The organism is Candidatus Photobacterium acropomis (assembly GCF_030685555.1).
Lineage (GTDB): Bacteria > Pseudomonadota > Gammaproteobacteria > Enterobacterales > Vibrionaceae > Photobacterium > Photobacterium lucens.
Genome location: NZ_CP131608.1, coordinates 461,372 through 519,042, shown reverse-complemented (window position 1 = coordinate 519,042; position 57,671 = coordinate 461,372). Strand labels below are relative to the sequence as shown.

At 39.1% G+C, this 57,671-nt stretch carries 56 protein-coding genes and 5 tRNA genes (2 of these 61 running past the window's edge); 23 read left to right on the top strand and 38 right to left on the bottom strand.

The window, feature by feature from the left end:
• Nucleotides 1-1,151: the 3' portion of a serine/threonine transporter SstT gene (gene sstT / locus Q7657_RS02340; RefSeq protein WP_053988697.1), read on the top strand. The gene continues 91 nt to the left of window position 1, outside the view; only the last 1,151 of its 1,242 coding nucleotides appear in the window; the start codon falls outside the window, past its left edge; the stop codon is at nt 1,149-1,151.
• A gap of 146 nt (nt 1,152-1,297) precedes the next feature.
• Here the strand turns inward: sstT and Q7657_RS02335 are convergent, their stop codons facing one another.
• On the bottom strand, nt 1,298-1,621 hold the full coding sequence (locus tag Q7657_RS02335) for a hypothetical protein (RefSeq protein WP_053988696.1): 324 nt from the start codon (nt 1,619-1,621) through the stop codon (nt 1,298-1,300).
• A 312-nt stretch (nt 1,622-1,933) separates the two neighbouring features.
• On the opposite strand from Q7657_RS02335, the gene Q7657_RS02330 reads away from it, so the two are divergent.
• The gene (locus Q7657_RS02330; protein WP_107166065.1) at nt 1,934-2,248 is read left to right on the top strand and encodes a hypothetical protein; all 315 of its coding nucleotides are present in this window, start codon (nt 1,934-1,936) and stop codon (nt 2,246-2,248) included.
• A 225-nt stretch (nt 2,249-2,473) separates the two neighbouring features.
• On the top strand, nt 2,474-3,646 hold the full coding sequence (locus Q7657_RS02325) for a cation:proton antiporter domain-containing protein (RefSeq protein ID WP_107166066.1): 1,173 nt from the start codon (nt 2,474-2,476) through the stop codon (nt 3,644-3,646).
• A 53-nt stretch (nt 3,647-3,699) separates the two neighbouring features.
• On the opposite strand, the gene Q7657_RS02320 is transcribed toward Q7657_RS02325, so the two are convergent.
• Together Q7657_RS02320 and Q7657_RS02315 are read right to left on the bottom strand one after the other, a co-directional pair.
• A complete protein-coding gene (locus Q7657_RS02320; protein WP_107166067.1) occupies nt 3,700-4,923 on the bottom strand; it encodes an HlyD family secretion protein in 1,224 nt (407 codons plus the stop codon).
• On the bottom strand, nt 4,916-5,290 hold the full coding sequence (locus Q7657_RS02315; RefSeq protein WP_107166068.1) for an MFS transporter: 375 nt from the start codon (nt 5,288-5,290) through the stop codon (nt 4,916-4,918). The genes Q7657_RS02320 and Q7657_RS02315 overlap by 8 nt, the downstream gene beginning before the upstream one ends.
• A 176-nt stretch (nt 5,291-5,466) precedes the next feature.
• On the opposite strand from Q7657_RS02315, the gene Q7657_RS02310 reads away from it, so the two are divergent.
• A complete protein-coding gene (locus Q7657_RS02310) occupies nt 5,467-6,474 on the top strand; it encodes a helix-turn-helix domain-containing protein (RefSeq protein WP_107166069.1) in 1,008 nt (335 codons plus the stop codon).
• Between the two features lie 78 nt (nt 6,475-6,552).
• Here Q7657_RS02310 and Q7657_RS02305 read toward each other — a convergent pair whose 3' ends face one another.
• Nucleotides 6,553-6,906: a hypothetical protein gene (locus Q7657_RS02305; RefSeq protein WP_053988690.1), complete on the bottom strand. Its 354-nt coding sequence runs from the start codon at nt 6,904-6,906 to the stop codon at nt 6,553-6,555.
• Nucleotides 6,907-7,313: 407 nt separating this feature from the next.
• On the opposite strand from Q7657_RS02305, the gene Q7657_RS02300 reads away from it, so the two are divergent.
• Nucleotides 7,314-8,357 carry a GMP reductase gene (locus tag Q7657_RS02300; RefSeq protein WP_053988689.1) on the top strand — a complete coding sequence of 348 codons (1,044 nt, stop codon included), beginning with the start codon at nt 7,314-7,316 and terminating at the stop codon, nt 8,355-8,357.
• 200 nt (nt 8,358-8,557) lie between these two features.
• Here Q7657_RS02300 and Q7657_RS02295 read toward each other — a convergent pair whose 3' ends face one another.
• The 6 genes from Q7657_RS02295 to Q7657_RS02270 all read right to left on the bottom strand — a co-directional run bounded on the left by Q7657_RS02295 (nt 8,558) and on the right by Q7657_RS02270 (nt 14,687).
• A complete protein-coding gene (locus tag Q7657_RS02295) occupies nt 8,558-9,247 on the bottom strand; it encodes a patatin-like phospholipase family protein (RefSeq protein ID WP_107166070.1) in 690 nt (229 codons plus the stop codon).
• Between the two features lie 364 nt (nt 9,248-9,611).
• On the bottom strand, nt 9,612-10,055 hold the full coding sequence (locus Q7657_RS02290) for a hypothetical protein (RefSeq protein ID WP_053988687.1): 444 nt from the start codon (nt 10,053-10,055) through the stop codon (nt 9,612-9,614).
• A gap of 16 nt (nt 10,056-10,071) precedes the next feature.
• Nucleotides 10,072-11,430, bottom strand: coding sequence for an excinuclease ABC subunit B (locus Q7657_RS02285; RefSeq protein ID WP_107166071.1), 1,359 nt, complete (start codon nt 11,428-11,430; stop codon nt 10,072-10,074).
• Nucleotides 11,431-11,772: 342 nt separating this feature from the next.
• Nucleotides 11,773-13,188: a sphingomyelin phosphodiesterase gene (gene sph, locus Q7657_RS02280; protein ID WP_107166072.1), complete on the bottom strand. Its 1,416-nt coding sequence runs from the start codon at nt 13,186-13,188 to the stop codon at nt 11,773-11,775.
• Between the two features lie 199 nt (nt 13,189-13,387).
• On the bottom strand, nt 13,388-13,882 hold the full coding sequence (locus Q7657_RS02275; RefSeq protein ID WP_107166073.1) for a hypothetical protein: 495 nt from the start codon (nt 13,880-13,882) through the stop codon (nt 13,388-13,390).
• Nucleotides 13,872-14,687 (bottom strand): winged helix-turn-helix domain-containing protein, encoded by an 816-nt coding sequence (locus tag Q7657_RS02270; RefSeq protein WP_107166074.1) that lies wholly within the window; start codon nt 14,685-14,687, stop codon nt 13,872-13,874. The genes Q7657_RS02275 and Q7657_RS02270 overlap by 11 nt, the downstream gene beginning before the upstream one ends.
• A gap of 1,007 nt (nt 14,688-15,694) precedes the next feature.
• On the opposite strand from Q7657_RS02270, the gene corA reads away from it, so the two are divergent.
• Nucleotides 15,695-16,645: a magnesium/cobalt transporter CorA gene (gene corA, locus Q7657_RS02265; RefSeq protein WP_053988683.1), complete on the top strand. Its 951-nt coding sequence runs from the start codon at nt 15,695-15,697 to the stop codon at nt 16,643-16,645.
• Between the two features lie 87 nt (nt 16,646-16,732).
• Here the strand turns inward: corA and Q7657_RS02260 are convergent, their stop codons facing one another.
• The 4 genes from Q7657_RS02260 to Q7657_RS02245 all read right to left on the bottom strand — a co-directional run bounded on the left by Q7657_RS02260 (nt 16,733) and on the right by Q7657_RS02245 (nt 21,977).
• Nucleotides 16,733-18,694, bottom strand: coding sequence for a chitinase (locus tag Q7657_RS02260; protein WP_258178251.1), 1,962 nt, complete (start codon nt 18,692-18,694; stop codon nt 16,733-16,735).
• A 326-nt stretch (nt 18,695-19,020) separates the two neighbouring features.
• Entirely contained in the window at nt 19,021-19,305 is a 285-nt protein-coding gene (locus Q7657_RS02255) for a hypothetical protein (RefSeq protein ID WP_053988682.1), read from the bottom strand.
• A gap of 139 nt (nt 19,306-19,444) precedes the next feature.
• Nucleotides 19,445-19,798 (bottom strand): putative quinol monooxygenase, encoded by a 354-nt coding sequence (locus Q7657_RS02250; protein ID WP_107166075.1) that lies wholly within the window; start codon nt 19,796-19,798, stop codon nt 19,445-19,447.
• Between the two features lie 256 nt (nt 19,799-20,054).
• Nucleotides 20,055-21,977 (bottom strand): BCCT family transporter, encoded by a 1,923-nt coding sequence (locus Q7657_RS02245; protein WP_053988680.1) that lies wholly within the window; start codon nt 21,975-21,977, stop codon nt 20,055-20,057.
• A gap of 345 nt (nt 21,978-22,322) precedes the next feature.
• Here Q7657_RS02245 and Q7657_RS02240 point away from each other — a divergent pair, with 345 nt between their 5' ends.
• Complete coding sequence (locus Q7657_RS02240; protein ID WP_107166076.1) at nt 22,323-22,793, top strand: hypothetical protein; 471 nt, start codon at nt 22,323-22,325, stop codon at nt 22,791-22,793.
• Nucleotides 22,794-23,237: 444 nt separating this feature from the next.
• Here Q7657_RS02240 and Q7657_RS02235 read toward each other — a convergent pair whose 3' ends face one another.
• The 3 genes from Q7657_RS02235 to Q7657_RS02225 form a co-directional block, all read right to left on the bottom strand.
• Nucleotides 23,238-24,626 carry a lytic polysaccharide monooxygenase gene (locus Q7657_RS02235; RefSeq protein WP_107166077.1) on the bottom strand — a complete coding sequence of 463 codons (1,389 nt, stop codon included), beginning with the start codon at nt 24,624-24,626 and terminating at the stop codon, nt 23,238-23,240.
• A 607-nt stretch (nt 24,627-25,233) separates the two neighbouring features.
• Nucleotides 25,234-25,509, bottom strand: coding sequence for a hypothetical protein (locus Q7657_RS02230; RefSeq protein WP_107166078.1), 276 nt, complete (start codon nt 25,507-25,509; stop codon nt 25,234-25,236).
• 40 nt (nt 25,510-25,549) lie between these two features.
• Nucleotides 25,550-25,744 (bottom strand): hypothetical protein, encoded by a 195-nt coding sequence (locus Q7657_RS02225; protein WP_258178252.1) that lies wholly within the window; start codon nt 25,742-25,744, stop codon nt 25,550-25,552.
• A gap of 612 nt (nt 25,745-26,356) precedes the next feature.
• Between Q7657_RS02225 and Q7657_RS02220 the strand changes: the two genes are divergently transcribed.
• Nucleotides 26,357-26,749 carry an H-NS histone family protein gene (locus Q7657_RS02220; protein WP_053988675.1) on the top strand — a complete coding sequence of 131 codons (393 nt, stop codon included), beginning with the start codon at nt 26,357-26,359 and terminating at the stop codon, nt 26,747-26,749.
• A gap of 422 nt (nt 26,750-27,171) precedes the next feature.
• The gene (ald, locus tag Q7657_RS02215) at nt 27,172-28,287 is read left to right on the top strand and encodes an alanine dehydrogenase (protein ID WP_107166079.1); all 1,116 of its coding nucleotides are present in this window, start codon (nt 27,172-27,174) and stop codon (nt 28,285-28,287) included.
• Between the two features lie 64 nt (nt 28,288-28,351).
• On the opposite strand, the gene Q7657_RS02210 is transcribed toward ald, so the two are convergent.
• The gene (locus tag Q7657_RS02210) at nt 28,352-28,906 is read right to left on the bottom strand and encodes a YbhB/YbcL family Raf kinase inhibitor-like protein (RefSeq protein ID WP_053988673.1); all 555 of its coding nucleotides are present in this window, start codon (nt 28,904-28,906) and stop codon (nt 28,352-28,354) included.
• A gap of 170 nt (nt 28,907-29,076) precedes the next feature.
• Here Q7657_RS02210 and Q7657_RS02205 point away from each other — a divergent pair, with 170 nt between their 5' ends.
• Nucleotides 29,077-29,970, top strand: a complete 894-nt coding sequence (locus tag Q7657_RS02205; protein WP_107166080.1) for a LysR substrate-binding domain-containing protein — start codon at nt 29,077-29,079, stop codon at nt 29,968-29,970.
• Between the two features lie 51 nt (nt 29,971-30,021).
• On the opposite strand, the gene Q7657_RS02200 is transcribed toward Q7657_RS02205, so the two are convergent.
• Nucleotides 30,022-30,396 carry a hypothetical protein gene (locus tag Q7657_RS02200; RefSeq protein ID WP_107166081.1) on the bottom strand — a complete coding sequence of 125 codons (375 nt, stop codon included), beginning with the start codon at nt 30,394-30,396 and terminating at the stop codon, nt 30,022-30,024.
• 296 nt (nt 30,397-30,692) lie between these two features.
• Here Q7657_RS02200 and rpoS point away from each other — a divergent pair, with 296 nt between their 5' ends.
• Together rpoS and Q7657_RS02190 are read left to right on the top strand one after the other, a co-directional pair.
• Complete coding sequence (gene rpoS, locus Q7657_RS02195; protein ID WP_107166082.1) at nt 30,693-31,553, top strand: RNA polymerase sigma factor RpoS; 861 nt, start codon at nt 30,693-30,695, stop codon at nt 31,551-31,553.
• Between the two features lie 346 nt (nt 31,554-31,899).
• Complete coding sequence (locus tag Q7657_RS02190) at nt 31,900-32,826, top strand: sensor domain-containing diguanylate cyclase (RefSeq protein WP_107166083.1); 927 nt, start codon at nt 31,900-31,902, stop codon at nt 32,824-32,826.
• A gap of 174 nt (nt 32,827-33,000) precedes the next feature.
• On the opposite strand, the gene Q7657_RS02185 is transcribed toward Q7657_RS02190, so the two are convergent.
• Nucleotides 33,001-33,077 (bottom strand) — tRNA-Asp (locus Q7657_RS02185).
• Nucleotides 33,078-33,117: 40 nt separating this feature from the next.
• Nucleotides 33,118-33,208 (bottom strand) — tRNA-Ser (locus tag Q7657_RS02180).
• 259 nt (nt 33,209-33,467) lie between these two features.
• Here Q7657_RS02180 and Q7657_RS02175 point away from each other — a divergent pair.
• Nucleotides 33,468-33,980, top strand: coding sequence for a hypothetical protein (locus Q7657_RS02175; RefSeq protein WP_107166084.1), 513 nt, complete (start codon nt 33,468-33,470; stop codon nt 33,978-33,980).
• A gap of 147 nt (nt 33,981-34,127) precedes the next feature.
• On the opposite strand, the gene Q7657_RS02170 is transcribed toward Q7657_RS02175, so the two are convergent.
• The 3 genes from Q7657_RS02170 to Q7657_RS02160 form a co-directional block, all read right to left on the bottom strand.
• Nucleotides 34,128-34,218: transfer RNA gene (locus Q7657_RS02170), tRNA-Ser, on the bottom strand.
• Nucleotides 34,219-34,359: 141 nt separating this feature from the next.
• Nucleotides 34,360-35,019: an HD domain-containing protein gene (locus Q7657_RS02165; protein ID WP_107166085.1), complete on the bottom strand. Its 660-nt coding sequence runs from the start codon at nt 35,017-35,019 to the stop codon at nt 34,360-34,362.
• A 36-nt stretch (nt 35,020-35,055) separates the two neighbouring features.
• Nucleotides 35,056-35,370: a hypothetical protein gene (locus Q7657_RS02160; RefSeq protein ID WP_107166086.1), complete on the bottom strand. Its 315-nt coding sequence runs from the start codon at nt 35,368-35,370 to the stop codon at nt 35,056-35,058.
• A 236-nt stretch (nt 35,371-35,606) separates the two neighbouring features.
• On the opposite strand from Q7657_RS02160, the gene Q7657_RS02155 reads away from it, so the two are divergent.
• The 3 genes from Q7657_RS02155 (at nt 35,607) to Q7657_RS02145 (ending at nt 37,958) form a co-directional block, all read left to right on the top strand.
• Nucleotides 35,607-36,194: a TetR/AcrR family transcriptional regulator gene (locus Q7657_RS02155; RefSeq protein WP_107166087.1), complete on the top strand. Its 588-nt coding sequence runs from the start codon at nt 35,607-35,609 to the stop codon at nt 36,192-36,194.
• Between the two features lie 95 nt (nt 36,195-36,289).
• The gene (curA, locus tag Q7657_RS02150; RefSeq protein WP_107166088.1) at nt 36,290-37,312 is read left to right on the top strand and encodes an NADPH-dependent curcumin/dihydrocurcumin reductase; all 1,023 of its coding nucleotides are present in this window, start codon (nt 36,290-36,292) and stop codon (nt 37,310-37,312) included.
• 22 nt (nt 37,313-37,334) lie between these two features.
• Nucleotides 37,335-37,958 carry a glutathione S-transferase family protein gene (locus Q7657_RS02145; RefSeq protein WP_107166089.1) on the top strand — a complete coding sequence of 208 codons (624 nt, stop codon included), beginning with the start codon at nt 37,335-37,337 and terminating at the stop codon, nt 37,956-37,958.
• Nucleotides 37,959-38,402: 444 nt separating this feature from the next.
• Here the strand turns inward: Q7657_RS02145 and Q7657_RS02140 are convergent.
• From Q7657_RS02140 to Q7657_RS02110, 7 genes are all read right to left on the bottom strand, one after another.
• Nucleotides 38,403-38,479 (bottom strand) — tRNA-Asp (locus Q7657_RS02140).
• Between the two features lie 40 nt (nt 38,480-38,519).
• Nucleotides 38,520-38,610, bottom strand: a tRNA-Ser gene (locus tag Q7657_RS02135).
• 129 nt (nt 38,611-38,739) lie between these two features.
• Nucleotides 38,740-39,384, bottom strand: coding sequence for a response regulator transcription factor (locus tag Q7657_RS02130; RefSeq protein ID WP_107166090.1), 645 nt, complete (start codon nt 39,382-39,384; stop codon nt 38,740-38,742).
• The gene (locus Q7657_RS02125; RefSeq protein WP_107166091.1) at nt 39,365-40,732 is read right to left on the bottom strand and encodes a cache domain-containing protein; all 1,368 of its coding nucleotides are present in this window, start codon (nt 40,730-40,732) and stop codon (nt 39,365-39,367) included. The genes Q7657_RS02130 and Q7657_RS02125 overlap by 20 nt, the downstream gene beginning before the upstream one ends.
• Nucleotides 40,733-40,830: 98 nt before the next feature.
• A complete protein-coding gene (locus Q7657_RS02120) occupies nt 40,831-42,117 on the bottom strand; it encodes a TRAP transporter large permease (protein WP_107166092.1) in 1,287 nt (428 codons plus the stop codon).
• Between the two features lie 12 nt (nt 42,118-42,129).
• A complete protein-coding gene (locus Q7657_RS02115; RefSeq protein ID WP_107166093.1) occupies nt 42,130-42,663 on the bottom strand; it encodes a TRAP transporter small permease subunit in 534 nt (177 codons plus the stop codon).
• Between the two features lie 92 nt (nt 42,664-42,755).
• Nucleotides 42,756-43,850, bottom strand: a complete 1,095-nt coding sequence (locus tag Q7657_RS02110; protein ID WP_107166094.1) for a TRAP transporter substrate-binding protein — start codon at nt 43,848-43,850, stop codon at nt 42,756-42,758.
• A 464-nt stretch (nt 43,851-44,314) separates the two neighbouring features.
• On the opposite strand from Q7657_RS02110, the gene Q7657_RS02105 reads away from it, so the two are divergent.
• From Q7657_RS02105 to Q7657_RS02095, 3 genes are all read left to right on the top strand, one after another.
• The gene (locus Q7657_RS02105; protein WP_107166095.1) at nt 44,315-44,866 is read left to right on the top strand and encodes a hypothetical protein; all 552 of its coding nucleotides are present in this window, start codon (nt 44,315-44,317) and stop codon (nt 44,864-44,866) included.
• 194 nt (nt 44,867-45,060) lie between these two features.
• Nucleotides 45,061-45,327, top strand: a complete 267-nt coding sequence (locus Q7657_RS02100; protein WP_107166096.1) for a hypothetical protein — start codon at nt 45,061-45,063, stop codon at nt 45,325-45,327.
• Between the two features lie 26 nt (nt 45,328-45,353).
• Entirely contained in the window at nt 45,354-45,734 is a 381-nt protein-coding gene (locus Q7657_RS02095; protein ID WP_107166097.1) for a hypothetical protein, read from the top strand.
• A gap of 81 nt (nt 45,735-45,815) precedes the next feature.
• Here the strand turns inward: Q7657_RS02095 and Q7657_RS02090 are convergent, their stop codons facing one another.
• The 5 genes from Q7657_RS02090 to Q7657_RS02070 form a co-directional block, all read right to left on the bottom strand.
• On the bottom strand, nt 45,816-46,019 hold the full coding sequence (locus Q7657_RS02090; protein ID WP_107166098.1) for a hypothetical protein: 204 nt from the start codon (nt 46,017-46,019) through the stop codon (nt 45,816-45,818).
• A 288-nt stretch (nt 46,020-46,307) separates the two neighbouring features.
• Complete coding sequence (locus Q7657_RS02085) at nt 46,308-47,834, bottom strand: DHA2 family efflux MFS transporter permease subunit (RefSeq protein ID WP_107166099.1); 1,527 nt, start codon at nt 47,832-47,834, stop codon at nt 46,308-46,310.
• Nucleotides 47,834-48,883: an HlyD family secretion protein gene (locus tag Q7657_RS02080; protein ID WP_107166100.1), complete on the bottom strand. Its 1,050-nt coding sequence runs from the start codon at nt 48,881-48,883 to the stop codon at nt 47,834-47,836. The genes Q7657_RS02085 and Q7657_RS02080 overlap by 1 nt, the downstream gene beginning before the upstream one ends.
• Before the next feature lie 82 nt (nt 48,884-48,965).
• Nucleotides 48,966-49,415 (bottom strand): NUDIX domain-containing protein, encoded by a 450-nt coding sequence (locus Q7657_RS02075; RefSeq protein WP_107166101.1) that lies wholly within the window; start codon nt 49,413-49,415, stop codon nt 48,966-48,968.
• A 317-nt stretch (nt 49,416-49,732) separates the two neighbouring features.
• Nucleotides 49,733-52,558 (bottom strand): FAD-binding and (Fe-S)-binding domain-containing protein, encoded by a 2,826-nt coding sequence (locus Q7657_RS02070; RefSeq protein WP_107166102.1) that lies wholly within the window; start codon nt 52,556-52,558, stop codon nt 49,733-49,735.
• 130 nt (nt 52,559-52,688) lie between these two features.
• On the opposite strand from Q7657_RS02070, the gene Q7657_RS02065 reads away from it, so the two are divergent.
• Nucleotides 52,689-53,594 (top strand): LysR family transcriptional regulator, encoded by a 906-nt coding sequence (locus tag Q7657_RS02065; protein ID WP_107166103.1) that lies wholly within the window; start codon nt 52,689-52,691, stop codon nt 53,592-53,594.
• A gap of 11 nt (nt 53,595-53,605) precedes the next feature.
• Here the strand turns inward: Q7657_RS02065 and Q7657_RS02060 are convergent, their stop codons facing one another.
• Nucleotides 53,606-54,088 (bottom strand): GreA/GreB family elongation factor, encoded by a 483-nt coding sequence (locus tag Q7657_RS02060; protein ID WP_107166104.1) that lies wholly within the window; start codon nt 54,086-54,088, stop codon nt 53,606-53,608.
• A gap of 141 nt (nt 54,089-54,229) precedes the next feature.
• The gene (locus tag Q7657_RS02055) at nt 54,230-54,796 is read right to left on the bottom strand and encodes an outer membrane beta-barrel protein (protein ID WP_107166105.1); all 567 of its coding nucleotides are present in this window, start codon (nt 54,794-54,796) and stop codon (nt 54,230-54,232) included.
• 342 nt (nt 54,797-55,138) lie between these two features.
• Here Q7657_RS02055 and Q7657_RS02050 point away from each other — a divergent pair, with 342 nt between their 5' ends.
• The 3 genes from Q7657_RS02050 to Q7657_RS02040 all read left to right on the top strand — a co-directional run.
• Complete coding sequence (locus tag Q7657_RS02050) at nt 55,139-55,699, top strand: hypothetical protein (RefSeq protein WP_258178254.1); 561 nt, start codon at nt 55,139-55,141, stop codon at nt 55,697-55,699.
• Nucleotides 55,700-56,672: 973 nt separating this feature from the next.
• Nucleotides 56,673-57,188, top strand: a complete 516-nt coding sequence (locus Q7657_RS02045) for an SRPBCC family protein (RefSeq protein WP_107166106.1) — start codon at nt 56,673-56,675, stop codon at nt 57,186-57,188.
• Nucleotides 57,189-57,355: 167 nt separating this feature from the next.
• On the top strand, nt 57,356-57,671 hold the 5' portion of the coding sequence (locus Q7657_RS02040; RefSeq protein WP_107166107.1) for a GNAT family N-acetyltransferase. It continues 218 nt past the right edge of the window; only the first 316 of its 534 coding nucleotides appear in the window; the start codon lies at nt 57,356-57,358; its stop codon lies beyond the right edge, outside the window.

Sequence of the window (57,671 nt, the reverse complement as noted above, 5' to 3'; positions counted from 1 at the left end):
CGACCTTATCGCCATCGTCAGCAGAAAGTGTCGGCTTTCTTGGTGGATTATTTGTTGCAGCGTTAAAAGCCGTTGCGCCTATTCTTGTGTTTATCTTGGTAGCATCATCGATTGCTAACCAAAAGAAAGGCACTCACACCAATATGAAACCCATCATTGTGTTGTACCTATTTGGTACCTTAATGGCAGCTTTCACCGCAGTAGTAATGAGTTTCCTTTTCCCAACCACTTTGACACTTGTTGCTAGCACGAACTCTATTGCACCACCTGAAGGTATTTCAGAGGTGATCAGTTCTCTACTCTTTAAGATCGTAGATAACCCTGTTCATGCACTAATGAATGGTAACTTTATTGGTATTCTCGCGTGGGCTATTGCTTTAGGTTTCGCCCTTCACCAAGCCAGTGATGCCACAAAACAAGTATTCCATGATATGTCTAACGGCGTAACACTGATTGTGCGTTTTATCATTCGTTTAGCACCTATCGGTATCTTTGGTCTAGTGGCGAATACCTTTGCTAAAACAGGTTTTGCAGCACTGGCTGGTTACGCTCATTTATTAGCAGTGCTATTAGGCTCAATGGCTATTCTTGCGTTTGTGATTAACCCAATCATCGTATACGTCAAAACAGCTGAAAATCCTTACCCACTGGTACTACGTTGTGTGCGTGAAAGTGGTATCACTGCTTTCTTCACCCGAAGCTCTGCAGCGAACATTCCTGTGAACATGAAACTATGTAAAGATCTTAACCTGCATGAAGATACTTACTCTGTTTCTATTCCACTAGGTGCGACAATTAACATGGGCGGTGCGGCGATTACTATTACCGTACTAACACTAGCGGCAGTGCATACATTAGGTATTGAAGTAGACTTAGCGACAGCAGTACTGCTGAGTATTGTGGCTGCTGTATCAGCCTGTGGTGCATCTGGCGTAGCCGGTGGTTCATTATTGTTGATCCCACTCGCTTCAAGCTTATTTGGTATTCCTAGTGAAGTTGCAATGCAAGTCGTCGCGGTTGGCTTCATTATCGGTGTTATTCAAGACTCAGCAGAAACTGCACTAAACAGCTCAACTGACGTCGTATTTACAGCGGCTGCTTGTAAAGCAGCAGAAAGAAAACAAACAAAAGCGAAGCTGCAAAGCTCATAATCGCTTAAACAAAACACTGCAACGATTGCAGTGATTTTGAAATAACAAAAGCGGTGATATCCCTCTTAGTTAGAAGGGATATCGCCGCTTTTTTAAATACTAGATTGTTAACATTTCTGTCTTACGAAAATCTTAACCTTTATTCATTAGTAAGTATTGGTTGCCTTACGAATCGCATTTGATGACTTATTAATTAAGCCATTTACTGCGCGACGCTTCTGTTGGCGAACCTTATTTTCCACACGCTTTTCTACATACGTCCCATCTTGAATTTCACCAATAGCACGCTGAGTATTATCAATCTTATTCTGTCCATTACGGATCGTATTCTGAGTACCGTGAATACTGTTCTGCACTTTGCTTAATGAATTATCAACACGGTTTAAACCTTGGATAAGTGAATCGGCATGAGCACTAGAAATAGCTAATAATGCAACAACGGGGATAAGAGTGAAGATACGCTTGCTCATTCATCTATTCCTTTTAACTTATTGAATTTATTTGACCAATTAATACTAGCAACAGAGATGAGAATTTCAGACTAAAATGAAATAATAAAAAAAATCTGCTTTTGATTATTACTGAAAACGTATTAAAAACACTTAAACACTCAGTAAATCAAAAAGTTAAACAATTACATTTACTTACCTATTAATAAGTAGAACTGATGATAATGATTGATTTTTTTAGTTGGTAACACCTTGTCTTTGCCCGATAAAATCTTCTGACAGCGACAGGACGTTACCGACGTCCTACAGCATTTTTGTACAGAGGGCCAAGATATGGCAGTTCAATCTTCCCATGCCGACATTTACACCATCGCAAAATCAGCCTTAACCAAAGCCAGTAAACAACTTGCCGCTGATGGCTATGACACCGACATTTATTGCATTGATGGACGCATTCGCCTTGTCATCGATAATGATAGACATCAACCCTACGAATACGCACTGCAGCTTCATAAAAACGCCAATAATGAGCAGACACACCTAGAAGTACTGATCAAAAACAGTCAACAATCTTACTTAGTCGATGGCTTATCTGAGCCTGAATTAATTGCAGATATTTTGATGCAATATAAGCGTTATTGCATTTGACTCACGACAGGAAAGCGACACATAAGATCACCGAAAGGCACCGAGTTCATCATAAGAAATGTGCCTTTTTCATTAACTTGCCTTCTACGCTCTTACTATAAACAATTGAATCCGATCGGTTTTCTTTCGTAAACAGTCACCGCGATTAACTAATATCCACTATGCTTTGATTATTACATCATGTCTCATTAAGCGATACTGAGTGACTTAAGCAAGGTAGGTGCAATGGTTGATAGTCTTAATACCATTATTTCTGAACTTTGCGCCATCGTGATCAGTACCGCCGCCATTGGTAGCCTGTTCCTTTACGCAAAGCAACCCATCATCATTGCCTACATCGTAGCAGGTATTGTAATAGGTCCTTATGGCATTGCCTTAATCAACAATGCTAACGATATTACCCAAATGGGGCATATCGGGGTGATATTACTGCTCTTTTTACTTGGCTTAAATTTACAGCCTCAACGCTTACTTAAACTGTTTCGTGAAAGTGCATTAATCACTCTTGCTTGCAGCTTATTCTTCTTTATTTGTACTTTCCTATTTGCATTATTGATCCGCTTATCGCTAACTGATGCCTTGATCACCGCAGCTGCCATGATGTTTTCCAGTACTGTGATTGGGCTTAAATTAATACCGACGACGACACTTCACCATCAACGTATCGGCGAGATAATGACAAGTATCTTATTAATCCAAGATATTCTAGCCATTAGTGTCTTACTCCTGTTAAACATCGATAGTGAACAGAATATTGGCTTTGCGATCCTCTTCGTCTTCGCCAAATTAATCATCATTATTGTAAGTGCTTACTTAGCTGTTAAGTTTTTACTCTTGCCACTGATGAGAAAATTCGATGTTATTCAGGAGTATAGCTTTATTGCGACACTTGCATGGTGCTTCTTTTGGGCTGAGATCAGCCATAGAGTCGGTTTATCGTATGAAACAGGCGCATTTATCGCAGGTACATTATTAGCCGTTAGCCCCGTTTCCAATGTCATCGCACTACACCTAAAGCCTCTTCGAGAGTTTTTTCTGATCCTTTTCTTCTTTGCTGTCGGTGCCAATATCAACTTACTTGCTAGCGATTATTACACGCTATGGGGGATCATTTTTGGGATTGCATTAGTCAGGCTCAAAGCATGGGGATTTTATCAAGCATTAGCCTTCTCAGAGCCCAAAGCCCCTATCAATAAAGAGCTTAGCGCTAGATTAAGCCAAGCCAGTGAGTTTTCATTACTATTGGCATACACAGCAATCATGAACGGAATAATTTCAGAGCAAGGAAAAACCTTTATTCAAATGGTCACTTTAACCACCTTTATTCTTTCAACCTACTGGATAGTTACACGCTACCCAACCCCAATATCAAATACAAAAAACCTGCGCCAAGATTAAAAAGCCCACCTCTAACTCAATAAAGGCGGGCTTTAAATAAAGTAAGTTATTACTTACATTGACCATACATAGAAGATTTGTGCTTTCATTCGAATAATGATCCCACGAACTACGTCTAAGAAACCGAGAAAACTAATTGGCTTTTCAGCACTAATCCAACCGATCCCTACAGAGCCAACAGGAATATCATAGCCCTCGGTTTCAATCACTTTTAAACGTACAAAGTGATGTTTATTTGCCATATTGGCACCAGTCGTTTGGCGAACATTGGTTTCACGACCAATCAAATTACCCTGCGATTCTCCCGTTGCTTCCACAATGCCTTCCACTTCAGCAGCAAACACTTTTCCTGGGTAAACCGCGGTGGCAAACTCTGCCATCTGCCCCGGCTTCACATTACGGATCGCTTGATGGTTAACACGCATCAACACATACTTTTCTTTGGTGTACATTTGGATACGTGGCACTGTACCGACGAACTGCCCTTCACGCATAATGAAGTTCGTTACATAGCCATCGGTTGGCGCATAAACCTTCGTATTTTTAAGATCCCACTCAGCCTTTGCCACATTCTCTTGTTGAGTTTGAACATCAACTTCACGGCTATTTACCGCCAACTTCGCTTTATCTAACGCCAATTGCTTTTGTTTAACCGCAATTTCAGACTTTTCAATTTGTGAAGCCAGCATAATTTTCTGTGATTTTGCCACTTCAACCGCAGTACGCTGCTCATCTAACTTACTTTGAGTAATAGTATGGTTAACAACGCTATTTTGCTTAATGTAGCGATTTAACATCGCTTGTTTTAGCTTGTAATCTTCATTTGCTGCAGCAAGCTGATTATGAGCAATTTCGATGTCTTTATCCGCAGCGTGATAACCGGCTTGCGCCATTTCAACATCTTCTTTTGCAATACTTAAAGCAACTTCTGCTGATGCCAAGCTCGCTTGTGCTTTATTCAAAGCAATACGATAAGGTTCTGCATCAAGCTCATACACCAAATCCCCTGCTTTCACCTGGCTATTTGGCTCAACATAAATTTCTTTTACATGGCCATTAATGGTTGTTGATGCCGGACGTAACTGAACATGTGGCGATTGCACTAATGAGCCACCCGAGAGATCCATCGGTGCGTATGTGATCAAGCCGTACCATACAAATACCAGCCAGCTACCACCACCAATGTAGGCAAATGCTTTAGTAAACTTATTCCATGGCATGCCGGCCAAACGAAGCAGATAAATAAACAGTGCCCATACCGCTAAACCCTCAAGCATTTGTCTGCTCCTCTACTAATTGCTTTTCCTGTGTTGTTACTGGTGCTGATTCATTTTTATTAACGTTATTAGGATAATCAGTATGCCAAATATCACGTAGACGTCTTAATGCTTGTTCACCGTCGACAAAAGCAATGATCACAGCAAGAACCCACACCCAATGCCATATAAAGCCGATCCAAGTGAGCGCAGTAATGAGTCCTATTTGATGGTGTTCTTTACTTGCTGCTTTATGAATAGGTAATTCGTGGAATTTCCAAAAGCCAATACCTATAGCAGCAATGGTTCCCAACATCACAACACTTGCAACAACATGCAGTGCTGTATCTACGCTTGTGCCTGAAAATGGCATACTAAATAGACTCATTAAATTCTCCAGCTAACTAAATAATTATTTTTATTCAATTGGTTAGTTGTTATTACGTTAATCAACTGTAAGCGTTTTTTTGCCAATAGAAACAACTATTGACCAAACACATCAAAATAAGTCTATTTTTGATATATCCTATCTAATGAATAATGTTTGCTGTCTAAGGAAAAGACATGTTAGATATCGCTTTTATTAGAACGTTGTTTATCAAACCGCTGGATTACGCTATTCAAAAACACTATGGTTTATCCTTCCAACAGCTTGATATTCCAGAATTATTAATCCGTGAGAGCATGTCTCTTATCCCTTTTAAGGATTATTTATTTTGGTTAGATCGCATTGAAGAACTCACCAATGATCCGAGTTATATGATCACGTTAGCTGATCAAATGACATTTAGAACAATGGGAGGATTAGGAGAATGGTATTTAAGTTGCCCCGATTTGCCCCTGGCATTACGGCGCATCAACTATGGTCTTTCGTGCTTACAAAGTGGGGCGTCTTACCATAGCGAACTATCAGGTAAAATCATCAAATGGACGTATGAAAACCCTTATTCAAAAGGAAAAGGTAGCAAACACGATCATTTACGTGTCGCAGTGTTATTCACGCAAACCTTACGTGGTTACATGGGAGAGGATTTCTCACCACTTAAAATAGAGATCAGTGCGCAGGAAATACGCTCAGAGAAGATTGAAGCGTTCTTCCAGTGTCCGATACGCTGGGGAGCACCTAAAACGCAAGTTTGGTTACCCATGTCGATATTAGGCGCTTCCAATCATCGACCAGCCAAATCAACCAAGCCCATGTTAGTATCTAATTTACAGTTAGATGATTTTCTCAACATGCCACAACCTGCAGATACCGCTAAATTGATGTTTGAGTTAATCAATTATTCGCGCTATTACCAATACCCAAACCTTGAATTTATAGCAGAACAATTATCGTTATCAAAGCAACAACTGCAACGCCGACTGCATCATTTTGGCTGGACATTCACCGACACAACTAACTACGTTTTATGTAATATTGCGATTAAATACATGCAGCAAGCATTACCCATCGAGCAAATCGCTGCTAATTTAAGCTATAAAAACGTCCAGAGCTTTACCAAAGCATTTCAACGTAACCGTGGTATCACCCCGCTGCAATACCAACAACAGCTCCTTGAAAAACAATAAAACGTACATATTCAAAAACAAAAAAGGTTAAACAACTTATTGTTATTTAACCTTTTCATCTACTTTTATCACAATTTTTTAAGCAACAGCATGGATATTTATATCGATCTCATTAGTTTCTGGCTGAAGCAACTTTTCACGGATCGTAGACATCAACACTATCGGCCCCATCATGTTTACACGCAGCGGTGTGCCGCCTAAACCATAATGTAATTCAGAAGAGTCTGACGATGAATAGTTGTATTTGTAGTTAAACTTATCAGATGCCATGTGCAGCAAATCGAAGTCTTTACGATGACAAGAAATGTATGCGCGCCAGTACATTGCATCAATGATCTCTTCAGGCTGCTCTGCCCGAATAATGAAACGCCAACTACCATCTTCCCCATAGAAATCCAGTGGGAAAATCTTTCTTATCTTTCTTTTCTTCAACAAATTAAACCTTCCCACAACACTTCGTAGAAAAATAAAGCATGAGAATCACCCATCTATTAAGAATAGCTTCTCATTCTAAAGATACGAATAATTTTAAATATTGTTTTTGTCAGTACTGACTTTGATGGAAATTATGCAAAGATTTCCTGAGAATGGAAGCGAAAAGTTTATAAAAAACACGATTATGATGAAAACTTATCCTGCTTTTATCATAATTTATTTTCTTTAATACACATTTATTTACATTTATAGGGTTGTTTTTAAGAATTTACTTCCTATAATGCTGAAAACCGGAGCGTCTGCCAACGCTCCGGTTTTTTTGTGTCTGCTCATTAGGCGAAAACGTTTACCTGCCAGTAAATGCTTCGTTGAGCAAATTCGATAGATAAGTTTAAGGAATAACCATGCGTATCGAACAAGACTTGAAATTAGGTTTTAAAGATGTACTGTTTCGTCCAAAACGTTCTACTTTGAAAAGCCGCTCTCAAGTTGAATTAACCCGCGAGTTTACATTCAAACATAGTGGTCGTCAATGGTCTGGTGTACCGATTATTGCAGCTAATATGGACTCTGTTGGTAGTTTTGAAATGGTTAAAGCCCTTTCTAAGCACAACGTAATGACAGCCGTTCACAAACACTACACCGTTGAACAATGGGCTGACTTCATTTCTCAAAACGACGCTTCTGTTCTAAAGAATGCCATGGTTTCTACTGGTACTTCTGACGCTGATTTCCAAAAAACAAAAGACATCATGGCGCTAACAGATGATCTTATCTTCATCTGTATTGATATCGCTAACGGTTACTCTGAGCATCTTGTTGAGTACGTAGAAAAAGTACGTGCTGCATTCCCAGACAAAGTGATCAGCGCAGGTAACGTAGTGACTGGTGACATGGTTGAAGAGCTAATCCTTGCAGGCGCTGACATTGTTAAAGTAGGTATTGGCCCTGGCTCTGTATGTACAACACGTGTGAAAACAGGTGTGGGTTACCCTCAACTTTCAGCCATCATTGAATGTGCAGATGCTGCGCACGGTCTAGGTGGTCGCATCATCGGTGACGGTGGTTGTTCATGTGCGGGTGACGTTTCTAAAGCCTTTGGTGGCGGTGCTGACTTCGTTATGCTTGGCGGTATGCTAGCAGCGCACGATGAGAGTGGCGGTGAAGTTATCGAGCAAGACGGTAAAACATTCATGAAGTTCTACGGTATGTCTAGCCAAAGCGCGATGGACAAACACTCTGGTGGTGTTGCAAAATACCGTGCAGCAGAAGGTAAAACAGTACTACTTCCTTATCGCGGCCCAGTTGAAAACACAATCCAAGACATCATGGGTGGTGTTCGCTCAACATGTACTTATGTCGGTGCTGCGCAGCTTAAAGAGCTAACAAAACGCACCACCTTTATTCGTGTACAAGAGCAAGAAAATAACGTATTCGGTAAAGAATAAGTAACCAATTAAACTTATTTATTGTCTTTACAACCATAAAGTTGTAAAGACAATTCTATGCCGCATTAAAAATAACCATACCTAAAACTAACTTAAAAAGTTAACCAAACTTTTGTAAGTTGACTATGAGTATGGTTATTTTTTAAATATGTCCTTTAGTATTATTCTGCAAAAATATCTCTCACTTCGTTAGCTTTACTTTAAAATCGTGTTGTCAATCCATCTAATAATCGCTTTGTCGTTTCTCTAGATTCTTCAAATTGACCATCAAAGTTATTATATTTCCATAATGATGATTTACTTCGCTTACTATTTATAACAATCGACTTATCATCAAAAATGTTATTCTTTTTTCCAAATGTATCATCAATAACATGTATGATTTTTGGGTTACTTGATAACAACCCTACTCGATTCAAAACCCCACCATCAACAAAAGGGTTATTATCTTTGTCTGGTATATTTTTTTTAACGAAAAGATAAGGAACAGAACAAGATGCAATAACACTTTCAACAACATAGCCTGAACTTAGCATTTCAAACTCTCTATTTGCATTAACAACACCACATTGAAACGAAATAGGTATCTGTTCAAACTGACTTGGTAATAACGAAGATAATATCGCTTCTAATGGATTCATATTAAATAATCCATTATAGGGCTTTTTTTTATTAATTGATAAAAAACTAATTGCATTTCTATTTTTTATGATATTTCTAATATCATCAACAGATAATCCATTCGAAAACAAAGATCCAATTATAGCTCCAGAACTCACACCTGATATTGAATTAATCTTAATATTTTCATCTTCAATAGCTTTCATAAATCCTAGATGAGCAGCAAAAGATAGATACCCACTAGATAGATAAATATCAAATTTTTCCATTTATAATTATAATATTCTATTATTAAACGAATATATACTATCATCTTTCAATAAAAGCACACCAGTTTTTCATCTTAGTTATAAGAAATTAGATATCAAAAATAATTTAATTTGAGCTTTAAATTACTATTATATTTATAATTAGAGTGCTATTAATAATTAATTTATATTAAATCATGATTTTCAAAAAAGTATCGATCGTTATATTAGCTTATAATCAGATGTATATCGTTAAAAAGCCGCATCCTAAGATACGGCTATAAACACCTGATGTTGCACACATATCATCTCTTAATAGCTATGATCTAACACTATTTAAAGATTAATACGAACTCACATCATAAAACGCTGGTATATCAAAAAACTAACTTTTTCTCAGATCACGAATGATAACGTCCATTAATACAGTTGCCACTTTCTTATCTTCTGCTTTTTTACCTTTAGTGTAAGTATTGATTTGTCGCTTGGATATATCGTGAATATTAGTGATCGCTACCACCTCACGCTCAATACCAAAACCGACCAACTTGATCATTAACTCTTTATTTCTTTGCGTATCACCAACAATCACAATGGTATTAAAATCTGCAAATAGGTCCTTGCTGAGATCTGAAATCGCAAAGTCGTTACTATCAATAAAGAAAATATCAGCAGAATCCAATGCATTGCGTGGCTGCAGAGCTTGAATCTGCTGCATCTCCTTAAAGATGCCATTATCCACAGTTCCAAGTGTAGAGAGGCTTTGGGCATTTGCCGTTAAAGAGAGTAATAACGTACTTGCGAAAAACGCACTTTTAACAAATTTCATTCGTATTATCCTTTTACTATAGAATTGTTTCTTTCATGGTGCGGTAAGTTTGACCATTCGAGTCCGTCGTACATTGCGTATCAATCACAACGCCGTAGTTTGAATCTTTTTGGTACAACTTACTTTCGCTCTCATTGATTGCCCAATTTGAACCATATGTATTTAAATATGCGCGAGAAACAGTAACCGCATTACCAAACACTAACTTCTGATCAGTACATGAGTTACTATCATCGGTATAGTTTTCTTGCCAAGATTCATAACTCTTTAGATCATATACACGGTATATATCGCTACCCCAGATTTCAGGTGCATTCTTAACATGCCAATCTTCAAACAGATCACCATAAGTGGCATACCAGCCAGCACTGCCCACAGCACTAGTATTGAGTGTTTGAACAACAGAGTGACCAATATCATTACCCTCATCAACAGACTCAAAGTTCATCATCGTGTGAGTTTGACTGGTTTCTTCTGCTTGGCTAAAACCAAAGCCAACCCCTAAGCCTGCTGAAGGACCATCAGATTTACTCGCCTCAAAGCTGCCTGTAATGTCAAAACTAAAAGATGTGCTATTCGCAATAGAAATTTCTTTTTTGTCATTACTCGATGATGGGAAACTTTGTTTATTTACAAACTGTCTGCCGAAATCTTTCTCAGGTAAACAACTTGCGTTGGTCTTATCATCCTCACACTCATTTCTTAAGTACAACCAAGTTAATCTTGCCTGCTCTTTCGAATCATTCGGTGCGGCTTGAATCGCTTTCTGCTTAGCGGTGTTATATGCCGATTCACCCGACATAAAGTTAAACTGTGAGTTACCATGGAACATCTGTCCCATATAGCCTTCTCGATAATAGAAATGCGGAGCAACTTTTTCATCATCCCAAGTACGTGTCCATGACACACCATAAGAATCATTATGCAGAAGTTCCTGACGAGTTACATTCATGCTGCCATCAACAGCCATGATGTAGTTTGTTTTATCTGACTGTGAAAACATCAAAATATCAATCGTACGTGCAACATCGATTTGTTCTGTAATGTTGCTACGATTAAATGACCACGGACCATAGGCTCCATTTTGTGAAGCAATTAAAAACTGCTCTTCAATTTGACCATCTCTAATACTTGCATGTTGACAAAGATTCGAAATACGCCCAGGCATTTCATTTTTATCGAGGTAATTATTGATAAAAGCCACTTTACCATTAAAAATATCACATGCTGTTTTTGGATCATCATAAACAAGGTATTTATCTGTCCCTGTAAAATAAGCATCTTCAATACCAGGGATTGGAGATGCGAAAGCCTGCCCAGATAACATTGCGACTGTTATTAAGCTTAAACTGAAGTTGATGTTGCATTCCTTCATCACTTATTCCTTTCAATATGATTTGCATCAACATTGATGCCATTAAAAAGTAACGTCGCAATAATTTGAAATCATAATAAAGCTATAAAAAAAAACTCTAATAAGAATTAACTTTGGACAACAATCGTCATTTAACTATTATTTGTGATATACCTTCCATTAATAAGCACTATAATTAATAGACATTTATCCTTAGATTATTTAAACACTTAATTAATTATAAAAATGGATAAGTGATCATCACTTAGCCATTTCATTAGTAAAGTAAATTAATTTATTTACATTGTGTATTTTATAAAAACCAACAATAATATTTATAAAAAATATATGGATTTATTGATTTTAGTCTATTTGATTTTGATATATTAAGTTATCACGCCAATCTTGATATTGAAACTCTGGCATACTGATAATAAACAATCCATTATTTGTTACTGGTAAGGTGTTTTCAGAGTAAATATAACTTCCATCAGGTTCTAAATATTTATCTGCTGTTGTCCAAAGTGTATGAGCATGATCGTAGAGGTAAACAATATCACCATTTTGAATACAATCTGTTGATACTTTTTGACGGCTGATTTTCATGAAATCGGAGGAATCCCCCGATTGGGTGTAATATGAACTACCAATATAATTCCAATAGTAGTTTTGATAACCATCAGCACGAGATATTTGTACATAATCATTATCGTGAATACAGACACCATTATATGGATGCCAATTATCTAATTTGAATAATGCATTAGGAACTGAGCCATTGCTACCATAAGTTAACCAACCATTAGATACATTGGCGTCAGCATAAACATACTGATTGGTAAGTTGATGCTTTAACTTTATCTGATTATAAGGCTTATTGATCGGGCGAAAGCTTTTCGTTTGTGTCTGTTCATCTGCATATTCAAAAGCAACCACTGGAAAATGATCGGAATACTCATAAAAATAATAGGGCTCCTGAGTGCCCGGTAATTCGACCTTTTCTGATAACACATCTAATACTTGATTGTGCCAATATTGAGGTTGTTTATGACTGCGTTCAACCAAAATGTAGTCCAATAACTGTCCTTTCAGATCAGGATAATTATCATGTGCTAACCCATTAATACTAGGATCCCATGAGTAAGTAGCCCCTGCGTAATGTGTTGGTTCAAACACATTGAGCGTATCAAGCATCGAGTAAAATTCTTGCGATGTTTTAACTACATTTAAATCGCCTGCAATAAAAAACATCTCATTAAATGATCGTCCTGCATTAGCAATGTAGCTCTGGATCTGGGTAAATTGTTGATGCCTGATAGATGATGGTGACGCTAAACAACTACCGTCATCAGCTTGAACATGCGTACCTACAATATTATACCGTTCACCTGATTTATTAATAACAGCATGGATGAACCCTTTCTGAGCGAGTTTATCTGCCCCACAGCTTTTATCAAAGATCACTTGCGCTTTATATTCAATCGGATATTTACTGAGTATGATCACGCCACCGTCATCAAATGAACCAGGACGCCAGCCTTCAGTTTTATCCCAACCACTTTCCGTGCGCCCTAATACTGGCGTGCGATAAGCAAATAGATCTTTTAATCCCTCAATCAAAATATTACTGGCTTGGTTATCAAAAATCTCGTTAAAAACCACAACATCAACATGGCTAAATACAGAAGAATTTACTAATAACTCAGCCCGTTTATTCGGGTTAGTATTTCCTGTTACCACACCCACATTGTGATCCAGCATATAAACGTTATAGTTCATAATCCTCGGTGGAGAATGTGCATCTTCTGCCCGTAGCACAAAACTGCTCAACACGAATATGACGGAAAAAAAGTACTTAATCATTGGTAGTACACCTCATTGTGAATAATGAGCTGCACTATTTCACAGCAAAACCCGTAATAATAATTAAAAAAAACGTAAAAAAATAACAATTAATTATCAATTTACAAACACTTTCTTATTCTGCTGATAATGTTTCAAACTTCACGGCGATCATGCGTTTAACAGGACTATCTAACATGACTAGTTTGTAGTGACCATCAAGTTCTTCTTCAACTTTTACGGATTTGAAAAAAGATAGTTTTCGATTCGAAAAAATATGTTTTTTATAACCAAATAAGTCGTCTTCATTTTTAATATCAAAATCAGTTTCTTCCTCATTTAAACTAACGTCATACAGTCCTTGTCCTTTAGCAATGAACTCCCCTTTTGCATAAGTTTCATTCACCACATCTAACCCTGCACGTTTTATTTCACTGATTGCTTCAAAATTATTGTCATTAATCAGAATTTCCATAAATTCCGTGCTAACAAATCGACCATCAATAGTGATATAACGTGTGACACCGCTAACAATAAAGTCACTCTTTTCCAATAGATGAAAGGCAATAGACGAGCACATTAACGTCAAGCCGAAACACAGAAAATAGCGACTCTTATCTTTAATATGCATAATTATTTAATTCCTTTTTAATAATTTTCACAACCTGATCTGTTTTTAAAGATGACTGCAATAGCACGACTAAATTAATGGGATCGGAAGATGGCCGAATAATCACAATCGATAATGTGTCTTTTGAAGAAGCGATAATTAAACGTTTTAACTTACCACTAGCGATTTTTTCATCCACAATATCCCTTAAGTTAGCTGATAGCCATTCACCATTTTTTTTGTTATCACAGTAAATCGTTAAACTGGCAGCTGAAAAAATTTTAGTAAAAGGGTGCCATCCAGTTGAGCGAGCATGTTTCTCTGTCAATAAAAACGGAAAACAAACGGCAATAATCAGAGATAAACAACCAATCGCGATATATAGATGATTGCGATTACGTTTGCGGCGAACATCTTGCGAAATATTAGTGTTCAGCACATCATCACAGCTCTCTTCTACTGAGGTTATGTTCACATCAGGATCGTGTTCAACAACATCAACAGACGGGCTTTGCCAAGATACAGCTTCACTTTCAAGTTTGTAACCAACCTTAGCCACTGTTTTTAAGTGTTTTTGCTCTTTACCGTTGTCTTCAATCAAGTTGCGTATCGCACTGATCGATTGTGTTAAAGAACCTTCTGAAACATGCTTTCCAGGCCAAGCGCCTTTTAATAAATCTTCTTTTGTTAAAATTCTCCCCGCTTCTCTACACAGCATCAGAATAACAAGATGGTCGTGATAACCAATCCTTCTTTCTTCATTTGTTAGGGAATCAATGACTAATGGGTGTTCTAAATCTATTAACCAGTGCTTAATTTTGTACATTAATTAACCTTCAACGTTTTACCAATAAACCCATATCGATCCGCAATATATGTCTACTAGATAAAAACAGTTTATTTTTAATAATTTATTTGAAGTAATCCATTTTATTCACATAAAGCGCAGTGAATTTAATAACTAAATTTCGCTTCTCAATGCAAACAAATCAATGAGATATGAACATTACTATATACAGCAAAAACATCAACATAAAATAAAAAAAACTAAAACATAACATCTTATAAATTAACCAATATTTCACAGATAAAAGATATTTTTAGGTCTAAATTTTTCGAGTAAATAAAGCCACCTCTGCGTCATTACAGCAGATCAAGTGCTTTCAAATAAAACAAATAAATACCTAAAAAAAACATCAAAAATATATTCAACAACACTCTATGCCTATTGTGTGAGTAGATTTAAATACTGCCTACCACAACAATATGCAACTAGCTAGATATATTTAACAACAATATTGGTTTTAATTAAAAACAGAGAAATAAAAGGATAATTTGATGAAGCAATTAAGCAGGCTAAATAACAAATCCTCATTATAATTTGATCCATAAGCCGAAAATTTAACTATCAATTCGCCTTAATCAGACATGAATAAGTCTTTGTTATATATCCAAGCGACTTCAAGTCACGGAATCTAGTACCTTGAAGTCACTTGGGTATAACACTTAATGGGCAAATCTAATGTTGCAATACCGTAAGTTGAAGTCTTGCTCTGTCAGGCGTAACATGCGCCAACCATTATTTGAGAGGACACCGCTTTGAACACTCCCAGTCGATACTGGAATGAGATTTTTCCCCGTTAATCTGTCCTCCCCTGCTTATGCATGTGCGTTGACAGTGTTTAACTGCCAGCATGCATTTCTCCTTCTGCTTGTTGCTCCTGCTTAAATCTTATTATTCCAGTTTTGTATTGGTAGAAGCTGCATTTATCTAGCTTCAAATTGTGTTGAAAAGTGTTGTTGGTATCGTCACCACTAGTGGAGATATGAGACATGCTGAACGCATATAAATTAAACGACTACCGTTTACAACGTTTGGACTTGGAAGATCACGATCCTATTTCATCAGCCATATGGGTTGATCTTATCGAACCCAATGAAGAAGAACGAGATCGCGTTCAACAAGAACTCGGACAAGGCCTTGCGACTCGTCCTGAACTAGAAGACATTGAGGCCAGTGCGCGTTTTTTCGAAGATGAAGATGGCTTACACATTCACTCTTTCTTCTATTATGAAGATATCGAAGATTACGTTAGCAATGCGACCGTAGCATTTACCATTCGTGATGGTCGTCTATTTACCCTACGTGAACGTGAATTACCTGCGTTTCGTTTGTACCGTATGCGTGCCCGCACTCAGCGTTTACAACAAGGCAGCGCATATGAGTTGTTACTTGATTTATTTGAAACCAAAATCGAGCAACTTGCAGATGTTATTGAAGACATTTATAGCGATTTAGAAGCTATCGGCAAGGTCATTTTAGGTGGAAAACCTGGCGAACATTTTGACAAAGCCTTAGCTAATTTAGCCGAACAAGAAGATGCAGGCTGGAAAATCCGTTTATGTTTAATGGATACTCAACGTGCGTTAAGTTTCTTAGTTCGTAAAGCTCGCTTACCTGCGAATGAATTAGAGCAAGCCCGTGAAGTGCTACGTGATATTGAATCACTCCTGCCACACAACGAATCCTTATTCCAGAAAGTGAACTTCTTAATGGATGCGGCAATGGGTTTTATCAATATCGAGCAGAACCGTATTATCAAGATCTTCTCTGTGGTATCAGTGGTATTTCTACCGCCAACATTGGTGGCATCAAGCTACGGGATGAACTTTAAGTTCATGCCAGAGCTGCACTGGGAGTTGGGTTATCCCTATGCCTTACTATTGATGGTATTGGCAGCTCTTGCGCCTTACCTTTACTTCAAACGTAAAGGCTGGTTATAAACAACAAACGCGTGTAGTAACAGTCAGATTTAAAAAGCCCACAACAGATTCTGTTGTGGGCTTTGTTCTATCAGCTAACTCTGATTATTATTTAGGAATAATGTCACCGTTAGCATCGGTTGCTTGTACATTAAAGTTATCTTCAACACATAGCTCATAGTCACCCGTAGTCCATGCACTGTAAGCGGTTTGATAACCCACTAACTTACATTTGAAACTATGATTGCCCGGAGTATCAGCATCCCATCCCCAATCTTTATCCCAGTACACTTCTAGTGCACCAGCCCCTGCGGTATCAAAGGCTTTCATATCAGCACAATCGAGTTTTTCGCCTGAAATATCAAGGTTAAGGTAGCTTGTGATCTTTTTGTAGTACGCAATACGTGCTTTGGCTTGTGCGGTTGTTGAGCCTTTACCACATTCAAATGCACCATTAATGATTTGAATGGTCGAGCCAAAGCCATGTTCAATGCCATTAGCTTTATCTGCCGCATTTGGCTGCCATGTTCCATCAATCACATGCAACATGCTTGGTTTTGGTGGCTGCGGATAGACATAGAAGAACACAGCAGATGCTAGGTTTAGCCATGTATCAGCCACCAGCTCGGGTTTCTCCAGCAGTACCATTTTGTCGCCAAACATCGCTTCAGAGAACGGACCATAGTTGTAGTTCCAACTTAGCTGTTTCGCACCACGACCAAAATAGCTCTTGTTCGCACAAGGCCAACGCTCACCTGCCCATCCAGTACACTTGTTGTAAGGACCGGTGGTATCGCTTTCTGACTTATACACTTCACGTACATAGTACAGACCTTGACGCCATTCAGGGTTGCCTAATGCGCCTTCCCAGTTCGGTGCGTGTGCACCAGTCTCTTGTACAAAGTGGGCAAACATCGTCGCGAGTGAACGCTTACAAATGGCTAATGAATCTCGCCCATCGGTATAAGTTCGACAAAATGCTGGGAACTTAGCAATCGCTTGTAGGAAACGATTATAAGTATAAGCAGGATTACGAATTGGGAATAAGAACTCCCATAACGCTTCATCGACAATCGATTCAGCACGTTTGACGTTGTCAGGGTTCGCGGCACGTAATGGTAGAACAGCTTCAACAGAAGCATTATCTAATGTCACGGTATCTGAACGTACAAGATCAAATAATTCACCGCTAGTTAGACTTTTCTCAATCGCCACAAATTCAGCACGAGGGATCAGGTAACCACCTTTGCCATCCGAAGTGACTGTCATTGAGGTTGGCACTTCCGTCACAGGACAGTCAGCAGCACTATTTGCAGTTGAACCATCAGGGCACGTCACAGGGGCTACAGGACACTGCGCAATGTCATCAACAACAGAGCCATCATCACAGACAACTTTCGCTGGCGGACATAGCTCAATGGAGTCGGCTGTAGTGCCATCAGGGCAAGTCACTGGAGGGATCACAGGACACTCTGCTGCTGTTGCTGCACTGCTACCATCAGGACATTCTACTGGAGGGATCACACATTGATTATCAATTAAGACTTCAGGCAAGGTACATGTCAGTGGTGGCTCACCTGTACTGCCACAACTTGTTGGCTCCCAGAACCAAGAGCCCGCTTTAGGCGCTTCCCAAACCCCAGGGTTATTTTGAGCGACATAGCACTGTTGTTGATACGACACGACATCACCATTAGCAACACGAGTCTCACCTAATACAAATGGAGTAACATCTGATGGAATCTCTGTTGTTGGTGGCTCAGGCTCTGTTACCGGAGGCTCTGGCTCTACAACGGGTGGTTCAGGTTCAACAGGCGGCTCAACCGTATCATTCGAACAAGTGACTTGCTCCCAAAACCATGAACCAGATTTGGGTGTTTCCCATGTGCCAGGGCTGTTTTTGGCTTTAAAACACTCACCTTGATAGGACACCACATCACCATTACTAACCGTTGTTACACCTAATTCAAAGGGCTGCTCTTGTGCTGCTACATTGGCAGTAAATAAGCCCATAGATGCAGATAATAACGTCAGAAAAGCGACTTTTTTTGCTGGGTTAGATCTCAGCATTTTTATCATCCTTGATTTCAATAGTGGACAAGAAGATAAAATAATGAGCATCACTATGATGATAGAAAGCCAGAAAATAGCCCCTAAAAACATGACCACTTGCTCTATTTTATCGAAAATATACGTTTGCAGTATTGCGAGCACATTTTTACATCGCAACCTCACCCGTTATATTTAGGTAAATAACACTAGTGGTAAGACATAATCACAAGAGAGGCAGACGCTGTTACATAAGAGTTGTAACCAGAGCCAAATTTCTGACGCAAATAATCTTTCAACTATCAATGCTAAAGCTGCACTGTCGCTGAATATATTTCGCACGAGGATTATTTTGACGTTTGTTGCTTAAATTGAATTTGTCGAGCCGGGTTTAGCAGTGGAATCGCCTGTTTCATTAATGAATCTTGGATCAAATGGCACATCGCTATTTTGACGCTTTCCGTTGGCAACTCATCATAAACACACACTACGGTTAAACTATCAGGGAAATTTTGATAATTCACACTATGGGTTAGCCATTGAAAGCCATTGCCTTCATCTTGCGCGACATGACAAACCTGAGTTAATGCCGCAACAATTGTATTATCACGTTTTTTATCCATTTTCCGCATGAGTTAGTGCTCCCTATCAATGGCTATCACTGCTTTACATTCATAAAAAATACCCTAGCAATTGGTCATTATTACTAGGGTATCCGTTTCGAGTACTAAGTCGTTATACACTAAGCAGTAACTCACTGCACACTACTTGTTATACATCAAAACAAGGAGCATCGTAGTAATAACCTTCATCACTATAGGCTGTCACAACCGCATCTTCGACCAAGCCAGCTGGATCTTTTACATGGCTATTAAAGAAATGTTGAATTTGTTTACGGCGACCATGGGCTAACCATGATTCGGCATCTTGCCAAATTTCATTAAATACAATCGGATAGTCATTACGTGTTGCACTTGGATGGTCAATTTGACGTGTTAAGGTGTACTGAATACACCCTTCTTCACGGTATGAATCTGGTTCTAACGCTTTCAACACCTCAAATAATTCCACTTCCTTACCCGCTTTAGGCTTAAATTGCGCTAAAACATAAACACGACGTGTCATTTTATTTCTCCATGATTTCACAGCTATCGCTTAAGACTAACTAATAGGAAATATAAAATACGTAGTAATTAATAATTTAATGGCAATTTAAGGAGTGATCCCGTACTTCTGTTGCAACCACTGTTTTATTGCTTCAGAAATATCTACTTAAGTGATCAATTAGTAAGTCTCAGCTCTTGCTAACTGCAATAATTCATTAACTGGCAAAAAACAAAAAGCGATCCCGAGGGATCGCTTTTTAATTATTTCGCAATGATTAAGAGGCGGTTGCTTCTGCCATTGCAGCTTGCTCTTTTTCTTTCATTATTTCGTTGAAAACGATACGCGCTTCTTGTGCTTGCTCAGAGGCTTCAAGTTTAGTTTCTTTCGCCGCCATCGCTTCTGTTGTTAGGCGATGTAACTCTTCCGCTAACTCAGCCGGTACTTCACCTACATCAGCACCACTATCACCACGCGCTAATGCCTCTGCACGAATTTGCTTCTTGATCTTCCAGATAGCATTCAGTGCATCACGCTCAGCATCTGCAGCTTCAATTGCCACATCTTTTAGTTGTTCAAACTTCGCTAGCGCCATACCTTCTTTTGACCATGGATCAACATCTGGTAAATCTTCAATGTTAATCACTGGATCTTCGTAACCTTCTTGGTGACTTAAGTCTAGTGAAGCCGCTTTAACCGCTGAAATCATTAACATTACAGTGATGAATAGCAGTGGTAGACCACCAACAATTGCCGCTGTTTGCAGTGTTGCCAAGCCGCCCATGAACATCAATACCGATGGCATGAATGACATTGCGAAAGCCCAGAACAAACGGTTCCAACGCATTGGCTCTTCTGTAACATCATTTTGTACAACAGATGCCAAGATGTATGAGATTGAGTCAAACGTTGTTGCTGTAAAAATCAAACACAGTAATGTGAACACAGCAATCACGACAATACTAAATGGTAGTTGCTCTAGAATAGAGAAGATTGCTTTTGTTGCACCTTCCGCATTTAGAATCGTAACTACATCTAGCTGACCAGATAGCTGTAGCGATAAGCCAAAGTTACCTAGTACCATGAAGAATAGGAAACAGCCCATTGAACCAAAGAAGATCGAGCCTGAAACCATTTGCTTGATCGTACGACCACGAGAGATACGTGCGATAAACAAGCCCATACTTGGTGCAAACACTAACCACCATGCCCAGTAGAAGATAGTCCAATCTTGTGGGAAGTGCGTGTCTTCAAATGAACCGTAACCACCGAATGGTTCTGCCCATGTTGCCATCACGAAGAAGTTAGATAGCATACGACCTAGTGAATCTAAACCTGTTTCCAGCATGAAGATAGTAGGACCAACAGCCAAGATGAACGCCAGTAAACCTAACGCACCCCAGAAGTTAATATTACTTAGGATCTTAATGCCTTTTTCCATACCCGCATACGCTGAGTAACCGAAAATTGCTGTACAGATAAGTAGAACAAAAATTTGAGTTTCAGTATTTTTCGGTGTGCCGAACAGGTAGTTTGCACCTTCAGTAATAAGTGGAGCTGCTAATCCTAGCGTCGTTGCACCACCACCAAGTAGACCAAAGATGAAAAGCACATCAATGATTTTACCCGTCCAACCGTAACTACGCGCTTCACCGATAACAGGCATTAGAGCTGCTGATACTTTTAATACAGGCTGCTTACGAACATAGAAGAAATAAGCGATTGGCACAGCCGGTACAAGATAGATAGCCCAAGCAACAGGCCCCCAGTGGAATACACCGTAAGTGGCAGCCCAACGAACCGCTTCTTCACTTCCTGGTGTTAACTGGAATGGAGGGCTTTGGTAGTAATATGCCCACTCGATAGCACCCCAGTAAAGGATACTTGCACCAATACCACCACAAAACAGCATCGCAGCCCAAGAACCTGTTTTAAATTCAGGCTCTTCATCTGCATCACCCAGTTTAATTTGGCCGATATCAGAGAAAATAATGTACACCATAAAGAACACAGCAGCTAAGCCTAATGCTAGGTATAAGAAACCTAGTTTATCCGTCATAAAGGTCTTCGCTGTTGCAATCCAAGTTGCACCTTGCTCTGGGAATAAGATCAGTGGCACAACCACTGAGATCAACATGGCTAACGCTCCGAAAAACGTTGGCTTATCAATCAACTTAAAGTTTTTTTGAAATGTATTCACTATGTTTCCTTACTGCTATTACATAGTCCATAAAAGTTAACCCAATGTTTAACTTTTAACGGAAACAACACAAACGACATCTTTAATCGTGACAATTTATAAATTTAATCAATGTATGAAATATTCACTTTTTGAGCATAAAACGATATTTTTTGCACTTTTTATAACTAAAATTAATAATAACAACACATTTTGAAACACTTTTTTTGCTATCAATAACAACAAACATTGTGATATGTCATCAGGAAGATTTACTATCGAGCTCTACGTGGATTCCTTAACAAAGGAACTATTTAACATTTCAACAGTGCAAAGTTATCGCTTATATCTCTTGGATTATTTAATTTGAAGCATATTAATAATTATATATTTCCTATATTTCTTTCATTATTCAGTTTAACTGTTCAAGCAGGTTTAACTGATAGTATTAATGATATTCGTTACTACCAACAACGCTGTAATGATATTCAGAGCAATAATAAAATTAACTTATATTTGCATGTCAAAGGGGGAGAAAAATTTACTAACGAAGAGAAAAAGCAGTTACTTCAATATCTTAATATTAAAGCAATGGAAACCTGTATGTATGATGCCTACGCAAAGTATGCACTCAATCTTATCAAACATACGGCATCAACAGGCAACAATGCGGAACTACTGGTTTTTATTGAAGAAAATAAGCCACTATATAGCCAAGAAACACTAGAGACAGTAAGCAAGGTTAACAGTACTGAACGCTACCGATTACGCAATACTGCACCTTTCAATTTACCATTTAACTTACAGCATGCATTTAAAACAAATAACTTAGAGTAAAAAAGGGAATATTATTATTCCCTCTTTATTTATTATTTAATTCCATTTAATAACCTTCAGTACAATCACTGTATTTCGTTAATATAACTCATGCAGTGACTTTAACTCTTTATATTTATCTTTTGTCAACTTCCTAGGCTTAATGTATTTATAATCAGACAAATCAAAGATATTAGCGTTCGGCTTATATGGCGATGACACACAACCTGATAAAAAGTTTTTATTTTTTCTTAAATTTAAAGGGTGTTTTTGATTTGCGTTATACTGACTTTCAATAATAGAACAGAGCGATATATACCCTTTCTTCACTAAAGCGTGCCTTATGCTCTTTTCAACCCTAGTGACTAACTGATTTTTTGAACTCATGACTGAACATTTTTACAATAGAAAACAAAAAAGCCTATGGATTTCCACAGGCTTTATTTAGGCTAAAGATAGAAGTGATTACAGCTTACGCCATACGCCCCATTCACCTGTTGTTCCAGGCTCTTCACCTTTCGTGTACCAACCTGCTTTCCAGCTATCGCCGTTGTGAGTCACTACGTCGTTTTCATAGTAAACATTAGTTGCAGACCAACCGCCTACTTCTGGTGTTTCACCTTCAGCTAGTACTTGCTTCCACACTTCAGCTTTGCTTGGCTCTTCACCTTGTGTCCACCAACCCGCTTTCCATGTTTTACTCAAGTGAGTTACCACATCACCAGCGTTATAAACAGCCGTTTTGCTCCAGCTACCTTCAGGTAATTCTGTTTCTGGCTCTTCAGGATCAACTGGTGGTTGAGGTGGAATTGGCTCTAACGCTTTAATTGTACTTACAGCAAACGCGTAATCTTTCTCAGAAACCCAAACTTGGTTTGCATGAATATTTGACGCATTAAACTCATATTGAGCTGCGGCTTGGTTCCAAACACCTACGAATAGTTTTTCTGAATCTAAAACATTTAGTTCAGTTGCTAGTGTTTCTACCCATGTAGCCTGGTTAGCAGCAGTGATCTCTAAACGATGATCAAACACTTCAGCACCTGTTACTGGTGCCATTAGACGGAAACGTACAATGTCACCTACAGCTGGTGTTTGGTAACCTGCTGGTACAAAGTAACCTGGGATTGCGTTCATATCACCATCAACAACTGGTGGAGGTGTTACTTCACCGCCATTACCTGATTGCTTAATTGTGATATCACTACAGTTGTAGAAGCCTTCACCCACAGGGTCAATACGCTGCCAACGTGTATAAAGAATAGCATCACCAGAGCGATCAGTTGGTAGCTTCACTTTAAAATTGTACGTTTTATAAGGCGAACCAGCATTTGGCATCACATTACCTACCGTATGAACTAGTTCTAGATCATCCCAGTTTAAAGGTTGAGTAAAATCGTGGCCTGGTTTGGTTAGGTAAAATTCCCAGAAAGATGGGTTATGTGGTGCTGTTGCCGTCCATACAAAATCGAACTCACCATTTGCATCAAGAACGATTTCCGTTTTTTGCCAATCTTTATGTGGTACATCTAGACCCGTTTTACCAGGCATACCTGCAGCACATAGTTGACCATCTTTAATGTTCGCTTTAACAGTATTGATATCATTGTAATTAGGATTCAATGACGCAACTTCGTTACGTTGAATGAAAGCCTCAACACCAGATTTATCGTATGAAGCTTTACATGCTGCATTCGGGATTGCATTTGACCAATAACCGCCATCGTTGTAGCACGTGTTTTGACGAGCACTTGGGAATTCAGCCCAGCCGTGAGCATTAGCAGCACCAATGGCAGCAACATTTGCAATAGCAAATGCGACAGATAATGATAGTTTTGTGAATTTAGAAGACATCGTTTTCTCTCAATATTATTTAACGATATAAGTTTGATGTTTAAATATATCGTCATTGCATTGCCACTATTTCATACCACTATACTGCGGTTATTTTTATTTAGTGACAGCAAAAAGAAACTCTCCCCTTTGCTTGTGTATTTTATAAATCAAAAAACAACAAGCACATAACAAACAAAATTAATCACCACGATAAAACCAATACAATAAGATATTAACCCATTGTTTTAAAACGCAATAGAGAATCACACATACGCTGAAAGAATATTTTTTGTTACATTTAAAAATGTTACATTAATGTATATTTCAATAATTAAATTAAAAAAAAGAAATAAGCAATATATAAATTAGAATAATTAAACTGATAGTTATAAATAAATAGTTATTATTTAAAAAACGTCAAATATCTATCATTAAATATGTCAATAAAACGGCAACCATATTTTTAATACCTAGACTTGAAAATAAAAAAAACAGCTTATTAGCTGGCTTTACATACTCAATAAATTGTTTATAGCTTATCCCAAGTATCTAACCAAACATGACTTTCTGCTAGTACATAAGATGCTTGTGAACACCATGCTGTATATGGCCATGATTTACACTGTTAAACATTACCGTCTTTCGCTAATACTTTATCACCCGCTTGGTATACTGTTCCTGCAACATAGGTAGGTACATCACCAATCTCTGGCTCTTCAGGATCGACAACGGGTGGAATTGGCTCAAGAGGTTTGATAACACTTACAGTTAATGCATGTTTATCTTCTGCTGCCCAAACTTTATTTGCCAAAAGATCCACAGTATTTAATTCATGCTTACCAGCATCTGTATTCCAAACACCAACAGCACATAATAGTCCGTCAGTAACCACTTTTTTCACTTAAGCAATATTGCTGTAATCTTTCGTTAGTGCTGCGTTTTCATTTTTTAGGTAAATGGGTAGCCACCATTCTCAGCAAATAAGATACGGCATGCTTGGTTTGGCATGCCTGACCACTCCAGTAGTTCCCATCAGCATCACAAATTACAGTACGAGCAGGTGGAAATTCAGACCAACCGTGAGCATTAGCTACGCTGATTACAGAAAAGTTCGCAATCGCAAATGCGACAGACATTGTTATTTTGCTAATTGTTGAAGACTCTTTTTATTCTCTTTATTTTAGTTACCGCTAATAACCACGCGTCAATGTGTATAACAAAAGAAGGTCGTTATTGCTTTATAAAAATGTACAATGCATTTATATCTATGGCTTGTTTTACAACATCCCCTTTCTGGTCGAAATTTATATGGGAATAATCCTAAAGAGGATAATTAATATTTCTTATTAGCATAAGAAAAAGCCCCACAAGGGATAAGTTAATGAAATAAAAGAGATAAAACAAATAGATGCGGCGAATGATATATCTTGTAACATTTGACAACATTAACAATTACTTGTAACCCATTAAATTTACACTAAAAAGTGCTATCACATACTGATATGGTATGTGCTAAGGTGGATTTAAATGCACTTAAATGTGACTGTTTTTTCTCGCATGTTCTGGTTAAAAATGTATATAAAGCGATCTTGTTCGCAAATAATCTATTTTCGTTTTATATGCCGTTACTAAAAGATATTTAAAAAATGAGATTTAGTTACAAAGATACTCTCTATTTTTCGTGCCTTATTTAAAAACTTAAGTACAATAGACCCCAATAATTCCTTTTATTTCAGAATAAATTTTACATGATTGATATTTTATTAAACCTACGTTCACTACGTGCTCAAGCACGTGAAATGTCAGTTTCAGATCTAGAAGAAGGTCTTCAAAAATTTACTCAAGTTGTTGAAGAGCGCCGTGAAGAAGAAGCTGCAGCTAAAGCACAAAATAAAGAGCAAGAAGCTAAGCTTCAAAAATACCGTGAGCTACTAGAAGCAGAAGGTATTACAGCAGAAGAACTTGTTGCACTTATTGGTGATGCACCAAAAGCGAAGAAAAAGCGTGCTGCACGCCCTGCTAAATACAAATTCGCAGACGAAAACGGCGAAGAAAAAACATGGACAGGCCAAGGCCGTACTCCTAAAGCACTGCAACAGCTACTTGACCAAGGTGCACAACTTTCTGAGTTTGAAATCTAATTTCAATCTTATTCAAACAATAAACCGCCATCCTAATATGGCGGTTTTTTTTACCTAAGTTTATATTCTGCTCCACGTCCTTCTTTGTTATCTTGCCACGCTCATATTTACTTTGAGCTTTCATTACATAGATAAAAAACAGCACATCACGCTGTTCATATTTTTGTACATCAATAGATTTATCAACTGCTATCACTAATAAAATAAGAAACTATCTTCATAACAAGACAAAAATACAGGATAGTCTGCCACTCAAAGTATATCACCCAGTTTTAATCGCCATCAAAACTGACCATTGCAGTGGCCTAAATTATGTTTACGTTAAAATATAGATATAGGTTCTATCTGTTTATAAACGTAACTTATTATTACAACCATAACGGTTTCTACAGCTTCTTTAATCATAGATAGGAGGTAATACTATGATTATAGGGATACCAAAAGAGATCAAAACACATGAGTACCGTGTCGGTATGACACCAAGCTCAGTAAAAGAGCTCACCTCGTATGGTCATACCGTCTATATTGAAACCCAAGCTGGCATTGGGATCGGTTTTCAAGATCAAGATTATATTGATGCTGGAGGACAAATTTTACCTACGGCTAACGATATCTTTGCCGAATCTGAAATGATCATAAAAGTAAAAGAGCCTCAAGCTAATGAACGAGCATTACTGCGAGAGGATCAAATATTATTTACTTACCTCCACCTCGCTCCCGATCCTGAACAAGCAAAAGATTTGATCAAAAGCAAAGCTATTTGTATCGCTTACGAAACAGTGACTGATAATGATGGTAAGCTGCCATTACTCGCACCTATGTCAGAAGTGGCAGGTAGAATGTCAATCCAAGCAGGGGCTTTTGCATTAGAAAAATCACGAGGTGGACGAGGGATATTATTAGGCGGAGTGCCCGGTGTAACACCTGCCAATGTCGTTATTCTAGGCGGTGGTGTAGTAGGAGCTAATGCTGCACAAATGGCGCTTGGCCTAAAAGCCAATGTGACGATTATTGATCGTAATATCTCAGTGCTACGCCAACTCGATGCTCAATTTAACGGTAGAGTAAATACTGTCTATTCAACCCATGATACGATTGAAAAGCATGTCCTTAATGCAGATCTTGTTATCGGTGGTGTTCTCGTTGCTGGCGCTGCTGCACCAAAACTCGTTACAAAAGCGATGATCAGAAAAATGAAAAACGGTGCAGCGATTGTTGATGTCGCTATCGATCAAGGTGGCTGCGTTGAAACCTCCCATGCAACAACTCATGATAAACCCACCTATATTGTTAATAATGTAGTTCATTATTGTGTCGCCAATATGCCTGGGGCAGTAGCCCGTACTGCAACCGTCGCCCTGAACAATGCGACACTTCCCTATATTGTTGCCCTTGCAAATAAAGGCTATAAACAAGCACTGCTTGATGATCACCATCTCCGTCATGGGCTCAACGTCTATAGAGGGCATATTACCTGTCTTAGCGTTGCACAATCACTCAGCTTGCCATATGTCAGCCCAGAGTCACTACTGATGTGATTTGAACGATTTATAAATAAAAAAAGAGCCACCTAACGAGGTGGCTCTTTCATGACAAGATACATTAACGCGCATTCGTCGGTGCGATTAGCTGAGCTTTACCGATAACATGAGACAAAATGTTATAACCTGCTAACGCTGGTGATGCATTTTCAGGTAACTTAATGTTAGCTGTATTTAATGCGTATACAGTGATTTCGTAGTTGTGAGGTTTTGAATTTGGTGGTGGACATGCACCGCCGAAACCTTTGAAGCCGAAGTCATTCGTTACCATGCTTGCACCTTTAGGTAGATCTTTACCACCTACTGCGCCAGCACCAGCAGCTAAACTGTGAACGTTTGCAGGAATATTTACAACACTCCAGTGCCACCAGCCACTACCTGTTGGTGCATCTGGATCATACATAGTCACAGCGAAGCTCTTTGTACCTTCAGGCACGCCAGTCCAGCTTAATTGTGGTGAAACGTTACTACCAGTACAACCCCACTGATTAAACAGTTGTTGATTTTGTAGCGTATGATCATTGGTAATATCTTGGCTTGTTAATGTCATTGCTGCATGTGACATAAATGCAGGTGCGGCTAAAAGAACAGCGGCTACAACTTGTTTGATCTTCATTATCTGTACTCATGTTCGAATAATTAACTATCTAGCAGCACAAAGTAAATGTGAAATTGGTATACTGCCAAACTCGTTTTTGCGGTTTTAATTATGGAACTAATAATTAAATTCAACAAATCAATAAAACTATTTTGTGAGTTGAGAAAAAATACCCCGAAGGAATCTTAATGCGCGTTATCCCCCCCATCAAAGCTATTGTGTATTTTGAAGCGGCAGCACGATTACAAAGTTTTAAACTAGCAGCAGAAGAATTATGCGTAACACCTGGGGCTGTAAGCCATCAGATCAACACACTTGAAGAGTTTATTGAGCAAAAACTCTTTCAACGTCATAACCGAAGCATAACGCTGACCAATGCAGGGCAACGTTACTTTAGCCGTACATCCATTATTCTTAATGAGCTAGAGCAAGCCACCGCAGATCTTGGTATGGCAAGTAAAAACCAAAAACTCACTGTTGCAATACCGCCAGCATTACTTAATAAATGGTTATTACCGTTAATTAACCTTCAACAATTGTCTCAACAGGGTATTTCTCTCAATTTTGTTGATACTTTAGAAACACTGGATTTTCATAAAGACAGCATCGACATGGCTATCCGTTATGGCTTAGAACCACCAGAGCATGTGGAATACGATAAGTTGTTTGAAGAAGAGATGATTGCCGTTTGTGCGCCCAATTATTTACCGCCAGAGATCACCACACTTACCCCACAAATTTTGCAAGAAGTGACTTTAATTGAAACCACAAACCGACTTATTCAATGGGATCTCGTGTTACACAACCTCAAAATAAAGCCGATCATCAATCAAAATAAAGTATTCTTTCAAAATTCAATTCAAGCGATTGAAGCCGCATGTAATGGGTTAGGGATTGCTTATGTAAATAAAATTCTAGTGCAAAAGCCACTTAATGAAGGAAAGCTCATTAAGGCATTTACTATTCCCGATCAAGGCGATAAAAGACCAACGTATTACCTTGTTTGCCCCAAAGAACATAAGAAAGATCCCGCGACATCACTGCTCTATGCTGCGATCTTAGACTTAGCTCACAAGCAATAAAAAAACGGATGAGTACTCAGTACCCATCCGTTTTTACATTAAGCATAAAAATTAATATTTTTCATTCAGCACTTCATCTCGTGCATTCGCCCAACCATTTGCATAACAAGCCGCCACTTTCGCCGCCTTCTCTGATTTAATAAGAGTTGTATTTAACTTTAATTGGCTCTCAAGTTGCTGACAGCGTTGATCAATCGATGTTTTGTAATGATCACCTTGACCAGACAAGTTATAAACTTGATCTTTCGCCGTTGCTTCCGCTTGTTGGTAGCAATGAATCAAGCCTTGCTCATCAAAGTTTTGGTTCTCTACACACGACTGAACAACAATCGAATTACCCGCTGGCTCAGCCGCATTAGCGTAAGAAAAGAAAAGTGGAACTATAAATGCTGTTGCTAATGAAACATTTTTTAAAAAATTAGACATAAAGATAGGCTCTTTTTATTAGTTTTTATCCTTGATCTCATCATACCTCTATAAAATAAAATCCATAAGCAAAATAACATCGCAAAATTACCATTATATTATTCGCTCATATTTTTAAGATATAAGACTTTTGTGATTTTAAAACGCTCTCATATCAATTTCTCTAATTATTAAAACTATAATTAACCCTGTTTTTTATGTTGCTTTTTGTTAACAATTAAATTTAAATATTTAACAATGCAATTACGGAATGATTGCATTTGTTATTGGATTTTAATTTTATTAAGGACAATAGAATGGAAGCAGTAAGTTTTGAAGCCGATGTTGTACGTTTGTATCTAAACGATATTTCAAATAAACCATTACTGACTAAAGAAGATGAAATTCAATATAGCCGTAAGTTTTTAATGGGTGATTCTAGCGCCAAGAAAGTTTTAGTCGAATCAAACCTAAGACTCGTAGTCAGTATTGCAAAGAAATACCACGCAGCCCAGATGTCTCTTAACGATCTCATCGATGAAGGAAACATTGGCTTAATGACAGCTGTTGATAAATTTGATCCTGAAAAAGGTTTCCGTTTCTCTACCTATGCCACATGGTGGATAAAACAAACTATCGAAAGAGCCATACATAATCAGAATCGAACCATTCGTTTACCTGTTCATGTATCAAAAGAGATTAATACATTATTACGTACTCATCGTGAGTTAATGAAAGCCAACAATAGTGAACCAACACAAGACGATATAGCTAAAGAACTTAATAAAGATATTAATGAGATCTCATCATTATTATCGAGTGAAATTAATGTTGTCTCTTTAGAGCAAACGCTAGGTGATAGCGACAACTCAAATACGGTTGCCTATCTTGTTGCCGATGAACAAATTGCAACGCCAGGTGCTGAAACCGATAACGAGGATATGATCAAACTTACCAGTATGATCCTTGATAAAATACACCCTCGAGATCGCGAAATCATCTGTCGTCGCTATGGGTTAATGGGGTATGAACCTCATACCTTACAAGAGGTAGCAGATTCTGTTGGCTTAACAAGAGAACGTATCCGCCAACTACAAATCAAAACATTAAAAACACTCAAGCGCTCATTAGAACGAGAAAATTACGACCTAAATATCCTATTTTCCGAAACCGCTTAATATAAAAGCGAGTATAATAATGGAATCTATTTATATAGAGTTCTGCTATCACTCTTTCGCTGATTGTGAATATAAGCTCGCAATCAGCCAATTCCATTCAGATCCCATGACCTTAATTTTCTGGATAGAAAACAGAGGTTCAGATAATAACACCCGCTATTCAATGAAGCTTATCGATAAAGAAAAACAAACGGTTATAGCTATAAAATACCTGACAGCCATCGAAACAAATCATTTATTCAATAATAATAACTATTGGTTACTAAAACTTCTTTAATTAATAATTAGAAGTTATTAACATATTTATTTATACTACCCTATTGTTTCTTGTTAACGGGTTGTATAAATGGATAACCAATCCTCTATAAATAAGTTTTTAGATTTTCTTGGTGATGCTGCGCTTATTGTTGATGAAAACAGTCATATTATGTTTTCAAATCATGCTTGTTGTGCCTTGCTTGGATACTCTAAAAATGAATTTCAGACCATGCAACTGCAAGATTTAATCAAGCATCCTGACATTGAAACACACAGACATAAAGTCGAGCACTTCATTCAAAATCAATCATCGCCCAAAGTCATGAGCGAACGAGCGTTGATCTCTTGTTATAAGAAAAATGGCTTACCGATCCAACTACGTATTTCCATTTCTTATTTAGAGTATGCAGAAAAGCCTTGTGCTATCGCTATTATTCACGACTTTTCTAGCATACAAGACACCATTAACGATCTAGAAAACAAACTAAACCGTGAGCCGCTTACAGGCTTATTAAATCAACGTTATCTAGATAAAATTAAAAATGATTATGCTCAGCTTTTTAAAGCCAAATCATTAGGGATTGCATTTTTAGATCTTGATCGTTTTAAACCGATTAACGATCAGTACGGGCATGATGTCGGTGATATTCTGCTGAAAAAAATCGCGCAACGTTTAACCCGATTATTTCCATCAAATGACTATGTCTTTCGTGTCGGCGGAGATGAATTCCTAATTATCTTTGATCTTACCCATTCCTTTGATCCTGTTAGAGAATTAGAAAATACTGCCAATCGTATTTATCAAACTCTCACACAGCCTATTTACATTGCTTCACTTAGCCATCATGTTGATGTTGGTGTTAGTATCGGTTTAGGGCTTTACCCATTAGATCAACACCTACTCCCCGCTTTGATCAGTAAAACAGATGAAGCGATGTATTACGCAAAACAAAACCAACTCCATTTTTCTTTTGTGCACGAATTACAAAAGCTCAAACTCAGCGTTGAAATCTAAACATGCACAAGCCTCAACATAATACTTTGAGGCTTCGTTGTATTGGCGGAACGGCTGGGCTGGCACACCAGCGAGGCTCTCGACCCCGTGTCGGGTACATCAATGCCATGCCAACAACAGCTTGAATTTTAGATACAAAAAAGCCCCAGCATTTCTGCTGAGGCTTCGTTGTATTGGCGGAGCGGACGGGACTCGAACCCGCGACCCCCGGCGTGACAGGCCGGTATTCTAACCAACTGAACTACCGCTCCAATTCTTTATGAAACCCGATTTCATCGAATCTCTAGAATATGGCGGAGAGATAGGGATTTGAACCCTAGATACGCTATTAACGTATGCCGGTTTTCAAGACCGGTGCTTTCAACCACTCAGCCATCTCTCCGTAAGTGCGACGGATAATACTGCCTTATTTTCAGCTTGTAAATGCCCCCCCCCATTCAACTGCCTAATAAATAAACGCTTTCTGTAAAATTTTATTCTGGCCTCGTTTTTATCACGATTTTCGAATAAATCTGTCGATCATTTCTACACAGTTAGCATGCATTACTGTTAGTTGTACAAGACAGTGAATGGAATAGCATAAAAAGATACAGCCACTGAATTTGACTGATATATTTTTGAATCAGAAAGGAAGCATCATCATGCCTACTACCGACACACAATTTGATCATTCAGAATTACTATATTCTTTAATCTCACGACAGTCGCTGCTTGCTATTAATCGAGTGCAATATATCGCCTATGCTGCTGCTTTCGCATGTAAAAATGAAGCGGTTCTGCAGCATATCAAACAACAAGTAGGTGGAATTAATCCACTACAGTTACAAGATATAAAACATGCCGTTATGCGTATGGCTATGACAAACAATTACTACATGACCATTAATACATTGCATCTATCTAACATAAAGCAATCTAATGCATTAGAGCTTACGCCGCTTCATGATCTTGATGTCGTAGATGAAACAGCCTATTACTATGCCTGCATAGCAGCTTGTATGGTCAATCAAGGTTACAGCTGTTTACATGGTCATGTTGAGTTATTACGTTCACTCGATGAGTCCGACGATGCTATCAACGCAGCATTACGTTTAACCGCTTCCATTATTGCCATGGCGCAAGCTAACTTTATTAATCAACAAGATCTCGATTAGAAACCGCAGACGTATTAGCTCTGCGTAATAGCGTTAACAATCAAGTGGAATAAGATCAGAAATAAAAATTATCGAATTAATAGATGTGATTTCTATTTAGCTAGAAACGAAAAAGCCGCTAACTTTCGTCAGCGGCTTTTCTAAATATGGCGGAGAGATAGGGATTTGAACCCTAGATACGCTATTAACGTATGCCGGTTTTCAAGACCGGTGCTTTCAACCACTCAGCCATCTCTCCGTAAGTGCAGCGAATAATACGGTCATCATGGCACAATGTAAATACCCACTTGTTTCAAATGGTTAATTAAACAACAAAAACAGGTAAAACACGGCATAATGATGTGAAAAACGTCAATTTAGCGCTTAACAGTTACTCAACTTAAACTTCTGACGATAATTGTTGAAGGTAGCTTTTCATGAATTCAATTCGCTTTAATGCTTCATCTTTTGCTGATGTTGTCTGCATAGTATCGGCTAATCGCAGCAATTTTTCGTAAAAGTGATCGATAGTATACGTTGTATCATCTGGTTCACGTGTTTCACAAAACGGATCATCAATACTATACAGTGGACGACCTAACGCTGTACCGACTTGAATACATCGGGTTATACCAATCGCTCCTAATGCATCTAGCCTATCAGCATCTTGAACAATTTTCGCTTCCAAAGTTAACGGCTCAACATTGGCACTAAAGCTATGGGCAACAATGGCATGGTGGATCGCATCATGCTGCATCTGTAGCAATTGTTTCGCCGATAAAAACTCAATCGCTTTATCTGCCGCCAGTAAGGATGCTTGCTTGCGACGAGGATCGTTTTTCGCTACCGATACACAATCGTGTAAGTAAGCTGCTGCCATCACCACATCTAACTGAACCTGTTCTTGTTGGCATAACTGCTTAGCAATTTTAACTACTCGTAAAATATGTGCTTTATCATGAGCTGCATCTGAGATAGCTTGCTGCTCAACAAATGCCAGTAAGATTGACTCTAACACGGATTCACATTCCCTATACGTGAGATAAAAGAAAGCCGACATTACATGTCGGCTTTGCTGATAGTAAGCAATTACGTTCTATTCTTCGTCGTCGAAATCTTCGTCTTCAAACTCAACAACAAAATTATCTTCTAAGTAATCAACTACACAACCTACCGCTGCCGCTGATACTGAGTATGTCTCTGGCTCTGCTGCATCTTGTTTCGATGCTTCAAGCACAGCCAATGCTGATTGCTCGCCATTAAAATCAACATCAAACTTTTTCGCGATTTCACAACTTGCTTGATACAGCTCATCAGTCAGTACAACGTCGCCGTAGTACTCACCGTCATCTAAATCAAAATTATCAACTAACTCTTCAATAATGATTTCGTAATATTGTTGGAAATCCATCGTGCATAACCTTTGTTGCGAATAAAAAGTGCAGAAATCAACGTCAGTAACCAATTCCTGCTAGATTGTGGCTATAGTTACATGATTTTACCCTTTCAGAAAGCTATTCAATCGGTTAATTCGCTGATACCGACCTTAATTGTGGTTTCGCTATCCAGCATTGCTAATTTTTCTTACAATGCATCCATCTTTTAGGGATGCTAGACGACTGGTCTAATTTATTCTATAGTGACGCTATGAACGAAAAAACAAATGATACAAAGCAGCATATTCTTGATGTTGGTTACCAGTTAGTCGTTGCCAAAGGCTTCACTAGTGTCGGTTTATCGCAGTTACTGAATGCTGCTGATGTGCCAAAAGGCTCTTTTTACCATTATTTCAAATCAAAAGAGCAATTTGGTGAAGCTTTGATCCAATACTATTTTCAGCATTATTTACAACGTGTAGCTCATGTTTTACATAATGAACAAGAAACAGGATTCGAACGCCTTAACCATTATTTCAATCTCTGGATCAAAGTGGAAAATGGCGTTTGTAATGCCAATAAATGTTTAGTCGTTAAGCTAAGTGCAGAAGTGTCTGATCTATCAGAAACAATGCGTGAAGCATTAAAGCAAGGCGCCAATAATGTAGTGTCATTGATTGCTAGTGCAATTGATGCGGGGATCAAAGACGGATCCATTGCGACATGTGACAGCCAAGCAATGGCACAAACCCTTTACCATTTATGGTTAGGGGCAAGTTTACTTAGCAAGCTTAGCCAAGATTTATCGGGCTTAGAGCAAGCATTAGCAACAACTAAGATGCTATTAACAGCAAAATAAAGAACACAACCCGCCATTACTATTTGAACTAAGCTGATGGCGGGATTTTTTATAACTAACAACTAGACGACTGGTCTAATTGTATTTAAGGAGTCATGATGACAACTATCAATCGCCAAGTATTATTAGCTTCTCGTCCAGTTGGGGCACCACAACCAACGGATTTCACGCTCAATCAAACTGAAATTCCGACACCTGCTCAAGGTCAGATCTTACTTAAAACCAAATACCTATCGCTTGATCCTTACATGCGTGGGCGTATGAGCGATAAAAAATCTTATGCCGAGCCTGTCGCGATCGGTGATGTGATGGTTGGCGGTACCGTATGCCAAGTTGAACAGTCAAATCATCCTGATTTTACCGTTGGTGAGTGGGTATTAGCGTTTACTGGCTGGCAAGATTATGCAACATCAAATGGTGAAGGACTGATCAAGCTAGGCATGAATCCAACCCACCCTTCCTATGCATTAGGTGTTATGGGTATGCCTGGCTTTACAGCTTACATGGGTTTACTCGACATTGGTCAACCAAAAGCAGGAGATACCATTGTTGTCGCTGCAGCGACTGGCGCTGTGGGCTCTATGGTTGGGCAGATTGGTAAACTCAAAAATTGCCGTGTTGTGGGTATCGCTGGCGGCAAAGAAAAATGTGATTACGCAAAGTCCATTTTAGGTTTCGATGAATGTATCGACCACCACGCTGCTGATTTTGCTGAGCAACTTAGCCAAGCCTGTGCAAATGGTATCGATGTTTACTATGAAAACGTGGGTGGCAAAGTCTTTGATGCGGTTCTTCCACTATTAAATACCGGTGCTCGTATTCCTCTGTGTGGTTTGATCTCTCAATACAATGCGACTTCATTACCAGAAGGTCCTGATCGCATGAATATGCTAATGGGACAACTGCTTGTTAAGCGTATCAAGATGCAAGGTTTTATTATTTTTGATGATTATGCTCACCGCTACGACGAATTTGCACAAGATATGTCGCAATGGTTGGCAGAAGGAAAAATCCATTACCGTGAAGATTGCGTTGAAGGATTAGAAAATGCACCACAAGCTTTCATCGGCTTACTCGAAGGTAAGAACTTCGGAAAATTAGTGGTTAAAGTCAGCTAACTGTAACGAAAAGGGAATTAATATGATTACTTTGCACCATCTAAATCAATCTCGTTCAAAACGTATAATCTGGTTATTGGAAGAGCTCGGGGTCGAATACAAGATCCAGCCTTATTGCCGTGATAAGGTCACCTTTCTTGCACCACCAGAGTTAAAAAGTGTTCACCCGTTAGGTAAATCACCTGTACTTGAAGATAACGGTATGATCATTACCGAGTCTGGCGCGATCACTGAATATCTTATCGATACTTATGGTAATGGTAAGTTTAAACCTGAGTGTGGCACACCTGCTTATATTGATTATATTCAATGGCTTCACTTTGCAGAAAGTTCAGCAATTTTACCGCTACTTTTGAAGATGTTTGTCACGAAAGATGGTGCGAAAATGAATTTCCTTGGCGATTATGCCGACATGGAAACGCAAAAAGTCATGCAATACTTTGATCAACGCTTAGCTGGTAAAACTTACCTTGTTGAAGAGAGATTAACGGGTGCTGATTTCATGATGTCGTTCATTGCTGAAATCCTTAACACCGATGGCATCTTAAGTGATTATCCGAATATCAAACGCTATTTTGAACAGTTAAGCACGCATCAGAGCTATCTAGCTGCACAAGCGCTTGAACAAAAGTATAACGGCGAGTAATAGCAACTCTTAAGCCAAACAAGCACTTTGTTTGGCTTTTTATTATTGAAACGAGTTATCTACAATACCTAATTTACAGTGTGAATAGCGATTACATTTCAGATACACCAATACAATCCCAATAACTGCTTGAATTTCAGATACAAAAAAGCCTCATCATTTCTGACGAGGCTTCGTTGTGTTGGCGGAACGGCTGGGCTGGCATTCCAGCGGGACTCTCGACCTTGTGTCAGGTGCATCAATACAATCCCAAAAACTGCTTAAATTTCAGATACAAAAAAGCCCCGTCATTGCTGACGAGGCTTCGTTGTATTGGCGGAGCGGCTGGGCTGGCACTCCAGCGGGACTTTCGACCCTGTGTCAGGTGCACCAATACAACTCCAACAACAGCTTAAATTCCAGATACAAAAAAGCCCCGTCATTACTGACGAGGCTTCGTTGTATTGGCGGAGCGGACGGGACTCGAACCCGCGACCCCCGGCGTGACAGGCCGGTATTCTAACCAACTGAACTACCGCTCCAATTCTTTATGAAACCCGATTTCATCGAATCTCTAGAATATGGCGGAGAGATAGGGATTTGAACCCTAGATACGCTATTAACGTATGCCGGTTTTCAAGACCGGTGCTTTCAACCACTCAGCCATCTCTCCGTAAGTGCGGCGAATAATACGCATAGTTTGTTTGGCTGTAAATAGTTTTATTCTCTTTTTTTAATCAAACGCTTATTTGATGTTCCAATTCTTATATTTCATCTATTTTTTCATCATTAAAGCATACTGTTAATCAACTAATCCTTTTTCTAAGGCGTATTTAGCTAACTCTGCCGTCGAGTGTAGATCTAATTTATGTTTGATATTTTGACGATGGGTTTCAACAGTGCGATAACTAATATCTAATGCTTTAGCTATTTGTTTACTGCTAAGTCCTTGCGCTACGTGTTTTAAAATCCCTTCTTCACGTCGGCTTAATGGATTCACTTCAGGAGCGGCAATGGGAGCAGCAGCTTGAGTAAAAATAGTCTGGCTTGTGGTTTCACAAAAATAAGTCGCTCCTTGATTGACCGTTTTGATCGCTTGCACCATTTTCTCTGCCGAAATTTCTTTCAACATATAGCCCATCGCCCCTACCTGCATCACCTTCATGATGTACTCACGATTATCATGCATGGTCAGCATTAACACTTTCGCATCAGGGTACTGCTTTTTGATCTGTGCGGTGGCATCAATACCATTCATGATCGGCATACTGATATCCATTAATATCACATCGGGATCAAGCTGGCTGATCACTTCTAATGCTTCGATACCATTGCTCGCTGTACCTATCACATCAATATCAGGCTCTAATTGTAATCGTGCCATAAAGCCATCAATCACCACTTGGTGATCATCGACAATGACAACCTTAATCGTTTGTTCCTTCATAGACTAAGCCATCCAAATTTAATAATACGGTAAGCTCGGTACCGAATCCCTGCTCACTACTGAGTTCAAACTCACCGCCAATAAACTCCACTCGCTCACGCATATTGCGCAAACCAATTCCTTTTTGTTGATTCTTATTCTGGCTATCGAAGCCTTTACCATTATCACGAATAATCAACTGTAATAAGTTACCCATTTGTTTTAAATGCACTTCCACTTTGGTGGCTTCTGCATGTTTTACTATGTTATTTAGCGATTCCTGCACCACACGATACAAAGTGGTTGCGACATCAGAATCTAAACGCCCTGCTTGAGTATCAAACAAGGTATCAACCTGGGTGCCTGAGTGAGATTGATAATCTTGCAATAATGTCGTTAATGCCGCCTCTAAACCTATGTCATCCAATGCACTTGGTCTTAGCTTATGGGAAATATGTCGTACTTCATTAATCGCTAAGGTCAGCGAATACATTGATTTATTTAGGTAATCGACAAATTTGCTGTCAATTGATTGGATACTAAGTAGCTCTAAATGACATTTACTGGAAACCAATAACTGATTGATCCCATCATGAAGTTCACGGGCTAAATGCTTTTTCTCTGCTTCTTGAAACATCACCGTTTTATGGGCAAGTTCTTTTAAGTTCCTGTCAGCCAAGCGATGTTCATGTAAGTTAATTGCTAAGGTAATAACGATGATCACTGCAACGGTCACCGTTAATATCACCACAATAGAGAAGAAAATAGTGTCGATGTTATGGTTAATCGCTTGCTGCATCATATCAACGTCTTCACTGACATCTTCGATATATAGTCCCGTTCCAATCATCCATTCCCATTTATCTAACCACTCGGAATAACTGAGCTTGTTAACGGTGGCTCCTGTGGATGGTTTTTGCCACAAATACTGGTGATATCCACCTCCACTTTGCGCCTGTGATAACAGTGAAGCGATTAAATAATCTCCTTGCTGATCTTGGATGTTAATCAGATTCTGGCCGATAAGCTCAGGCATAATCGGATGAACTAAATTGACCCCGTTTTTATCATAAACAAAGAAGTAACCATCAGTGCCATAACGCAAGTTAGTTAGGATTTTTTTAACACGCTGCTGAGCATCAGAAGTATCTAAATTTGGATCATGGTAAATATGGGCAATAGCATCCAGAGCTAAATCCACACTGTCTTTTAATGCCGCTTCTTTTGCGTTAATCAAGCTTTCACGAAATACGGTAACTTCTTTTTGTCCTAGAGTTTTCGCTTGATAAATCGAGATCCAACTAATACTGGCAGTAACGATCAATAAAGGCAGCAATGTCAGTAAGATTAACTTTGCTTTTAATGGCATGGTCACCTCTCAAACAACAAAAAAAGCTGATGTTTTACCACCAGCTTATATTAACAATTTGTTATCAAGTTTTACTTTTATAGATCACATTATCAATATTAACCCATGCCATAGAATCCAGGGAATACCAATATGGAAGCAAGTACTGCTATTTGAATGGCGATAAATGGCATTACACCACGATAAATATCTCGCGTCGTGACGCCAGCAGGCGCAACCCCTTTAAGATAAAACAAACTAAAACCAAATGGTGGAGTTAAAAAAGAGGTTTGCAGGTTCATAGCAATTAAAATCGCAAACCACGTCATGTTGATACCCATCATTTCCGCAACAGGGGCGAGAATAGGCACGATAATGAAACAGATCTCAACAAAATCGATAAAGAAACCTAAGATCAAAATCACTAACATGGTGATGATCAAAAAGCCCCATTTCTCGCCCGGCAGTGCCATCATCCATTCTTCAACCAGATAATCACCTCCGGTATAGGTAAATGCCATCGAGAATGCAGTTGCCCCGAGCAAAATAGCAAAAACCATCGCTGTTACTTTGACGGTTTCTTTCGCTGCTTGGTAGAGCATATTCCAGCTAAAGGCACGGTACATCACAGCAAGTACAATCGCACCAAAACCGCCTAATGCTGCTGATTCAGTTGGTGTTGCAATACCAGCAAAAATAGAACCTAACACCACAACGATGAGTGCCAATGGTGGTACTACCGCTTTCAATGCATCGAACACTTCTTTTGAACGACTCACACTGGCATCACGTTCAATCGGTTGTGCCGCTTCTGGATTAAGCTTGGCGTAGATTAAAATATAAAGAATGTAAGCACCGACTAACACAAAGCCCGGCCATAATGCGGCTTGGAACAAGTCTCCAACCGGCACACCTAAAACATCCCCCAATAAGATCAACACAATTGACGGTGGGATGATCTGCCCTAATGTACCAGACGCACAAATGGTGCCGCAGGCAAGTCCTTTATCGTAGTTGTATTTCAACATGACAGGCAGGGATATTAACCCCATCGCTACCACTGATGCCCCAACGACACCTGTGGATGCGGCAAGCAATGCTCCGACTAAGACTGTTGAAATGGCGATGCCACCACGAACGCCACCAAATAAACGCCCCATAGATTCTAATAACTGTTCGGCAAGACGTGTTTTTTGCAACACCAGTCCCATGAAAACAAACAGCGGTACTGCCATTAATACCGTATTTTCCATAATCGATTGAATGCGATATGGCATAAACGCAAACATATCAAACCCTTCAGCCCACACGCCAAAAATTAAGGCTATACCACCAAAAGTAAAGGCGACAGGAAAGCCTAACAAGAGCGCAAACAAGGCGACAAAAAACATCACTATTCCGATCATTGACGTATTCCTTTACTGATCTTGTTTAGATGAAGAGGCTTGGGGATTAACCAAGGTATTAAGAGAATGAACAATAAGGCCGAGTCCACTCACAGCCATTAAACCGAAAGATAATGGGATCATGGCTTTGATGATCCAGCGATAAGCCAGCCCACCGGGATCGCCTGAGGTTTCGCCTAACTCATAACTTTCTTTGGCAAAATCAATTCCATACCAAGTCACCAGTAAGCAGAAAGGCAATAACAAAAACACAGTACCAAGAATATCAATAATGGCTTGGGTCTTGCGGGAAAGGCGCTCAAAGAACACGTCTACTCGTACATGTCCTGAAGCACGAATGGCATAAGGCACACCTAATAAAAAAACGGCAGAAAACAAATGCCATTCCATTTCTTGAAAGGCGATAGAAACATCGTTAAAAACGTATCGCATAACAACGTCATACACGACATTGAGCAATAATAGTAAAAATAAAATACTGGCTAACCAGCCAAGGGCATCACCAATGCGATTGAACAATCGCTCCAGTGTAATGAGACTTTTCATTCCTTACTCCATGGAAGCCCTGCCTCAGTACATATAATGGCGACCCGATATACGTAAAAGGCAGGGAAATGACTCAGTGTGTTAAGACAGGTTTATTGTGCTTGGCTATTGAGATAAGCACGGTGTGAAATGTTGGTCCAAGAACGTACTTGTTTTAAGTAATCCGCTTGAGATTGTTGGATCGCTTTGGCTTGCTCATCTTTTTCTGCGTGTTGAGCAAGTAGTCGATCGTTTGCGTCACGTAGCGCTTTTAATACTGCAGGAGGGAAGTCTTTGACTTTAATATCAGGGTACGTTTCTTGAATGGTTGACCAGTTTTTACCACTTGCGTGTGTTGCTTGGGTATACATATCATAGGCCGCCGTACGCATCGCTACACGTAAGATCTCTTGTAAATCCTCAGGTAAACGCTCAAAAGTACGCTTGTTGACAAGAAATTGCAGCTCAGATCCCGGCTCATGCCAACCTGTGTAGTAATAAGGGGCAATTTTGTGGAAACCCATGCGCAAATCGAGCGATGGCCCTACCCACTCAAGCGCATCAATGGTGTTACGCTCTAATGATGTATAAAGCTCACCCGGTGCAATATTGGTCGGCTTTGCGCCCACTTCCGCTAAGATCTCACCAGCGAAACCCGGAATACGCATTTTCAACCCTTTCAAATCATCAACAGTATTAATTTCTTTTTGAAACCAACCGCCCATTTGAATATCGGAATTACCACCTGGGAATGAAAGCAAATTATGAGGTGCGTACACTTGCTCCATGAGATCCATACCACCACCGTGATAGAACCATGCATACTGCTCTGCTGGCGTCATACCAAATGGCATTGACGTAAAGTAAAGCGTATTCGGCACTTTACCTTTCCAGTAGTACGAGCCTGAGTGCCCCATATCGTACTGACCCGATTTCACCATATCGAAAATGCCCAATGGCGCTTTGTGCTTATTTGCTGAATCAATACGGATCTGTAAACGACCATTCGACATTTTCTCTGCCATTGCTGCCATGTTCTTTGTCGCATCACCAAAAATCGGGAAGTTAGGCCCCCATGTTTCGGCCAATTTTAAACGGTATACTTTCTCTGCGGCATACGCTGAAGTAGAAAGCATTGCTGCGCACCCTAACGCAACAATCAGGCTTTTCTTCACCACTCGCTTTACAGCACTATGAATAATGTTCATTCACTCATCCTTGCTTTCAATGGTTGGGGATAGATTAGATTCAGCGTAACTGTGACCTAACCACCCAAAAGAAAAAATGAGCATGACTACGGAGTGATGTTAAAAATCGTTAAATTTTTAACTGACTTTTTATACGTATAACTACGTAGTTAGTTAAATCTCTCTTATTAAATAGCGATGTTATTGCCTCCCATTCACTACGTATAAATACTTATCTAACTAACTTATTGATATAACAATCCAATATTTCTTTTTGTGACGTGGATTTATTTTACCCACTAAAAAAACACTCGAATTAAAAGAAAATATAAAGCCTTACCAATGTCATGGAAATGACAACTATGGTAGGATTGCGCGCGCTTACCTATCACGTAAGTTAATAATGTTGCTATATCGTTAAACATTAGAACCAAACACTATTATATTGCCTTGAATTTCAATGGCATCATTGAGAGATATTCACATTGGTTGATCTATTAAAAGAAGTATTAGGTTGGACATCGGTTGTCTTATATATCCTACTTACGATTTTCAACAGCATGAAATTCACCCGTTATGCTGCTTTTGCATCAGCAACAAATGATACTGTTTGGTCTATTCTGATGGGATGGTGGCCAAAAGTGATTTTGAACCTGTCAGTGAATGCTATTAACGCTTACCGCTATGTAAAAGACTTTACTAAAACAGGCAAAGTCGTTGTTAACACCCTTGCCGCTATCATGGCAACAGCGATTTTATACATCACTTACATTGCGATCAGTGCGTTTATTGCCGAGCCAACGCTTACCGTTGCACTTCAATACGGTGATTTAATCATTATTGTGGCAGCGCTTTACATGACGTCATTGAAAAACTACCGCATGTTAATGTTGCTCTCAGGCTTTGTCGGTATGGCTGGTTACTTTGGTAATCCACAAATGATGATCATTAAAGCATTAGTTATTGCAATCATGAGTTACAAATTGTACTCAACTCGCCACCAGACAGAAGAGCAACAACTGGCTGAGAACCACTAATAAATAAAGCATTTTTAAATATTTAATCAACGGCAGAATAATTTTTATTCTGCCGTTTTTTTATTGATACACATCTTACCCCTCCTACCTCGATATATTCACCAATCTCATGATTTTAAAATTTAGGGTTTACAAAATTATATAGGATGGTATTCTTTAAATTATACAGTACAACATACCTTAAAGAGAGATATATGACTTCGTGGATGAAAAGAGTGATCACATGTAGTGACTTTAACGGCGGTCGCTTTGAAGTAACTGTGGTATTTCCACCTGAATTTCAGGAGTACGTGGAGATAGAAACAGCCGCTATTCATTCCCAATACATCTCTTTAGAAAGCTTTAAAAAAGATGTACTACCGATCATTTGTAATAACGAGGGACGCTTAGTTAACAGTGCTTATATTGATAGCCAAAATAATAAAACAAGCTACTTAAACGGTACTGTTAATACCTATTAATTCACATTCAACGTGTTGGTGACGAAATGAATAAAAAATACTTAGCTTTAGTTGGATTGCTTTTCACTTTTTCTGGTAATACTCACGCTGATAGTTTCAATGACCGACGCCAAGAAATACGTCAAGATCATCGCCAAGATAACCGTGTTGAGCGTCGTGTTGATAATCGTATGGATCGTCGTTGGGACAAGCGATATTGGGGCAAACCAGCGTTTTATCGTGCTAATGCGCAATGGTATCGTTGGAAACACCCTCTGGCGTCAGCAGTAGCTTTTAGTATTTTCGTCAATGAATTAGGCACACTACAAAACGAAAAAGGACAGGATGTGATTGTGGTGGGTAATGGCGGAAAAGTAAAAGAAACCTACGTAAGTAAAGATAATCAAGTCATCATCGTGACTTACTAACACCTAAAAATATTAAGAGGCAGCGCCCATGTCTGCCTCTTTATTTTTTAAGCGAAGAATAAAACGAAACATAGCTCAACCTTAATCAATAATTGAAAAATGCCCAATTTGTTGATTCTTGCTATCAGTGATGATGCCTTTCTCTGTTGCTTCACAATAAGTGAAATTCAAATCCAAGCTATCCACCTTGCCATTAATTAATACATGTCGACGCAGCACATCGCCATTTAATTGATGGATCGGTGCATTCCAAGACACATCGTTGACATTAAAATTAATAATCATAAATTACCTCTGTATAAATAACGTAATATAAAGACACTGACAATAACGATATAAATATCTTGCCGTGTTAATTGCAAATGAATTTTTGATGAAGAGCAGCGAAGGTAGTTGAAAGTATTTTCTAAATAAATTATTAAACAACAATGTTCAATAACCTTTTTAATCATTACATTTATCAACAAGCTTGTAAAGTCTTGCTATATTTACGCTTAACTTATTGAAGTTAAAAAAATAAAAAAGCAGGTAACCGATTACCTGCTTTTTATTTTTAGATAACTACAACATTTATCAGTGTAAATTCACTTTAGCACCTGCACCTGGTACACCTTTTTTCAATTTGAATAATGTGAGCAAAGGCAGCAACACAATATAAGATACAAAAATAAAGCCAAAGGTATAAGTAAAGGCTAACAATGTTGATTGTTGATGCAATAACTGACCGATTTGCGCCATAAAGTGAGGATCGGTCACTGTGGTATGCTGCATCATCGCCTGTTGCTGCAACTCTGGATTCATCAAGGTAATATCAGAGCCTAACGCATGCCATTCACGTTGCTCAGTTCGGGTGAAGTAAGTATTTACAATCGAAATACCAAACGAGCCACCAATAGTACGGCATAAGTTAAAGACCACGGCACCACCAACGGTATTTTCAGGGCTTAAGGTGCGATACGCCATTTGACTTAATGGTGCAAACACTAAGCCCATTCCTAAGCCTTGTACAATCGATGGCATCAATACCCAATAATGGTCAATATTCATCGAATATTGCATCATCAAGTAAGTACCAATGATGTTAAAGCCTAAGCCAACAGCCACCAGCATCCGTGGATCGAGCCTATCCATATAGCGAGCAATCACTAACAGCACAATTGCTGAGGTTAAGCCCCGTGGTGCCATCACAAAACCCGTTGTCTCAACAGGATATCGCAGTAATTGCTCTAGCATCATTGGCTGAAGCTGAGTAATACCAAACATACCCATTGAGAAACCCGCCATCATTAAGCATGATACCGCTAAGTTTCTATCTTTAAGGAGCCACATCGGTGCGATATCCCCTTTGGTGATCCAAGATCGCGCAATAAAGAATATCCACGCAATAACACTGATCACTGCAGAGAATAAGATCAAGTTAGATTCAAACCAGCCTTCTTCGTTACCTCGGTCTAGCACCATTTGCAGTAAACCAATACCGATAGTCATACCTATCACTAACGGCCAATCGATTTTACTCTCACCACGTCCATCTAGTTTTACAAATAGATACAATAGCGATAAACAAATCATACCAATCGGCAAGTTAACGTAGAAAATCCAACGCCAATCCATGTTTTCAGTGATGATACCGCCCACTGTTGGACCTAAGATCGGGCCTAGCAGGACACCAACACTGAACAATGCCATGGCCTTACCTCGCTCTTCTGGTGGGTAAATCTGCACCATGATCGATTGAGATAATGGAATAACAGAAGCACCAAAAGCGCCCTGCATAATACGAAACACAACCATTTCTGCGAGGCTATCAGCTTGACCACATAATGCAGACGTTATAACGAAACCTGCGACAGAAACTAACAGTAATTTACGAATGCCAAATTTCAGCGATAAGTAGCTAGCTAGCGGAATAAAAATCGCTTCCGCCATGGAATATGAGGTTAGGACCCATGTCACTTGCTCAGAGGTCACCCCCAATGCGCCCATCATATGAGGAAGGGCAACATTGGCAATAGTCATATCCAGCAGCACCATAATGGCTGATAACATGACGGCACAGGTGATCAATAAGCGATTAGTGGGGGTCATATTCCCAGTCATTACTTGATCTCTGCTAGCGTATCAACAGTAACAGTGGCGCTAGCACCAACACGAAGTAAAGGCTTACCTTTTAAATCATCAAATTGAATACGAACAGGGAAACGTTGTGGCACTTTTACCCAGTTACCTGTCGCATTTTCTGGTGGTAATAGTGAGAAAGAAGAACCACTTGCAGGTGACAGTGCTGATACATAACCTTGGTATGTTACATCAGGATACATATCTAACACGATGCTCGCTTTCATACCCTTTTTCAGCGTACCAATAGATTTCTCTTTGTAGTTAGCCTGTAACCATGCGGTATTGTCTTCAATTAACGGCATCATCGCTAAGCCAGGAGAAACAATACTACCAGGGCGAACGCTCACCTTACCCAAGCTGCCATCATGTGGCGCGTAGATATTTGTGTAAGACAAATTCAAGGTTGCTTGGCTTAAAGCTGCTGCTGCCTGTTTAACTTGAGGCGCTTCATTGCCCTTCGCACCTTGTTGGTTAATTAGCTGGCTCATTTTAGCACGTGCCGCTTCTAATCCTGTTTGTGCCGATGCTAATTTTGCTTTCGCATCATCACCTTGTTGTTGTGGCAACAACTTGCGATTGACTAAATCCATCACGCGACGGTAACTTTTCTGTACATCCACTAAGTTTGCATCAGCAGAGCGTACATTGGCACTGGCCGCTAAAATTGCATCATCGGTGGCTTTATTTTGTTGTGTCGCCACTTCATAAGCTGCTTTTGCTTTTTCTAATTCAATTTCAAATGGTGCAGGATCTATCGAGACTAATAAATCACCTTCGGCTACATGCTGGTAATCATGAACATTTACTGTCTCCACTTTACCGCTGACCTGTGGTGCAACGTATAAAACATTAGCATGTACATAGGCGTCATCGGTGGTGGGATAGAGCTTTTGATGACGAATATAGAAATATCCAGCCGTACCTAATATCGCCACGATCAGTGCGAAAACAAAAAGGTTGCGGAACAGATGGGAATTTTTTTCGGATGCCTGAGTTTGTTCAGACGGCGATGTATCAGTCGTTGCCATTAAAAATATCCTATTTAGCTACATATTCGCTAAATTGAGTCTAGATTATAAATATATGTTTCAGTAACTTAATTAACAAAAGTTAAAGGTCAGTTCCCCAAAACGCAGGCTCTGCCGACGTTATATTTAATTGCGCATCGATTAACCAATTTCGCAATGCGACCGGATACAAATTAGCTGCAAGTAATTCTTCCTGAGTAACCCAGAAATAATCAATATGAGATTCTTGGCTTTCTATCACATCAATATTTTCGGATTTATCCGTGTTTACGGATAATAAAAACAATAAACAAAGTTCTGTATTAATGCCTTTATTATCAGTCCAACCGTTTTCTACAGCCCCTAACAAACGCTCCACTTTTACACTAAGGTTGGCTTCTTCTTGTAGCTCTCTCACTACCGTAATACTGGCCGATTCCCCTGGTTCAATATGCCCTCCAGGTAGAAAGGTTTTAATATCACCTTTCACTCGTGTCAGTAATATCGCATTATCGCGAATGATCAGCCCTCTTACCGTCGAGTGTAAGCGCATTATTAATCCTTATCTGCAAAGTGGTCGTACTTTTTGTATATAGCGCATTCAGTTATAACTAAAAATTTAATATAACCATTAAAGCATGAATGATTTATCGTTATAGATTATAGAAATATATTCACTAACCTTGTGTTGCATACTTAAATAAAGAGAAGAGATATTAATGATATACGAAAAATGGACATTTTATCTGATTTTATAAACCACGATAAATGAAAAGTAATATACCGATTTGGTAATAATGAAGGGAAACAACTCTGAATGGGTAAAATAAAAGATGCGAGCACAAGTAATGTACTCGCATTGCTCAATGATTAGTGGCTAACTTTATCAACCAGATACAAAATAGAACGATATTCAATCCCACTGTGCTCGGAAAGCCCTAGCTCACAAGTACGGCTATTTGAATAACCTTCGGTACAGCCTGCTGGCACTTGGCGTTTTAACGGTGCTAATGCGCTGGCGTTCAATTCAGGCTTGGTAAAGCCTTTATCACCAGCAAAACCACAACAGGTAATATCATCAGGAATAATCACTGTATTGGCGCAGGCTTTAGTCACTTTTTCCATCACAGCGGCAAGACCTTTACGACGTGATGTACACGTAATATGCAACATAACAGGCTCGTTTTGTGGTGTGATCGTCAGCTTAGGCAATACAAAATTAGCAACGAATTCAAATGGCTCGTAAATTTTAATCTCATTTCGCAGCGTTTCTTTACCCGTGCTAGCACATGGGCTGGTATCCATTAATACTGGATAAGTCCCTTGATTTGAGGCTTGCCATAACGCTTTCTCTAGTTGTTGCGCCTTTTGAGCTGCAATATCAGGAAAACCTTTACTGGTGTACGGCATACCACAACATTGTTTATTCAAATCTTGTGGAATAATGACGTCATAACCGGCTTTTTCCAACAAAGAGATCGTCACATCCATCAAGGGTCTTGGATCTTGAGCTTTCGCTTCTGTTCCCATAGTTCGAGCTGAACAGCTTGGGAAATAAACAATTTTCTCGCGACCAACGGTTTTAATCGTGAGTATTTCAGCCGATTTCGCAGCCGTTGGCATATGCGGCGTCCAAAGCGGAATACGATGACCCGATACATCATAAGCCGCTTTAGTGAGCTTACGCATATTATTGCTACCCAATAGCTTATGCATACCACTTGCCACCGCTAAGCCAGTTTTTGCTACAGCAGTAACCGAGTCAAAATGCTCTGCCGTCCAGTTTGCAATTTGTTGCGCTTTATCGGTGTGATTTTGGCGCAGCTTACGCACTAAGTCACCGGTGTTAATACCGACAGGACAACGATCGGCACACAAGCCCGTTGCAGCACAAGTATCAATGCCGTAATAGCGGTAAGTTTTCTCCATTTGTGCTAAGCGTGACGGATCTTCATTGGACTCACGTAGGCGGGAGATCTCACGAAACACAGTATTACGCTGACGTGGCGTTAGCGATAAATTACGCGACGGGCAAACCGGCTCACAAAAACCACATTCAACACATTTATCTATCAGCTCATCAGCCGCTGGCATGCCTTTGAGGTTTTTGATGTGTGATTGTTTATCTTCATTAATAATCACACCTGGGTTTAAAATGCCACGCTTATCAAAAATGCGTTTGATGTTTTGCATCAATTGATAACCGTCAGCGCCCCACTCTAACTCAATAAACGGTGCCATATTACGGCCTGTACCATGCTCTGCTTTTAAAGAACCTTGATAATCCACAGCCACTAATTGCGCGACAGCATCCATAAAATCACTATAACGGCTAATTTCAGCTTGGGTATCAAAAGACTGAGTAAACACGAAGTGCAAGTTACCCGCTAAAGCGTGACCAAAAATAATCGCTTCATGGTAATCAAATTGAGTAAACAACCCTTGCAGTTCGCGTACTGCTGGCGCAAGTTGTTCAATGGGAAATGCCACATCTTCAATAATCACGGTTGTACCAGTATCACGCACCGCACCTACTGCAGGGAAAAGCTCTTTACGAATACCCCATAACTGTTCGCAGATTTTGGTATCACGGCTAAAATCTACCTGTGCGATAGGATCAAAATCATTAATGATGTTTAACAGCTGATCGATTTGTTGTTGCAGCGCTTGATCATTCTCAGCATGGATTTCAATGAGTAATGCCGCCGCTTCGGTATCACCTTTCTCACCAAGCTCTGCAATAAAGCGTGGCATGCCCGGTTTATCCGCAACCGAGGCAAGAGAGCGGCTATCCATTAACTCAACCGCTGCCACCGAGGTTTTACTTAACTCACTCACAGCAAGGCAAGTTTTCTCAATATCAGCAAAAACAAACAATCCTGAAGCTTTGTGGGCATGATTAACCACAGTGTTATAAGTAACATCTGCGATAAAGCCGAGTGTGCCTTCAGAGCCAATAAACAGATGCTGAAGCACGTCAATCGGATCATCAAAATCCACTAGCGAGTTAAGGCTATAACCCGTGGTATTTTTTAATCGGTATTTATGGCGAATTTTCTCAGCTAATGCTTCATCTTGCTGACATTGCGTCACCAAGGTCATTAGCTCATCAATCATCTCAGCATGGCTTAGCTTAAAAGCTGCAACGCTTTCTGGATCAAGTGTATTTAATACCGTGCCGTCAGCTAATACCACTGTCATACCCGCAATTGTGCGATAGCTGTTTTCTGAAGTACCACAGCACATACCAGAAGCATTGTTTGCAACAATACCGCCAATCTTACAGGTATTAATCGAGCCTGGATCGGGGCCAATTTTGCGTCCAAATAGCGCTAAGTAAGTGTTCGCTTCTGCACCAATGATCCCCGGTTGTAACCAGATCTGATCGCCATTATTTAAAATCTTATAATCACGCCAATTACGCGTCAGGGTGATCAACACAGAATCTGACTGCGCTTGACCAGAAAGACTGGTACCAGCGGCTCTGAAAGTCACTGGTATTTGACGTTCATAACAGGTTTTAACCGCGAAAATGACTTCTTGAAGGCTATCTAACTGCAAGACAATTTGGGGAACTAAACGGTAAAAACTTGCATCAGTGCCATACGCTAACGCGAGCGTAGGATCGGTAATAATTCGTTGCTTATCTATTTGTTGTTCTAACTGAGCAATCAGATCAAGGTAGGGCTGTTGCATCTTGGCTCCAGAGTGAATCGATATAATAACGTTATTTTTTATAGGTATATTCTACGTTGCTAGGTATAGTTGATATATATCGCCTAATTCACATGTTTGTTGAAAAAAGTTTACCAATAGCCATCAAATAATGAAAACGACAAATAATCTGCTGCTGTTTTATCACCTTATCGATAAAGGATCTTTCAGCAAAGCCGCTGAGCATATTGGCCTAACAAAGTCTGTTGTAAGTAAACGTATCACAGCCTTAGAACAAGCGTTAGGCGTACAGCTCATTTATCGGACTACACGCAAACTGACATTGACTGAAGCTGGTGACGTTTTTTATCACCATGCGAGAGAAGTCTACAATGCGGTACAAAACGCAAAAGATGCAATGAGTGGTTTAGGCGAAAGTTTAACCGGCAAAATTCGTATCACAGTGCCGACGATTTCCGGTGAATTAATACTACCTGAAGCGATTGCGGCATTTAGTCAACAATACCCTGATATTCATATCGAAATGGATTTAGATAACCGCTTTGTGGATTTAGTCCAAGAAGGGTTTGATATTGCAATCCGGACTGGTGCAATGCATGATTCCAGCTTTATTGCTCGGCAATTTGTTCAGGCTCGTTGGGTGATCTGTGGCTCCCCCTCTTATCTCGAAAGCCATGGTATACCAACACAACCTAGCGATTTAACGAAGCACAATTGTCTCGGTTATAGCTTTCAAGAAACAGGGGCAAATGAATGGCTAATTGAAGATAAACAGGGGATCCACACAGTTAAGGTAAAAGGGAATTTCACTACCAATAATGCTTCTGCTTTGCGTGGTGCAGCAATCCATGGCCAAGGTTTGGTGTACGTTCCTAAAATTTTAGTGGCAGAGGATCTACATAATGGCAGCTTAATCGAAGTGCTCGATAACTATGTGGCAAAATCGCTGGGAATTTATGCGGTATATCCGTATACCAAACAACAACCGATGAAAGTGAAACTCTTTATTGAACACTTATATCAGTATTATCAAAAATATCGCGATAAGTTTAAGTAGTCGCTTTGCATTTAATGGATAGCGAGCACTTCATACCAGGTTACGCTATTGCCGATATGTACATCGACTTCTTCACCGATTTCACGACCAATTAGTGCATCACCAAAAGGAGAAGTCGGTGTCACTATCGTGACAGATTTACCTTCAAGTGTTAATACTACCCCACCAGCCGTTGGGCCAAGAAAAACCCAACGCATGTTATCTTCTTCATCAACCAAGGTAACAATATGCCCAAGCAATACCGAATCAAAGTTTTGCGGTAAGCTAGCTTGTAATTTCTGATACGCCACTAAATCAGCTTTACATTCTTCAACACGCTGCGCTTGACCATGGGCTAAATACGATGCTTCTAAAGCCAAAGTATCATATTGATTTTCTGCAACATTCTCATCATCTGTGGCGGTATTATATGCTCGCATTGCAGCTTCTGTTGCCGCTTGTAATGTCTGTGTTAACTTCTCTTGGATGCCATCCAATAACATCTGCTTATTCATGTAGTTGTGCCTATTGTCTGCGATCAGCGGCAGTATAACCTAGGCGATTATTTATTCCTAAATACTACGTGAACACTTCAAATACAACAGCGCCCCGCATAATGCAGGGCGCTGATAACCTAGCCAATATTTATTCTATTTTTAGAACTTGTAATCAAGTGTCCACATAATCTGCTCTGTGCCTTTTAAGCGAGTGTCAGCAGCTTTGTAATTTTGATCCAGATAGCGATAAGTCAGATCCGTTGAAATATTATCAGTTAGCTGAACCATGGCACCCACTTGCCCACCCCAAACGAAATCCGTTGAGCTTTTCTTACCGCCTTCTTTATGCGTTACTTTATTGTGAGCAGCACCCATTGAGGCACCCGCAAAAAGATTCACGTTAGCGCCAACAGGGACTAAGTAATCATAAGATGCTAAATACAAATCTTGCTTATGCTTTGCTTTTACACCGCTCACTTCAGCATCAGAATAATTAAACTTGTCTTTTTTATAACCGTAAGTCGCCATCAAACGATGCGTATCATCAACAATAATACCACCACGAATTTGGTAACTCGCATCTTCACTATGCATTTTATGAGAGCCTTTAAAGTTATCCAGTTGATAACCCACACCACCACCCATAAATGTTTCAACATTGGTTGCCATCGCTGGTGCTGACACGATACCGGCTAAAACGAGTGTAGATAAAAGAGACTTTTTCATAATTTTATTCCTAACTTATTGTTATAAATGAAAGCAATCAATCAAAGGGGATGATGAATTGACCTTCAAAATGCCTGTGTTTTTTCGTTAGCAACAAAACTAAAGCATCTCTCCTGTATGAAAACTTAACAAATAAAACACTATTTTATTACCTAAATACAACCTGAATGAATCAAGCTATAATGCAATATAAATCCGTGTTATCTGTAACTAAATGTGTCAATGTCATAATATTTACCATTGATAAATAAACTAATAATGACTAAAGCTAACTAAATTAAGTACGATACCCTTAATAAGAAAGCAGCTCACTTTAATAAACAAATGGATTTGTAGACAGGCATGATACTGAAACATCTTAATACCCCGTTATATCGCCCTTTCATCGCGGTCATATTACTGCTCAGCGCAACCTCAACTCAGGCCCTGACACAAACTCATCTACTCAATCACGCCGATACCTATGGCAATATCTCATTAAGAAACAGTGGCAACATCACCTTACCGAATCCACTGGTTGTAGCGGGAAGTTTAGATCTAGAAAACAGCCGAATCGCACAGTTACCTCAACAATTGACCGTCGATGGTAATCTTAATCTTGCTTATAGTGACATCGAATACTTACCACTGGTGTTTAAAGTGGGAGGCTACGTTAATCTCGCCCATTCAAAAATTAAAGAGCTCAATTTTGGTATGCAAGTGTTTGGGGATCTAAGCCTGATGGGAACAGCAATCACTAAACTCCCTGACAACTTATATGTAAAAGGAAACTTGTACCTTAATAATACCAAGATCACTAAACTTCCTAATAAGTTAATGGTTGATGGTAATGTTTATATCCGAGGCACAGCGATCCGTACTATTCCTGATGATGCGCTAATAAAAGGCCATGTCTTTAATTAAAGATATTTTATCTATAACAATAAAAAGCAAACGATTGCCAAACGAGCCATACAGAATAAAATAATAGATATAAAGAAATTGAGAATAAAAGAAAGCCAGAAATATCTAATCTATTTCTGGCTACTGACACTTAATTAGTATTTCAACAATAACACTATTAAGATTTTGCACATTTAACTAGAGGATTGTTAAATGTATCAGGCTTTCTCAATCACCTAAAAGAAAGCCTAGTGCTTAATGATGATTAAGCTTTTTCTGTTTTAGTAGTTTGATTTTTATAGTAAAACCACTGTCTACGGTTACGTGTTTTCATTTAAAACCTCTCACTTTTCCTAATGAGCAAGGTTGATATCACTAAAATTTAATACCGTTCTTACTCTTTACTTATCTGTTCTACTTAAACAATTTGATATGACACATCAGTGACAGAACAATTGTTGTTTTGTGAACATCTTTTTCTTATTAATATCTTTTAGGCAGTAAACGTGATGAAAAGTTCACTCAAGATAATTAAAACGATTTTTATAGATATGAGTCCGATAGGAAGTATTGAAATGCAATATGGTTATTCAGAGATAAGCCAATTTTCTAACTTTAAATTGTCGAACGATTTATATCAATGAAGTCAATATATGTATCTTTCGCACCTTTGACAACCATTTAAATACATTTTTTTTGTGATTTAACTCTTCATTTTCTTACATAATCACACACTTGCTATTAACAGTGATTTTAACCTATTGCTTAATAGGTATATTTTCACTTATCAATCCATTTTTTGTCGTCAAACTATCACTGCATACTTACTTCGTTTTCTTATCTATATCCTACCCGTCTTACCATTAATACATGTATCAATATATTCCATCAGCACAGCGCAACCCTGCTGGGTATTCCTTTTAACGTTATACATTGACTTTCAAACTTTGTTTGTTAATGATATGTTAAATAGATTAATGCAATGGAGACGCCAATGACGATTCATACCGTTACATTAGAAGTAACCGCCAACGTTCCCAAAAAAGTGCTCTTTGCATTACTTTCTGATCACGCCAAATTAGGGCGTTTCTTCAACGCAGAATACAGTTTAATTCGTTGTGGTAAACCCGAAGAAAACGGTATAGGTGCCATACGAGAAGTCATACATGGACCTTTTACTTACCAAGAACAAATCATTGATTATAAAGAAAATGAACATATCCATTACCAAATAATTCAAGGTGCGCCAGTTGATGAACATGGAGGATGGATAAAATTTACCAGTATTAACGCCACACAAAGTCAAATTCACTACCACATCACCTTCTCGCCCAAAATCAAAGGCACTGGTTGGTTGATAAAATACCAAATCCAGCACTTCTTAAAACAAGCATTGAACAATTTAATCCAACATAGTGAAGATGTTTGGCAATCCACCCCTACTGTTACCCCGTATAATCATACTGGTCACCAAGATGACGCTATTGCCTCTAAAACACGCATCAAGTGATCCCGTTTATTAAAAGCTGATCATCACAACAGTTTTGATTTTAATTATTCGATCCCGGTGTTTTATTGAACAATCTTTGATCAAATCGAGGTTAACAATTGGCTAATCGGTTTTAATGGATATGACCTATATTGCATTAATTATCATGTTAAGAGGCCTTCGAGATCATGCACAAATCACAACCGCTATTAACCACTGATAGACTCATTCTTCGTCCCCTACAGCTTTCAGATGCCAAGAAAATTCAACAGTTAGCGGGAAATGAAGATATTGCCAACGGTACCATTAGTGTTCCTCACCCTTATTCTGACGGTATGGCTGGAAAATGGATTGGAAAACACCTCGCAGGTTGGCTTACTCAACGCTCCGCTATTTTCGCTATTACACTAAAATCGGATCATCAATTGATCGGCTGTGCTGGTATTGAAAACATCCAAGGTAACAGCGGTCAACTCGGTTACTGGATTGGTGTTCCATATTGGG

Coding starts and splice junctions, on each gene's coding strand:
- Q7657_RS02335 (WP_053988696.1), bottom strand. CDS start 1,621: ATGAGCAAGCGTATCTTCACTCTTATCCCCGTTGTTGCATTATTAGCT.
- Q7657_RS02330 (WP_107166065.1), top strand. CDS start 1,934: ATGGCAGTTCAATCTTCCCATGCCGACATTTACACCATCGCAAAATCA.
- Q7657_RS02325 (WP_107166066.1), top strand. CDS start 2,474: ATGGTTGATAGTCTTAATACCATTATTTCTGAACTTTGCGCCATCGTG.
- Q7657_RS02320 (WP_107166067.1), bottom strand. CDS start 4,923: ATGCTTGAGGGTTTAGCGGTATGGGCACTGTTTATTTATCTGCTTCGT.
- Q7657_RS02315 (WP_107166068.1), bottom strand. CDS start 5,290: ATGAGTCTATTTAGTATGCCATTTTCAGGCACAAGCGTAGATACAGCA.
- Q7657_RS02310 (WP_107166069.1), top strand. CDS start 5,467: ATGTTAGATATCGCTTTTATTAGAACGTTGTTTATCAAACCGCTGGAT.
- Q7657_RS02300 (WP_053988689.1), top strand. CDS start 7,314: ATGCGTATCGAACAAGACTTGAAATTAGGTTTTAAAGATGTACTGTTT.
- Q7657_RS02295 (WP_107166070.1), bottom strand. CDS start 9,247: ATGGAAAAATTTGATATTTATCTATCTAGTGGGTATCTATCTTTTGCT.
- Q7657_RS02290 (WP_053988687.1), bottom strand. CDS start 10,055: ATGAAATTTGTTAAAAGTGCGTTTTTCGCAAGTACGTTATTACTCTCT.
- Q7657_RS02285 (WP_107166071.1), bottom strand. CDS start 11,430: ATGAAGGAATGCAACATCAACTTCAGTTTAAGCTTAATAACAGTCGCA.
- sph (WP_107166072.1), bottom strand. CDS start 13,188: ATGAACTATAACGTTTATATGCTGGATCACAATGTGGGTGTGGTAACA.
- Q7657_RS02275 (WP_107166073.1), bottom strand. CDS start 13,882: ATGCATATTAAAGATAAGAGTCGCTATTTTCTGTGTTTCGGCTTGACG.
- Q7657_RS02270 (WP_107166074.1), bottom strand. CDS start 14,687: ATGTACAAAATTAAGCACTGGTTAATAGATTTAGAACACCCATTAGTC.
- corA (WP_053988683.1), top strand. CDS start 15,695: ATGCTGAACGCATATAAATTAAACGACTACCGTTTACAACGTTTGGAC.
- Q7657_RS02260 (WP_258178251.1), bottom strand. CDS start 18,694: ATGCTGAGATCTAACCCAGCAAAAAAAGTCGCTTTTCTGACGTTATTA.
- Q7657_RS02255 (WP_053988682.1), bottom strand. CDS start 19,305: ATGCGGAAAATGGATAAAAAACGTGATAATACAATTGTTGCGGCATTA.
- Q7657_RS02250 (WP_107166075.1), bottom strand. CDS start 19,798: ATGACACGTCGTGTTTATGTTTTAGCGCAATTTAAGCCTAAAGCGGGT.
- Q7657_RS02235 (WP_107166077.1), bottom strand. CDS start 24,626: ATGTCTTCTAAATTCACAAAACTATCATTATCTGTCGCATTTGCTATT.
- Q7657_RS02225 (WP_258178252.1), bottom strand. CDS start 25,744: ATGTCTGTCGCATTTGCGATTGCGAACTTTTCTGTAATCAGCGTAGCT.
- Q7657_RS02220 (WP_053988675.1), top strand. CDS start 26,357: ATGATTGATATTTTATTAAACCTACGTTCACTACGTGCTCAAGCACGT.
- ald (WP_107166079.1), top strand. CDS start 27,172: ATGATTATAGGGATACCAAAAGAGATCAAAACACATGAGTACCGTGTC.
- Q7657_RS02210 (WP_053988673.1), bottom strand. CDS start 28,906: ATGAAGATCAAACAAGTTGTAGCCGCTGTTCTTTTAGCCGCACCTGCA.
- Q7657_RS02205 (WP_107166080.1), top strand. CDS start 29,077: ATGCGCGTTATCCCCCCCATCAAAGCTATTGTGTATTTTGAAGCGGCA.
- Q7657_RS02200 (WP_107166081.1), bottom strand. CDS start 30,396: ATGTCTAATTTTTTAAAAAATGTTTCATTAGCAACAGCATTTATAGTT.
- rpoS (WP_107166082.1), top strand. CDS start 30,693: ATGGAAGCAGTAAGTTTTGAAGCCGATGTTGTACGTTTGTATCTAAAC.
- Q7657_RS02190 (WP_107166083.1), top strand. CDS start 31,900: ATGGATAACCAATCCTCTATAAATAAGTTTTTAGATTTTCTTGGTGAT.
- Q7657_RS02175 (WP_107166084.1), top strand. CDS start 33,468: ATGCCTACTACCGACACACAATTTGATCATTCAGAATTACTATATTCT.
- Q7657_RS02165 (WP_107166085.1), bottom strand. CDS start 35,019: ATGTCGGCTTTCTTTTATCTCACGTATAGGGAATGTGAATCCGTGTTA.
- Q7657_RS02160 (WP_107166086.1), bottom strand. CDS start 35,370: ATGGATTTCCAACAATATTACGAAATCATTATTGAAGAGTTAGTTGAT.
- Q7657_RS02155 (WP_107166087.1), top strand. CDS start 35,607: ATGAACGAAAAAACAAATGATACAAAGCAGCATATTCTTGATGTTGGT.
- curA (WP_107166088.1), top strand. CDS start 36,290: ATGATGACAACTATCAATCGCCAAGTATTATTAGCTTCTCGTCCAGTT.
- Q7657_RS02145 (WP_107166089.1), top strand. CDS start 37,335: ATGATTACTTTGCACCATCTAAATCAATCTCGTTCAAAACGTATAATC.
- Q7657_RS02130 (WP_107166090.1), bottom strand. CDS start 39,384: ATGAAGGAACAAACGATTAAGGTTGTCATTGTCGATGATCACCAAGTG.
- Q7657_RS02125 (WP_107166091.1), bottom strand. CDS start 40,732: ATGCCATTAAAAGCAAAGTTAATCTTACTGACATTGCTGCCTTTATTG.
- Q7657_RS02120 (WP_107166092.1), bottom strand. CDS start 42,117: ATGATCGGAATAGTGATGTTTTTTGTCGCCTTGTTTGCGCTCTTGTTA.
- Q7657_RS02115 (WP_107166093.1), bottom strand. CDS start 42,663: ATGAAAAGTCTCATTACACTGGAGCGATTGTTCAATCGCATTGGTGAT.
- Q7657_RS02110 (WP_107166094.1), bottom strand. CDS start 43,850: ATGAACATTATTCATAGTGCTGTAAAGCGAGTGGTGAAGAAAAGCCTG.
- Q7657_RS02100 (WP_107166096.1), top strand. CDS start 45,061: ATGACTTCGTGGATGAAAAGAGTGATCACATGTAGTGACTTTAACGGC.
- Q7657_RS02095 (WP_107166097.1), top strand. CDS start 45,354: ATGAATAAAAAATACTTAGCTTTAGTTGGATTGCTTTTCACTTTTTCT.
- Q7657_RS02090 (WP_107166098.1), bottom strand. CDS start 46,019: ATGATTATTAATTTTAATGTCAACGATGTGTCTTGGAATGCACCGATC.
- Q7657_RS02085 (WP_107166099.1), bottom strand. CDS start 47,834: ATGACTGGGAATATGACCCCCACTAATCGCTTATTGATCACCTGTGCC.
- Q7657_RS02080 (WP_107166100.1), bottom strand. CDS start 48,883: ATGGCAACGACTGATACATCGCCGTCTGAACAAACTCAGGCATCCGAA.
- Q7657_RS02075 (WP_107166101.1), bottom strand. CDS start 49,415: ATGCGCTTACACTCGACGGTAAGAGGGCTGATCATTCGCGATAATGCG.
- Q7657_RS02070 (WP_107166102.1), bottom strand. CDS start 52,558: ATGCAACAGCCCTACCTTGATCTGATTGCTCAGTTAGAACAACAAATA.
- Q7657_RS02065 (WP_107166103.1), top strand. CDS start 52,689: ATGAAAACGACAAATAATCTGCTGCTGTTTTATCACCTTATCGATAAA.
- Q7657_RS02060 (WP_107166104.1), bottom strand. CDS start 54,088: ATGAATAAGCAGATGTTATTGGATGGCATCCAAGAGAAGTTAACACAG.
- Q7657_RS02055 (WP_107166105.1), bottom strand. CDS start 54,796: ATGAAAAAGTCTCTTTTATCTACACTCGTTTTAGCCGGTATCGTGTCA.
- Q7657_RS02050 (WP_258178254.1), top strand. CDS start 55,139: ATGATACTGAAACATCTTAATACCCCGTTATATCGCCCTTTCATCGCG.
- Q7657_RS02045 (WP_107166106.1), top strand. CDS start 56,673: ATGACGATTCATACCGTTACATTAGAAGTAACCGCCAACGTTCCCAAA.